Below are 57,425 nucleotides of genomic sequence, written 5' to 3' on the forward strand. Positions count from 1 at the left end.
GGTCCCACCTGACCCCATGCCGAACTCAGAAGTGAAACGCCGTAGCGCCGATGGTAGTGTGGGGTCTCCCCATGTGAGAGTAGGGAACTGCCAGGCATCAAATTTAGCGTGCTGATATGGCTCAGTTGGTAGAGCGCACCCTTGGTAAGGGTGAGGTCCCCAGTTCGACTCTGGGTATCAGCACCACTTTATACTTAGGTTAAAGTTCGGCAAGAAGTAAAAGAATTTGTCTGGCGGCTTTAGCGCGGTGGTCCCACCTGACCCCATGCCGAACTCAGAAGTGAAACGCCGTAGCGCCGATGGTAGTGTGGGGTCTCCCCATGTGAGAGTAGGGAACTGCCAGACATCAAATAAGTGAGAAGGCCATCCGAAAGGATGGCCTTTTTGCGTTATGATTCTCGTGAAAACGGTAGGCCCGGTAAGCGCAGCGCCACCGGGCAAAAAGATCTGATTAATGAATCACCTGCGACAGGAATGCTCGCGTACGTTCTGACTTCGGATGCGCAAAGAACTCATCTGGCGGCGCCTGCTCAACAATCTCCCCACGATCCATAAAGATCACCCGGTCAGCCACGGTTCGCGCGAACCCCATCTCATGCGTGACACACAGCATGGTCATGCCGGATTGTGCCAGTCCAATCATGGTATCCAGAACCTCCTTCACCATTTCCGGATCGAGGGCTGATGTCGGTTCATCAAACAGCATAATTTTCGGTTTCATACACAGTGAACGGGCGATAGCCACACGCTGCTGCTGTCCACCCGATATCTGACCAGGAAACTTATTGGCATGCTCTGCGATACGTACACGCTCCAGATAGTGCATTGCCAACGCCTCGGCTTCCTTTTTCGGCATCTTTCGTACCCAAATCGGTGCGAGCGTACAGTTCTGCAGAACGGTCAGGTGCGGAAAAAGATTAAAGTGCTGAAATACCATTCCCACTTCCTGACGCACGCGTTCGATATTGCGGATATCTTCATTCAGCTCGATACCATCAACCACGATGCGTCCTTGCTGATGCTCTTCAAGGTGGTTAATACAGCGAATGGTTGTGGATTTCCCGGAGCCGGACGGGCCGCACAGGACGATGCGCTCTCCCTGCTTGACCTTAAGATTAATATCCTTCAGGACATGAAACTGTCCGTACCATTTGTTCACGTCTTCCAGCGTAATCATCGCGTCGGCGGGTGTCATAGTTATTTGGCTCATATTTTCCTCAGTGCGGTGTACGCCCGGTGTTAAAGCGCTGTTCCAGATGCTGGCTGTAGCGCGACATGCTAAAACAAAAGATCCAGTAGATCAGGGCAGCAAAGACATATCCTTCGGTGGACATACCCAGCCAGACAGGGTCAACGGTTGCCTGTTGTACGCTGCTAAAGAGATCGAACAACCCGATGATGATCACCAGGCTGGTATCCTTGAAGAGGGCAATGATCGTGTTGACCAGGCCCGGGATGACCAGCTTGAGTGCCTGGGGAAGAATGACCAGTCCCTGCGTTTTCCAGTAGCCGAGAGCCAGTGATTCCGCCGCTTCGTACTGGCCTTTAGGCAACGCCTGCAGACCACCGCGCACAACTTCAGCGACATAGGCGGACTGGAAGAGAATCACCCCGACCAGGGCACGGATCAGTTTGTCGATCGTTGTTCCTTCTGCCATAAATAGCGGCAGCATGACCGATGACATAAACAGAACGGTGATAAGCGGTACGCCGCGCCAGAACTCAATGAAGATAACGGAGAGCACGCGAACGATCGGCATTTTTGAACGCCGTCCGAGGGCAAGTAAAATCCCCCACGGCAGAGCACCGGCTATCCCCACTGACGCGATAATCAACGTCAGCGTCAGTCCGCCCCACTGGCGTGTTTCAACGCGTTCCAGCCCCAGAAAACCGCCATACAAGAGCACCCAGACAATAATTGGATAAACCACTGCCCAGACGGCAATATAGCGTCCACGATGAGGCAGCTTTTTCCAGAACATGACCGCAACAGAGAGCAGGCCGATAACCAGCGCGAGATTAATCCGCCAGCGCTGTTCATGCGGATACAATCCATACATGAACTGACCGAAACGTTCATGAATAAACACCCAGCAGGCACCGGCTTTTGTACAGTCAGCTCGGGTTGAACCGACCCAGTTGGCCTGTAAAAACGCCCAGTTCAGCAGGGGAGGAATCAATTCCCACATGAGCCACAGGCAGACAATCGTCAGCAGGCTGTTACTCCAGCTGGAGAACAGATTCTTTCGCGCCCAGAGAATGAAACGTCCACCTGTCGAGTTGGCAGGGCGCGAGGCGTGCGACAGTATCGCTTTTGTCATCATAGATCCTTAGCGCTCGACCAGTGCTATACGACGGTTATAGAGGTTCATCAGCAGTGAAATTACCAGGCTGATGATGAGATAGACAGACATGGTGATGGCTATGGTTTCAATGGCTTGTCCGGTCTGGTTAAGCACGGTTCCGGCGAAGAGTGAAACCATATCCGGGTAACCAATAGCGGCGGCCAGCGACGAGTTTTTGACGATGTTAAGATACTGGCTGGTCAGAGGCGGAATGATGACCCGCAACGCCTGCGGAATAATGACCTGGCGAAGCGTCACCGTATGCGGTAATCCTAATGAGCGTGCCGCTTCGTGTTGCCCGTGCGGGACGGCCTGGATCCCGGCACGAATAATCTCAGCGATAAAGGCTGAGGTATAAATCGATAGCGCCAATGTCAGGGCCGCCAGCTCAGGAATTAACACCATTCCCCCCTGGAAGTTAAAGCCTCGCAGATGGGGAACATCCCAGTGCAACGCGGCGCCAAACAGCCAGTGTGCCACTAGTGGCAGGCTAACGATCAGGATGACTGCGGTGGGCCAGGTTCTACGAAGCTGACCGGTTTTGATCTGATGCTTGCGGTTAAAACGGAATACCCCAGCGGAGAGGGCAAGCGCTATCACAATTGCGCCGATGAAAGCATACAGTCCTTCGCCCGGCTGAGGAGAAGGAATGGACAACCCACGGTTACTCAGGAAAAACAGCTCAAACGCGTCGACGGCCTGACGGGGACCAGGAAGGTTACGCAGTACGGCGAAATACCAGAAGAAGATCTGCAGCAGCGGGGGGATATTGCGGAACGTCTCGATATAAACCGTCGACAGCTTCCGCAGGAGCCAGTTTTCAGAAAGACGCGCCAGGCCAATAAAGAAGCCCAGTATCGACGCGAAGACGATACAAAGCGCCGATACCAACAGCGTATTCAGTAAACCGACCACGAATACGCGTCCGTACGTGTCACCTTCCTGGTAATCAATAAGATGCTGAACAATGCCAAAGCCCGCGCTGCGATCCAAAAACGCAAAACCGGAGGTAATGCCGCGATTGTTCAGGTTGGTGATGGTGTTATGGATGAGATACACGGCGATGAGAACAACCGCAACAATAGCAATAATCTGGAATAGCCAGGCGCGGACCGCGGGATGAGAAAAGGATAGCGATCCTTTTACGGCTGAGCGGCGATGGGACATAAAGAAACCTCAGTAACCATGACTCTGGAGTGGGCACTGCATGAGCAGTGCCCGTTACAGCTATGACTTAACGTACTGGTGGCGCGTACTGAATACCGCCGTTGTTCCAGAGATTGTTCTGACCGCGTTTGATCTTCAGCGGGCTTTCCGATCCCACGTTGCGTTCAAAGATCTCCGAGTAGTTGCCCACCTGTTTGATGATGTTGTAAGCCCATTTATTATCCAGCTTCAGATCTTTGCCGAAATCACCTTCTTTACCGAGCAGGTGCGCCATATCCGGGTTAGATGGATTAGCCGCTTTCTCATCCACGTTTTTCGAGTTGATGCCCATCTCTTCTGCGTTCAGCATGGCAAACAGCGTCCAGCGAACAATGGAGAACCAGTCTTCATCGCCACGACGAACGACGGGTCCGAGAGGTTCTTTGGAGATCACTTCAGGCAGGACAATCCACTCTGCCGGATTGCTCAGCTTAATGCGTAAGGCGTACAGCTGTGACTGGTCAGAGGCCAGCGTGTCGCAACGGCCCGATTCCAGCGCTTTAGCCGACTCATCCGAGCGGTCGAATGTCACTGGCGTGTATTTCATGTTATTTGCTTTGAAATAATCGGCGACGTTCAGCTCGGTATCGGTACCCGCCTGAATACAAACGGTCGCACCATCCAGCTCTTTGGCGCTTTTCAGGCCTGCTTTATTGTGGGTCAGGAAGCCGATCCCGTCATAATAGGTCACGCCCGTAAATGACATCCCCATACCCGCGTCGCGGGAGGAGGTCCAGGTGGTATTACGGGAGAGCATGTCAACCTCGCCGGACTGCAGTGCCGTAAAGCGTTCTTTTGCCGTCAGCGGGGTATATTTTACCTTGCTGTCATCGCCAAAAACGGCGGCGGCAACACCACGGCAGACATCTACATCAATACCGGTAAATTTGCCGTTCGCATCGGCATAAGAGAAGCCAGGCAAACCGTCACTGATACCACATTGAACAAAACCTTTCTTTTTAACGGCATCCAGTGTCGTTCCCGCATGGGCTTGACCGGCTACGGCAAACATCAAGCCTGCAGCGGCCAGGCTGGCTATCATCGTCTTTTTCATAATGCTTCCTGTGTGGCGAAATTTATCGTTATAGAGGCGTTTTTTAAACGCTTTACCTGTCTGTGGCTTTGGCCAACGTTTATAAAGCAAACGTAATGCCAGTTTTGCGTTCGGCAAAATAAGAGATGAGTGAACGCTTAATGCTGAGTGTAGACAGGCTTAAATAAAACGAGCGCCCTGAAACGGTGCGAAATTACAACCTGTGCCACAAATTGGAGCAAAAGTTTTGAGGCGCGCCAGAAAAAAGAAGAGATAGTTTCCAGAGTGAATATTGGCAGGATATTCAATAATATTAATGTGTGAAAATCATCACAATAGAACAGGTAATTTAAAAAAGTGTACGAAAAAGATGTGACTGGCTTCAGGCTGAAATGAAAGGCACGAATAAATACGGGGCTATTTTTTTACTTCTTTGAAAATAGTGCACTGATTAAAAGCAAAAGCGCGGCCAGAGCCGCGCTTTCTTAACTGATGTTACTTCGTCAGGGCAACAATACCCAGCGTCAAGCCCGCCACTGCGGCAGCGCCGCCGGCGATAGCACCTGCTGTTTCCCAGTTGTCCTGGGTGGTGCCTTTCATACAGGTATTGGTATGAACCAGTCGGCCCTGGTCGTCGTAAACCGGTACACATGGAGAGTCGTGCGCGCAACCAGCAAGCAGCGCAGCGAGTAGTGCAACGGAAATGAATCTTTTCATGATGTTACCTCAGTATTATTTCTCGTCCGCTATAAAGCCAGGAGGGCAATTAACGAACTGGAGGTTATTTTACCACCGGGGTAAGTCCGCGTTACACGAGGAATAATCTCAAATTATGTAGTTTGTAAAAATCGTGGAGAAAAATCGATTTCCGGACGAATTAATGGAGACATTATGAAGGGGTAAGAGAGTGTTTTTACTTAATGCAAATCACTGTATTTTTAACATGGCTTTTGCTTAATGCCTAATTCATTGTTTATGTTAAAAATAAAAAAGGCACCAGAGGTGCCTTTTTAGGGAAATGTTAATCTTTATGGCGGGTAAAGCGTCGACGAACAACCACAAAGAAGACGGGCACGAAGAAAATCGCCAGAAGCGTTGCGGAAAGCATTCCCCCCATCACACCCGTACCGACGGCGTTTTGCGCACCGCTCCCGGCTCCGGTACTGATCACCAGCGGCATGACGCCAAGGATAAAGGCCAGGGAGGTCATCAGGATCGGTCGAAGGCGCATCCTTGACGCTTCAAGCGTAGCTTCAATGATGCCTTTACCTTCTTTCTCCATCAGGTCTTTAGCAAATTCGACGATCAGGATGGCGTTTTTCGCCGACAGACCAATTGTGGTCAGCAGGCCGACCTGGAAATAGACGTCATTGTTTAACCCGCGCAGCGAGGCTGCGAGAAGGGCCCCGATGACCCCCAACGGCACAACCAGCATAACGGAGAACGGAATGGACCAGCTTTCATACAGCGCTGCCAGACACAGGAACACCACGATCAGTGAAATGGCGTACAGTGCAGGCGCCTGATTACCTGAAAGTCGCTCCTGGTAAGACATTCCCGTCCAGTCATAACCGATGCCGGAAGGCAATTTTGCCGCGAGGCTTTCCATCATAGCCATGGCCTCACCGGTACTTTTACCCGGGGCTGATTCGCCGAGGATCTCCATCGAAGGCATTCCGTTGTAGCGCTCCAGACGAGGTGAACCATAAACCCAGTGAGCGTTGCTAAAGGCTGAGAACGGCACCATTTCCCCGTTCGCGCTGCGCACATAAAGGTTGTTAATATCCCCTGGCAACATACGGAATTTCGCGTCGGCCTGTACATAGACTTTTTTCACGCGGCCATGATCGATAAAGTCATTCACATAGGTGCCCCCTAAGGCCGTCGAAATCGTCTGGTTGACGTCAGAAAGACTGACGCCCAGCGCCTGTGCTTTCTCCTGATCGACATCCAGTTTGAACTGAGGCGTATCTTCAAGACCGTTAGGACGCACGCGCACCAGCAGATCAGGGTGCTCTTTCACCATGCCGAGCAGCTGGTTACGCGCCTGCGTCAGCTGGGTATGCCCCAGGTTTGCCTGATCGATAAGTTCAAAGTCGAAGCCCGTTGCGGTACCTAACTCAATAATAGCGGGCAGGTTAAACGGGAATACAAGGCCGTCTTTAATCTGACTGAAAGCTTTTGTCGCGCGACCCACAATGGCTTCAACGCCATTTTCCGCCCCAGGACGCTCTTCCCAGGGCTTCAGGCTGATGAAGGCAATACCGGAGTTCTGACCCTGGCCGCTAAAGCTAAAGCCGTTTACAGTAAAGACGGATTCAACATTTGCTTTCTCTTTGTTCAGGTAGTAGTCCTGAACCTGGTCGAGAACCTGCTGAGTACGCGTCTGGGTTGCCCCCGCCGGGAGCTGAACCATTGTCATAAACACCCCCTGATCCTCTTCGGGGAGGAAGGAGGTCGGTAAGCGCAGGAAGAGCACCGCCATTCCACCGACAATAATGACGTACACCAACAGATAGCGTCCGGTCTTGCGCAAGATACCGCTCACGCTGTTACTGTAGTGCTCAACGCTCTTATCAAAGAGCGCATTAAACCAGCCGAAGAAACCCCCTTTTTTGTCATGATGATCCGCTGATACAGGCTTAAGCAACGTTGCACAGAGCGCTGGCGTCAGGATTAGCGCAACCAGTACTGACAATGCCATAGCGGAAACGATGGTCAGCGAGAACTGGCGATAGATCGCCCCCGTCGAGCCGCCAAAAAAGGCCATCGGGATAAAGACCGCCGAGAGCACCATGGCGATCCCCACCAGTGCCCCCTGGATCTGTCCCATCGATTTCTGCGTAGCCTCTTTCGGCGGCAGCTTGTCCTCGACCATGACGCGTTCAACGTTCTCAACGACCACGATAGCGTCATCAACCAGCAGACCTATCGCCAGCACCATGCCGAACATTGTCAGGGTATTGATGGAGAAACCGAACGCCGCCAGAACCGCGAAGGTACCCAGCAGAACGACCGGAACCGCGATAGTCGGGATGAGCGTTGCCCGCAGGTTTTGCAGGAACAAGTACATAACCAGGAAGACGAGAATAATCGCTTCAAACAGGGTCTTCACCACTTCGTGGATGGAGATTTTCACAAACGGTGTGGTGTCATAGGGGTAGACGACTTTTAGCCCCTGCGGGAAGAACGGCTGCAGTTGTGCCAGCTTGCTCTTGATGGCTGCCGCTGTATCCAGCGCATTTGCCCCTGTTGCCAGCTTAATCCCCAGGCCGGTTGCCGCCTGCCCGTTGATTTTTGTCACCATGTTGTAGTTTTCGCCACCCAGTTCAATGCGAGCCACATCCTTCAGATGCACCATCGAGCCGTCCTGGTTCACCTTGAGCGTCACGCGGCCAAACTCTTCCGGTGATTTCAGGCGGGTTTGCGCGATGATCGAGGCATTCAGCTGCTGTCCTGGGATGGATGGCGTCCCGCCCAACTGGCCTGCCGCTATCTGGTCGTTCTGCGTTTTCAGCTGGTTGATAATATCCAGCGGCGTCAGCTGGTATTTGTTCATCGCATTGCTGTCGAGCCAGATACGCATCGCATACTGGGCACCGAACAGCTGCACGTCTCCGACCCCAGACGTTCGGCTGATGGCATCTTTGACGTTCGAGGCAACATAGTCGGAGATGTCATTCTGCGTGAGGTTTTTGTTGTCTGAAACAAAACCGGCGACCAGCAGGAAGCTACTGCTGGACTTCTCAACGCCAATCCCTTGCTGCTGCACCTCTTGCGGCAGCAGCGGCATGGCGAGCTGCAGCTTGTTCTGCACCTGCACCTGGGCGATGTCCGGATCGGTTCCGGACTCGAAGGTCAGGGTGATGGTGACGTTACCCGCTGAATCGCTGGTGGAGGACATATACATCAGGTTATCGATACCGTTCATGTTCTGCTCGATAACCTGGGTCACGGTATCCTGCACTGTTTGAGCATCTGCTCCCGGGTAGGTCGCGGATATCGCCACGGCGGGAGGCGCAATGGTCGGATACTGTGCGACGGGAAGTTTGAGAATGGCCAGCCCACCAGCAATCATCAAAATGATGGCAAGTACCCAGGCGAAAACCGGTCTCTGAATAAAGAAATTAGCCATGTCGTCGTCCCTTAACTGGCTGGAGCGGTGGTGGTATCAGGCGTGGCGACGACGGTTACGCCCGGTCTGACCTTTTGTAGCCCGCTAACAATCACGCGGTCACCGTTTTTCAGCCCTTCCGTCACCAGCCAGCGGTCGCCAATCGCCTGAGGCGCAACGACGGTGCGAGACTCAACCTGATTTTTATCGTTCACCACCATCACGGTGGCATCGCCTCGCGGCGTACGAGTCACGCCTTGCTGGGGAACCAGAATCGCATCCGGCTGCGTACCTTCATCAATCCGGGCGCGAACGAACATACCCGGTAACAGCAGATGTTGAGGATTCGGGAAAATGGCGCGCAGGGTAATCGAGCCGGTACTTTGATCCACCGTGACGTCTGAGAACTGCAATGTGCCTTTCAGCGGATAGGGCTGCCCGTTCTCCATCAGTAGCTCAACGCTGCTGGCGGTATCGCCTTTTTGCAGGCTCGTCTGCTTCAGGCGCAAAAAATCATTACTGGACTGGGTGACATCGACATACATCGGATCAAGCTGCTGAACCGTTGCCAGCGCCGCTGCCTGCCCGTTGGTGACCAGCGCCCCTTCCGTTACGCTGGATTTGCCGATGCGACCATCAACGGGCGATGTCACTTTGGTATAGGCAAGGTTGATGCGCGCGCTTTCAACGCCCGCTTTGGCGGCGACGACGCTGGCGTCTGCCTGCTGGGCCGTGGCCACGGCCTGGTCATACTCCTGCTTGCTGACATACTGTGTACCGACCAGCGGGAGATAACGTTTCACCGTCAGGTGAGCAATATTGGCCGCCGCCTGGGCCTTCGCCAGCTCGCCTTTGGCGTTGTCGTAAGCCGCCTGATAGGTTGCAGGATCAATCTGGTAAAGCGAATCTCCAGCTTTTACATCGCTGCCCTCCGTGAAGTTGCGACGCAGGATAATACCGCTAACCTGCGGACGAACCTCTGCAACGCGGAACGCATCTGTTCTGCCCGGGAGTTCAGTGGTGACAGCCAGCGGTGCGCTTTTCACAATATGCACACTGACCTGGGGAGCCTGCGGATGTTGTTGTTGGTTTTCCTGGCCATCGCATCCTGAGAGCAGCACAGCGCAGACAATGAAACCGGCTAAGGGTAAGCGTCTGAAATGATTCGTCATTACTGTTCCTTTAAATACCCGGTAACCGATATTTAGCGTGAATCGGTAGCAGGGACAGCGGGATAAAAAAATAAAATGTAGCTGCGTATAATAATGAGGGTATTTAATGTTTTTTAATTTATAAGTGCGAATGGCAAGGTCTGAGCAGAAAAATCAGAATCAGACTCGGTTTATTTCTTTGTCTTCTTCCGGCAAGCTAATCAGTTAAATAGCGCTTAATGTGCCTCATTTATTCATGGCGTGAATTTAAACTTAAATATGTATTTAGCTAAGCTATAAATTAAGAAGATTGACTTTTTTTGTGCAAAACTAAAACGGGAATTGGTGAATACTTTCGTTCTCCTGACCTGTGTTACGTATAAACTTTGTGAGTAGCGAGTCGTTGTCTATGGCGCGGAAAAAGAAAGAAGAAGCTCAACAAACCCGGCAGCAGTTGATTGAGGCGGCTATCGGGCAGTTTGCGACGCGTGGCGTAGCCAACACCACGCTGACGGACATCGCGGATGCTGCAAATGTGACGCGCGGTGCAATCTATTGGCACTTCACCAGTAAAGCTGAAATATTTAATGCCATCTGGGAGCAGCAATTACCGCTTCGCGACATTATTCGCGACAGGCTTTCCCTTTCCGAAGGTGATGATCCATTGTTAATACTTCGTGAGCAATTTATTACTGCGTTGCAGTATATTGCGCGTGAGCCTCGACAATGTGCACTTTTACAAATTCTGTATCATAAATGTGAATTTAGCAGTGACATGATTTCAGAGAGAGACATCAGAAAACGGATTGGATTCAATTATGACACGCTGCGTGCCTCGCTGGAGGCCTGTATTTCACGTAACATCATTTCGCCAAAGGTAAATGTTGATCTGACCTTGATCGTATTCCACGGCTTTTTTAGCGGAATAATTAAAAACTGGTTAATGAATAACGAAAGTTTCAATCTTTATCAGCAGGCGCCCGCCCTGGTCGATAGCATTCTGGCGACACTCCCTGTCATTCGCGTATCGCCTCATGATGATGCTTACAGCCCTGCGCCAGGTAGCATCTCCCCTCGCGCACAAAGCGCCTCTATGGTTTGCGCGCTGACGGGTTTACCTAACAGATAACCCTGAAGGGTGTTGCAGCCCAACTCGGTCAAAAAGGCCTGCTGTGCTTCGGTTTCTACGCCTTCAGCCACGACTTTCAGATTGAGTGTTTTGGCGAGGGCTACAATCGCGGAGACAATGGTGGCATCCTCGCTTTCTCCGCTGAGCTCTTTCACGAACGCCCTGTCGATTTTCAATTCACAGGCAGGTAAGCGCTTGAGGTACAGCAGGCTTGAATAGCCGGTGCCAAAATCATCAATGGAGGCCTTTACGCCCGCTTCCGTCAGCTCTGTCAGCACCCGTACACTTTCATCCGGGTTGCTCATTGCCGTGGTTTCCGTCACCTCCAGGATCAACATTTCTGGTGGCACATGATGAAGTGCCAGGCAGTTGAGAACCGTGTTGACCAGCGAAGGCTGTTCAAACTGCAGCGTCGACAGGTTTACCGCCATTGACCAGCTTTGATGTCCCTGAAGATGCCATTCACGCAGCTGGCGACAGGCTTCATTAATTACCCAGTTGCCGATAGGGATAATCAGCCCCGTTTTTTCCGCCAGCGGCAGGAAAAGGTCCGGGGTCAGTAACCCCTGCTTAGGATGCTGCCAGCGCAATAACGCCTCAAATCCAAGGAGAGGGCCGGCGGGGGCGTGAAATTTTGGCTGATACAGCAGGCGGAGCTCATTGCGATCGATCGCCATCCACAGATCGTTCATTAACTGAAGGTGGGTCTGCGCCAGCGTATTCATCGAGGGCTGGAAAAAGTGGTAACCGTTCCGGCCCATATGCTTGGTATGGTACATCGCCGCATCGGCGTTAAACATGAGCTCACGTTCGGTTTTGCCGTCGTGAGGATACAGCGCGATCCCAATGCTGAGGGTGACCATCAGTTCATAGTGCTCGAGGTTGAACGGGCTATCGATCGCGCGCACCAGCGAATTCGCCAGCGATGCCGCATCGTCCGGGCCTTCCCCCTCAGCCAGCAGAACAAACTCATCACCGCCGATACGTGCCAGGGTGAACTGGCCCTTCAGGAGATGCAGCAGGCGCTCCGTTACGGCAATCAGCAGCTTGTCACCGACATCATGGCCGTAAGCGTCATTGATGGCTTTAAAGCCGTCGAGATCCATGAACATCAGGGCAAAATGGGTCCCCTCGCGATCGGCTTTGCTGATGGCCTGATCGAGTCGGTCTTCCAGCAGGATACGGTTGGGCAGCCGCGTCAGGGTATCGTGCAGGGCCAGCTGTGCGAGTTCCCGGTTAGCTTCTGCAAGGGACGAGGCCAGAAGGGCGGTACGCGCCTGAAGGCGGGCGTCCAGCATTGATACCAACAGGGTAATCCCAAGAATAGAGAGCGCGACAACGCTCACCAGCACCGCCAGCCAGCTCCCGTTAATACCCTCATGGTGAACCATTGTGGACATCGGAAACTGTGCGGCTTTCATCCCGGCGTAGTGCATCCCGGCAATGGCTATGCCCATGGTGATGGCGGCACCCGTGCGCATCAGCACGACCTGCGCGACGTCGTGACGCAGGCGGAAGGTCAGCCATAATGCCGTGAGTGAAGCGGCAAGCGCAATGGCGACCGAAATGGCCACCCAGACCTTGTCCCAGATTATCCCGGGCATCACTTCCAGCGCGGCCATGCCGGTGTAATGCATGGCAACAATACCGCTTCCCATCACCAGCGCACCGGGCAGCAGACGGCGCAAGCGTAATTGATCGCAGCTCACGAGCCAGAGCGCGAACAGTGACGACCCGACGGCGACGACCATGGATAACGCCGTCAGGCTGGCGTTGTAGCTCATGCTCATGGAGAGATCCATCGCCAGCATGCCGATAAAATGCATGGCCCACACGCCGATGCCCATTGCAATACCGCCGCCAGCCAGCCAGACGCGGGCAGCGACACCCTCACTCCCGGCGACACGTGCCGCCATATTCAGTGCGGTATACGCGGCAAGGATGGCAACAACAAAGGAGAGGACAACAAGGATATGGTTGTATTGGCTGACCAGCATGGACGGTTCTACTCGAGTGTGGGGTTACGCTAGAGCGGTTGAGAAGGGCGAGACATTATCACCGTCGGGTAATGGCTCAAAGGGATTTAAATCCCCGTTTTTAGTGGGTAATCACGGGGAGTTTGCGCAATCAGGCGGCTAGTCGAGCTCTGAACAGTTTACGAGTTTCAGGGGATTCACGGAGTTCATATTGCGACACTTATCGGTTTCGGTGCTCATCAGTTCAATCCACTGCATCAGAAGTGCATCGAAAATCAAAACGGAGATTGCAAAGACAACCAGCCACCAGTATTTACGAATCATTGTGTCATTCCGCGAGAAGAGCGCCAGTAAAGTGGGGGAAATATACACCAAAAGCGGCGGTTTTAAAGCGGGATAAGCGAAGGTTTACAAAGCGTTGACGGAGTGAAGCAGGGAATAAAAAAGGCGCTTCCCCATGCCGAAGAGCGCCTTTTTAAACAAGCATTTAACTGACTAGTATCAGTTCATGCCGTATTTTTTCAGTTTCTTACGCAGAGTACCACGGTTGATACCCATCATCAGCGCAGCGCGGGTTTGGTTACCGCGGGTGTATTGCATCACCATGTCCAACAGTGGCTGTTCAACTTCAGCCAGTACCAGCTCATACAGGTCATTAACATCCTGACCGTTCAGTTGAGCAAAATAGTTCTTCAGTGCCTGTTTAACCGAGTCACGCAGGGGCTTTTGAGTTACCTGATCCTGAGAGTTAACGGTAGAAACGGTCAGTACGTCAGAATTTACGCGTTGTTCGAACATAGTTCTGTCAGCTCTTTATTTCATTACGCAAGATTTTCGAAGTATGCCTCCAACGCCTCCAGCTGTTCGCTGGCATCCTCAATGGCGTTGAATGTGCGCCGAAACTGGTCATCTGGAGCGTGCTCCTGGAGATACCAGGAAACGTGTTTACGCGCAATTCGGTACCCTTTCGCCTGACCGTAGTGGTCATGCAGTTCCCGAACATGCGAACAAAGCAAGCGCTTAACCTCTGCCAGAGGCAGGGGAGCAAGCAGCTCTCCAGTGTCCAGATAATGCTGGATTTCCCGAAAGATCCAGGGTCTTCCCTGAGCGGCACGTCCTATCATCAGAGCATCAGCTCCCGTATAGTCGAGCACCGCTCTGGCTTTAAGCGGGTCAGTTATGTCGCCATTCGCGATAATCGGAATGGAAACTTTCTGCTTAACTGCCCGAATGCTGTCGTATTCAGCTTCACCGTTGAACAAACAGGCGCGCGTGCGTCCATGAATGGTCAGGGCCTGAATGCCACAGTCTTCGGCCAGTTGGGCAATCTCTACACAGTTACGGTGTTCCGGCGACCAACCCGTGCGAATCTTTAACGTAACAGGAACGTCCACTGCGCTGACAACCGCCGTCAGGATAGCTTTCACCTGGTCGGGGTATTGCAGAAGGGCTGAACCTGCAAGCTTGCGATTCACTTTTTTGGCCGGGCACCCCATATTGATATCAATAATCTGGGCACCACTTTCCACGTTGATACGCGCGGCATCTGCCATCTCTTCAGGCACGCTTCCGGCAATTTGCACGGTGCGAATACCGGGTTCATCAATGTGCACCATCCGAAGGCGGGATTTATCGCTTTCCCAAACCTGCGGGTTAGACGACATCATCTCGGATACGGTTAAACCGGCTCCCATCTCATAGCACAGCGTCCTGAACGGCCGGTCGGTAATACCTGCCATAGGGGCTGCGATCAGGCGATTTCTAAGCTGGTGGTGTCCGATGCGCATGAGTTAAGAAATGACCATACTGTGACTGCAAGGCGGCGTATATTACGCATTTTTTGCACGAGATGAAAGGCCAAACTTTGAACAATCCACTGTTGTAGATCAAGGAATCGCCGCGCAATCTTTCCGTTAAGAATTATTCACTATTTAAATCATTGTGTTAGGCAGGAATGGCTATTTTATGAGCGCTTACAATTTCCCGTAACTTCTCATCATTTCTGAATAAATGGCTTACCTGAGCGGGATAATCTGCTGTTTTTAGCAGCAGATTATCCCTCTTCTTTGCGATCTACGTCGCATTTTAGAACATGATCTTAAGCCTCAGAATGGGCGTTATTCGACCACAACGCGCCCATGCAGAGACTGTACCGGGCGGTTATTATCGTGATGCATGGTATGGGTAAATTTCTCAAGCTGTTCTGCTGAGACGGTTAACGGCTGTTTGAGCACGATCCAGGTGACCCCTTCAGAACACGGTGGCGTGGTCAGAGATCCGCTAAAGCGCCAGTAGGTTTTCACCTTCGGCAGCAGCTTGTTCAGGTTGAGATCCTTCTCAATGGAGACGTTCTGTTCAGCCTGCTGCGGCATCACGCTCCACAGCTTATCCAGCTCCGGATTCGCAGCCCCTTTATCAAACATGACGGCTACCACGGTCAGCTCACCCGCGCTGTTTTTATGTACCAGATGCATCTCCATCGCGTACTTCTTGCCGTGCACGGTGTTTTCGCTTGGTGCATGGAAGTGGAACTGCTGGAGCGTCCAGGTTTGCTTGTCCAGAGTGATGGTGTCACGGGTGTCAGCCTGTTCGCTAGCCTGAATGGTATGGCCATTATTGGTCAGCGTTACAGGACCATCAATGTAGTGTGTTTGCAGCGGGGAGAGATGGGCGTTAGCGGTCGAATCAATATTTATCGGAGACTGGTTCATCCCGCTCTGGCAGGTCTTGTAGGCCTCGTCCAGTTCACCCCAGTGTTCCGGTGAACCTTCCCCTTCATAGCCCCAGTGTGATGCGAATGCTGAAGCCGAAACCATGCTCAGCGCAAACAGCGCTGCCTTGCCTGTAATGTGTTTCATCATATTCTTCCGGTGAATTTTTTAATACAAATCAACATGATTTGTGTGGTTATTTTACCGAAGAATGGCAGAGGGAGAGAGGATTATCAGTGGGAGAGAGGCGTGGTCAGAGGACCACGCCAAATGCTTATTTTTTACGACCGGTAATACGGCACCACTCTTCTTTCTCCACCACCGGGTCGAGAGCGAAAAGATCGGCGTAGGCTTCACACACGCTGTCTGCCTGGCTTGCCAGGATACCCGAAAGTCCCAGCAGACCGCCCTCAACGGGCAGCACGCTGATTAACGGAGCCAGCTCGCGCAGTGGGCCCGCCAGAATGTTTGCAACCACCACATCGGCTTTCATGGCTTCTGGCTGTGCATCCGGCAGATACAGCTCCAGTCGATCGGAAACGCCGTTGCGCTCGGCGTTGTCGCGACTGGCCTGAATCGCCTGCGGATCGATATCGATCCCGATAGCTTTTGCCGCGCCCAGTTTCAGGGCGGCAATCGCAAGGATCCCGGATCCACAGCCGAAGTCGATCACCGTCTTACCATCCAGATCGAGACCATCCAGCCACTGCAGGCACAGGGAGGTCGTTGGATGGGTGCCGGTACCAAACGCCAGACCCGGATCGAGCATGACGTTAACCGCGTTTTCATCAGGAACCTCGCGCCAGCTTGGGCAGATCCACAGACGCTTGCCGAACTGCATCGGATGGAAGTTATCCATCCATTCGCGTTCCCAGTCTTTGTCTTCCAGCTGTTCGATTTTGTGCGCAAAGCCCGCGCCCAGCAGAGGGTGGTTTTCCAGAATCGCGACGACCTCTTTCATGTCGGTTTCAGCATCGAACAGGCCAATCACGTCGGTATCGCCCCACAGGCGGGTTTCGCCCGGCAGCGGTTCAAAGACCGGCGTGTCATGCGTGTCCTGGAAGGTGATAGAGACCGAGCCGGCCTCCATCAGCGCATCGCTCAGCTCTTCGGCGTTCGCGCCGGTTGTATTCAGTTTTAGTTGGATCCACGGCATGGCAAAACTCTTTATTTATCAGTAGAAATCATAGCGGGCTGTGGGACGGGCTGACCGAAACGGTTCCCCACCACAAACGCCAGTAAACTTAGCAGTAACGAAGGCACAATCGGATGGAAGCCCAGGTACTGAATCTTAAACGTTGCGAGGACGGCGTACAGCACGCCGCCAACAATCATCGCGCTCAGCGCACCGGCAGCATTTGCGCGTTCCCAGTAGAGCCCTAACACCAGCGGCCACAGGAATACCGCCTCAAGCCCACCAAATGCCAGCAGGTTCAGCCAGATGATCATCTCCGGCGGGCGCCATGCGGCTAACAGCAGCAACGCGCCTAGCACCAGCGTAATCACCGCTGACATATGCTTCAGGCGACGTTCATTTTCAACCTGTTCAGGGCGCAGGTTCAGATAGAGATCTTTAATGATCGTAGCGGAACTTTGCAGTAACTGAGCGTTGATGGTCGACATAATGGCGGCCATTGGCGCGGCGAGGAAAATCCCGGCGGCAAAGGGGGGCAGCACTTTGACCATCAGCGTCGGGATCACCAGATCCGGCACGGTAAGATCGGGGATTACCGCGCGCCCTAATGCCCCCGCCAGATGCATACCAAACATCAGGACAGCGACCACAATCGTCCCGATGATGATGCCCTTGTGAACGGCTTTGCTGTCTTTATAGGAGATACAGCGCACGGCGGTATGCGGCAGACCAATTACTCCGAAGCAGACTAACACCCAGAATGAGGTCATAAAGGTCGGAGAGAGGATATCATCTGCGCCCTGCGGCGAGACCAGTTTCGGGTCAATCGCTTCCAGGGTTTCCACCGCGTGAGTGAGTCCACCCGCCGCATGAACAATCCCCACCAGCAGAACGATCGTACCGATGAGCATCACCATTCCCTGCAGCGTATCGTTCAGCACGCTGGCGCGGAATCCGCCAAACGCAGTATAGAGCGCGATGCTTACCCCGAAGATGATGAGGCCTGTCTCGTAAGGGATGCCGGCCGCCGTTTCCAGCAGACGCGCACCGCCGATAAACTGTACGGTCATCGCACCGATAAACGCCACCAGCAGGCTCAAGCTCGCCAGCCACACCAGCAAGCGGCTCTGGTAACGGGCAAAGAGCATATCGTTGAGCGTCACGGCATTGTAACGGCGCGCCAGAATGGCAAATTTTTTACCCAGTATGCCCAGCGAGAGCCAGACGGCAGGCAGTTGGATCATCGCCAGCAAAACCCAGCCTAACCCGTATTTGTAGGCCGCACCGGGGCCGCCAATAAACGAGCTGGCGCTGATATAGGTCGCGGTCAGCGTCATTGCCAGCACAACGCCGCCCATCGAACGGCTGCCGAGGAAATACTCGTTCAGAAAGGCACCGGTCGTTCTTTTGCGCATGGCGTAAATGGACAATCCAAATACGACCAGCAGGTAAGCGACAAGCGGCAGAATGACTTCAAGCTGCATCATCGTCCTCCAGCGGAATATCCCGGTAGATAAATTTCACCATTGCCCAGCACAGCAGGATAAACACCAGCGGAACCAGCAGGCAGGCCAATTCGAACCAGTGCGGCAGGCCGGTGATGCCAATAGCAGAGTCTGGTAAGTAAGCGGTTACTAACCATGCAGCAAGATAGAGAAGGGTCAGCCACAGCGCCCAGCGCGCTTCTTTATGGGCCTGAACAAAACGTTTGTCCATTTTTTGTCCCTTGTGGATGAAGAAAGCGGGGATTGTACATGATGAGGCTTTCCAGGCCCCAGAAATAAAAAAGGCCGGATAATCCGGCCTTTTCACAACACAGGTCTCTTACTTCTCGTTCAGACCGAGTTTTTTCTCCAGATAGTGGATGTTGGTTCCACCATTCTGGAAGTGCTCGTCGCTCATGATGCGCATCTGCAGATCAACGTTGGTTTTGATTCCGTCGATGATCAGTTCCTGCAGGGCGTTCTTCATGCGGGCAATCGCCACGTCACGGTTTTCGCCGTAGCAGATGAGCTTGCCGATCATTGAGTCATAGTACGGCGGTACGGTGTAACCGGCGTAGATATGAGACTCCCAGCGCACGCCAAAGCCACCCGGCGCGTGGAAACGCGTGATTTTACCCGGGCTTGGCAGGAAGGTGTTCGGGTCTTCGGCGTTGATACGGCATTCTACCGCATGGCCTTTCACCACCACTTCTTCCTGCTTGATGGACAGCGGCTGACCGGCTGCGATACGCAGCTGCTCTTTAATCAGGTCAACCCCGGTGATCATTTCGGTAACCGGATGTTCAACCTGAATACGGGTGTTCATCTCAATGAAGTAGAACTCGCCGTTTTCGAACAGGAACTCAAAGGTACCCGCTCCACGATAGCCGATATCGACACACGCTTTAGCGCAACGCTCGCCGATGTAGCGACGCAGTTCCGGAGTAATGCCCGGCGCTGGTGCTTCTTCGACCACTTTCTGGTGACGACGCTGCATGGAGCAGTCACGTTCTGCCAGATAGATTGCGTTACCCTGACCGTCAGCCAGCACCTGAATTTCGATGTGGCGTGGGTTTTCCAGGTATTTTTCCATGTACACCATGTCATTGCTGAAAGCGGCTTTCGCTTCTGCTTTGGTCATGGAGATGGACTGTGCCAGTTCAGCATCGCTGCGCACAACGCGCATACCGCGACCGCCGCCGCCGCCGGACGCCTTGATGATAACCGGGTAGCCAATGCGTTTAGCATGAGCACGGTTAGCATCCATGTCGTCGGTCAGAGGGCCGTCAGAGCCTGGTACGGTTGGTACACCGGCTTTTTTCATCGCGGTGATCGCAGACACTTTGTCGCCCATCAGGCGGATGGTGTCGGCTTTCGGGCCGATGAAGATAAAGCCAGAGCGTTCAACCTGCTCAGCAAAGTTGGCGTTCTCAGAGAGGAAGCCGTAACCCGGATGAATTGCCACCGCGCCGGTGATTTCAGCGGCGCTGATGATAGCCGGGATGTTCAGATAGCTTTTTACGGACGGAGCCGGGCCAATACAGACCGTCTCATCCGCCAGCAATACGTGTTTTAAATCGCGATCCGCGCTTGAGTGCACAGCGACAGTCTTGATGCCCAGTTCTTTACAGGCACGAAGAATACGCAGTGCGATCTCGCCGCGGTTGGCGATAACAATTTTATCCAGCATGTACGCCTCGTTACTCGATGACGACCAGCGGCTCGTCAAATTCAACCGGCTGACCACTTTCGACCAGAATCGCTTTCACAGTACCTGATTTGTCTGCTTCGATCTGGTTCATCATTTTCATCGCTTCAACGATGCACAGGGTATCGCCTACGTTGACTTTCTGACCCACTTCGATGAACGCCTTCGCGTCCGGGCTCGGGGTGCGGTAGAAAGTACCAACCATTGGGGAACGTACGATGTGACCACTGATTTCTGCTGCAGCGGCAGGTGCGGCTTCAGCTGCTGCTGGTGCAACGGCTGCGGAGAGCGCAGGCTGCTGCACTGGCGCAGCGTAAGCTTGCTGCATTACCGGGAAGCTAGCGGCTGAGGCTGCACGGCTGATGCGTACAGACTCTTCGCCTTCAGAAATTTCCAGTTCGGAGATGCCTGATTCTTCAACCAGCTCGATCAGTTTTTTAATCTTACGAATATCCATGAGTGGGTTCCGTACTCTTGTTTAGTGTGATTGTGACAAGCGTTTTACCGCTGTCTGTAAAGCGTATGAATAGCCGTCTGCGCCCAGTCCACAGATAACGCCAGCAGCGATATCCGACAGATACGAGTGGTGACGGAACGGCTCTCGGGCGTGCACGTTACTCAGGTGGATCTCGATAAACGGGATACTCACCGCAAGCAGTGCGTCGCGGATAGCAACACTGGTGTGCGTAAACGCGGCCGGATTGATCAGGATATAGTCCACATTGTCTTTAGCCTGATGAATACGGTCGATGATTGCGTACTCCGCGTTTGACTGAAAATGATCCAAATCCACATTCAGCGACGCTGCTTCCGTGCTCAAACGGTTAACAATTTCGCTTAATGTCAGCGTGCCGTACTTCTCCGGCTCACGGGTGCCGAGCATGTTCAGGTTCGGTCCGTTCAAAACTAAGATCTGGAACTTATCAGTCATTATGCCGCTATCTCCTGCGATTTTCGGGTAAAAAACAAAATATACCGTCGAAGCGCAAATGTCACCTTTTCAGAGGCCAAAAACCACTGTCAGGCGAACCAAGGTCGCACATTATAACGATTTCGTAGCATTTGGCAGCTAAATACTGGTCTTATCAGGGAAGATTATCAACCGCAATCCAAAAAAGATTTGCGGTTGAGAGGCAATCTGCGGGAAAACGCACAGTTTCGCGAACTATCGCAACCACTGGCGGAACTTCTTGTAACGCCATGCTAAAAGCGCCACGGCCGCCAGCGCGTAAAGGACCGGCTGCGGAGAGAGGATCTTCACCGACCACAGATAATGAATGGGTGCGAGGATCGCGACAAGATAGACGAAGTTATGCAGCAACTGCCAGCGACGGCCCAACTTTCGCTGCGCATATTGCGTGGATGTCAGCGCTAACGCCAGTAAAATCACCCAGCTCACAATACCCAGCGTCAGATAAGGGCGCGTCACCAGTTCGCGGCCAAGCAGTGTCAGATTGTTAATTCCCAGTTCCAGCAGGGCATAGCTGGTCAGATGCAGCGTGGCCCAGGCAAAACACCATAGCCCCAAAAGCCGACGGGTGCGTATCAATAGTGGCTGTTTAGCGTAGCGCGCCAGCGGCGAGACGAGCAAGGTGGCCAGTAAAAATTTCAGAGCCATCCGACCGGTAAAATGCTGGATATCCTTGGCCGGATCGGCGCTAAAAAGCCCCTGGCTGGCGGCCCAGAACAGCCAGAGAAAGGGGAGTATTCCGGCTAAATGCAGCAGCACTTTCAGCCAGGTAATCTGTTTTGCCGTTAAACGCACTCAGAAGTTCTCCCGTAAATTGAGGCCACGGTACAGCGAGGCCACTTCATCCGCATAACCGTTAAACAGCAGCGTTGGCTGGCGCTTCACGTCCAGCGCGCCGCCGGAACCGATAAAACGCTCGGTCGCCTGCGACCAGCGCGGATGATCCACGTGCGGATTCACGTTGGCGAAGAAACCGTATTCGTCCGGAGCCGCCAGATTCCAGGTGGTTGGCGGACGCTCGCGGGTGAGCTTAATGCTGACGATAGACTTAATTCCTTTGAAACCGTATTTCCACGGCACGGTCAAACGGATGGGCGCGCCGTTCTGCGGCGGAAGCGCCTTGCCGTAAACGCCGACGGTCAGCAGCGTAAGAGGGTGCATGGCTTCGTCAAGGCGTAACCCTTCAACGTAGGGATACTCCAGCCCGCCGCCAATGAACCGGTCTTTCTGGCCCGGCATCTCGTCCGGCGCATACCGCGTCTGGAAAGCGACATATTTTGCGTTGCTGGTGGGCTCCACCATCGCCAGCAATTTATGCAGCGGGAAGCCGATCCAGGGCACCACCATCGACCAGGCTTCCACGCAGCGCATGCGGTAGATACGCTCTTCGAGCGGGAAACGGGTGGTCAGATCGTGGTGGTCCAGCGTCAGGGGTTTTGCCACTTCGCCGTCGATTTTCAGCGTCCACGGATCGGTTTTGAGACTACCGGCGTTGGCCGCAGGATCGGCCTTGTCGAGGCCAAATTCGTAGAAGTTGTTATAGCCCGTCACTTTTTCTTCCGGCGTAAGCGTCAGTTTGTTCTGCCATTGGGCGGGTTTCGTAAAGGTGAGCGGGGCGCCGGAAGGGGCCTTCGGCCGATCGTTGCCTTTAAACCAGTCGAGCAGGTCAGCGTGAGCCGAAGGCGAGAGCGAGAGCGCGGTGGCGCTGATGCCAAGCATTTTCAGGATCTGGCGGCGCTGTAACATAAAGACAGACTCAGACGTTACGTCGGCTTCCGTCAGTTTTCGGTTTTTCATGGCATCCTCCGTCATGCGTTTTCCTAAGCATGACGGAGGAGAGTGATTCGCGCGAATATGTCACGAAAATTTGAAGATTAGGCGATTTTCACCAGCGCGCGACCGTGGAACTGGTTATCCATGATCTTACTGGCATAGTCCGGTGCCTGGCTGAGCGTAATCTCCGTGGCGCTCTCGGTGTAGAAAGATTCCGGCAAATCGCGCACCAGACGTTCCCATGCCTCAGTACGACGAGCCGCAGGTGTCATCACGGAATCCACGCCCTGCAGGCGGACGTTACGCAGAATGAATGGCATCACGGTGGTTGGCAGGGCAAATCCGCCCGCCAGCCCACAGGCGGCCACGCAGCCGCCGTAGTTCATCTGCGCCAGGACTTTTGCCAGCACTTTATCACCGACGGTATCCACCGCGCCCGCCCAGACCTGTTTTTCCAGTGGACGGGTTTCGGCGAATTCGTCACGGCTGAGAATGCGGTTTGCACCGAGCTGGCGCAGGTAATCGTGGGTACTTTCCCGACCGGAAACCGCCGCAACCTGATAGCCCAGCTTGTGCAGTAGCGTCACTGCCGTGCTGCCCACGCCCCCGCTGGCACCGGTGACGACAACTTCCCCCGATTCAGGGCGGATGCCTGCGTCTTCCAGCGCCATCACGCACAGCATCGCGGTAAAGCCTGCCGTGCCGACGATCATCGCCTTGCGGCCATCCATACCTTTCGGCATCGGCACCAGCCAGTCGCCCTTCACGCGCGCCTGCGTGGCCAGCCCGCCCCAGTGATTTTCACCTACGCCCCAGCCGGTGAGCAGGACCTGCTGGCCCGGATGGAAGCGCGGATCCTCGCTGGTATGAACCCGGCCAGCGAAATCAATTCCCGGCACCATAGGGAAATTTCGGATGATTTTACCCTTACCGGTAATCGCCAGCGCATCTTTATAATTTAAACTGGACCAGTCGATGTCGACGGTTACTTCGCCTTCCGGCAGACGACTCTCTTCTACCGCCTGCACTGAGGCAAGCGTTTTGCCGTCCTGCTGTTCTAAGATCAAAGCCTGCATACGGGGTCCTCTCGACTCATATGATTGGAAAATAATTTCTGAAGACTATACTCGCTCAGGGAAACGCAGTGCCGATTTAACGCAATAAATTGCCAGATACACCCGATTTGGTAGTATGCCGCATTTGACATGCAAGTTAGCGCTTACTCGCTACCCCATCAACCCACGGAGTAATCTCAAGGATGCGATTAACGACGAAGTTCTCAGCTTTTATCACCTTGCTGACGGGGCTTACCATTTTTGTCACCCTTCTGGGCTGCTCTCTGAGCTTTTACAACGCCATTCAGGACAAACTGGTTAACCGGGTACAGTCTGTTGCGTCGGTGATTGATACGCGTCTGCTGACGACGCCGCTGCCGGCACTCTCCAGGGAGCTCGATGAGTTGATGGTACCTGTTGATATTGTTCAGATCGACATTCAGCAGGGAAAGCATCGTGTGTTAAGCCACGAACGCCCGGGAAGCTATCGGCCTGCGGGCGTGGTGAGCCAGTATCGGGAAGTGACCGTACATTCCCTTAAAAATCCGGGGATGACCATACACATGGTCTATCTCGATCCGATGGCCAGCTATTTCCGTTCCATGATGACCACTGCGCCGCTCACCGTCGCGGTGGCGTTTATCGTCCTGCTGATCTTTCTCGCGGTCCGCTGGCTGCGCCGCCAGCTCTCCGGCCAGGAGCTGCTGGAGATGCGCTCCGTGCGGATCCTTAACGGTGAACGCGGCCCGCAGGTCCGTGGTTCAGTCCACGAATGGCCGTCACGCGCCAGCAGCGCGCTGGATACGCTGCTCTCGGAAATCCAGTTTGCCAGCGACCAGCGCAGCCGTATGGATACGCTGATCCGCTCCTATGCCGCGCAGGATAATAAAACCGGCCTCAACAACCGCCTTTTCTTTGATAATCAGCTCGCCACGCTGCTCGACGATTCGGAAAAAGTGGGGACGCACGGGGTGGTGATGATGGTTCGCCTGCCTGATTTCGATCTCCTGCGCGACACCTGGGGACAGCGGGCCGCGGAAGAAAATCTCTTTACGCTGATCAACCTGCTCTCCACCTTTATTATGCGCTACCCGGGCGCGCTGCTGGCCCGCTACCACCGCAGCGACTTTGCCGTGTTGCTGCCGCATCGGACGCTGAAGGAGTCGGAAAGCATCGCCAGCCAGCTGCTGAAGGCGGTTGATGCGCTGCCGCAGAGCAAAATGCTCGACAGGGACGATATGGTCCACATGGGGATCTGCGCCTGGCGTGGCGGACAATCGACAGAACAGGTGATGGAGCATGCGGAAGCGGCCACCCGCAACGCCGTGCTGCAGGGCGCGAACGGATGGGCGGTCTATGATGATTCGCTGCCGGAAAAAGGGCGCGGTAACGTGCGCTGGCGTACGTTGATTGAGCAAATGCTAAGTCGCGGCGGACCGCGTATTTATCAAAAACCCGCGGTCATGAAAAACGGCAACGTTCATCACCGTGAACTGATGTGTCGTATTTTTGACGGTACGGAAGAGGTTATTTCTGCGGAATATCTGCCAATGGTGCTGCAATTTGGGCTGTCCGAAGAGTATGACCGTCAGCAAATTAGCCGCTTGATTCCGTTTTTATCATTCTGGCCTGAAGAGAGCCTGGCGTTACAGGTCACCGTGGAGTCATTAATACGCCCGCGTTTTCAGCGCTGGCTGCGTGATACATTAATGCAATGCGAAAAATCGCAACGCAAACGCATTATTTTTGAACTTGCTGAGGCGGATGTAGGTCAACACATCAGCCGGTTACGTCCGGTGGTTCGTTTGATCAACGCGCTCGGCGCGCGCGTCGCGGTGACGCAGGCAGGTTTGACGCTGGTCAGCACCAACTGGATCAAGGAGCTGGATGTGGAGCTATTAAAGCTACATCCGGGGCTGGTAAGGAATATTGAAAAGCGCACGGAAAACCAGCTGCTGGTACAGAGCCTGGTTGAGGCGTGCAAAGGAACGCGAACACAGGTGTTTGCCGCGGGCGTACGCGCCAGAGGCGAATGGCAAATGTTAACAGAGCGCGGTGTAATGGGTGGTCAGGGGGATTTTTTTGCTGCCTCTCAGCCGCTTGACACCAATGTGAAAAAATATTTGCAAAGATACTCGGTTTGACCTGCCGTTTACGCTGTTTTCACGTAGAATATCGCGCCTGTAGCTTTGAGTATGTCGAGCAAAAAGCCAGTGAACGACCTTTAACGGGTTACAAAGGTCAGTAAGGAGTGCTGCTGTTTACTCAGCCCTGAGGGAGTCAGGGGATGATTTTGTAACATCAGGAAACGTACTGCACAAATTTTCACCGTTGCAGATGATTTTTGCGCCTTGTCGCTGCTGCGTGTGGTTGGTAAAGTAAGCGGATTTTGTTTTCCGCCCCAGCTTTCAGGATTATCCCTTAGTATGTTGAAAAAATTTCGTGGCATGTTTTCCAATGACCTGTCCATTGACCTGGGTACTGCGAATACCCTTATTTATGTAAAAGGACAAGGCATCGTATTGAATGAGCCTTCCGTTGTGGCCATTCGTCAGGATCGTGCAGGCTCGCCGAAAAGCGTAGCCGCAGTGGGTCATGACGCGAAGCAGATGCTGGGTCGTACCCCTGGCAACATCGCCGCTATTCGCCCAATGAAAGACGGCGTTATCGCTGACTTCTTCGTGACTGAAAAAATGCTTCAGCACTTCATCAAGCAGGTTCACAGCAACAGCTTCATGCGTCCAAGCCCGCGTGTTCTGGTGTGTGTGCCGGTTGGCGCAACCCAGGTAGAGCGTCGCGCAATCCGTGAATCTGCTCAGGGTGCAGGTGCGCGTGAAGTGTTCCTGATTGAAGAGCCAATGGCGGCGGCAATCGGTGCAGGTCTGCCTGTGTCTGAAGCGACCGGTTCCATGGTGGTGGATATCGGTGGTGGTACCACTGAAGTGGCCGTTATCTCTCTGAACGGCGTGGTGTACTCCTCTTCCGTACGTATCGGTGGTGACCGCTTCGACGAAGCCATCATTAATTATGTGCGCCGTAACTACGGCTCTCTGATCGGTGAAGCCACCGCAGAGCGCATCAAACACGAAATCGGCTCTGCATATCCGGGCGATGAAGTGCGCGAGATCGAAGTACGTGGCCGCAACCTGGCTGAAGGTGTTCCACGCGGTTTCACCCTGAACTCCAACGAAATTCTGGAAGCACTGCAGGAGCCACTGACGGGTATCGTGAGTGCGGTAATGGTCGCGCTGGAACAGTGCCCACCAGAGCTGGCGTCCGATATCTCCGAGCGCGGTATGGTTCTGACCGGTGGTGGTGCGCTGCTGCGTAACCTCGACCGCCTGTTAATGGAAGAGACAGGTATTCCTGTCGTAGTTGCAGAAGATCCACTGACTTGCGTCGCCCGTGGTGGTGGCAAGGCGCTGGAAATGATCGACATGCACGGCGGCGATTTGTTCAGCGAAGAGTAGTCGAGTTTGAGAGGGTAGCAATTTGCTACCCTTTCTCTCTGACGCGAGAATACGCATAGCCTATGAAGCCAATTTTTAGCCGTGGCCCATCGCTACAGTTTCGCCTCATTCTGGCGGTTCTGGTTGCGCTTGGGGTCATTATTGCCGATAGCCGCCTCGGTACGTTCAGCCAGATCCGAACGTACATGGATACCGCCGTCAGTCCTTTCTACTTTATATCAAATGGTCCCCGTGAACTGCTCGACTCCGTTTCTCAAACGCTGTCTTCACGAGACCAGCTCGAACTTGAAAACCGGGCATTACGCCAGGAACTGCTGCTGAAAAACAGCGAACTTCTGATGCTGGGGCAATACAAGCAGGAAAACGCGCGTCTGCGTGAGCTGCTCGGCTCGCCGCTGCGTCAGGATGAGCAGAAGATGGTTACCCAGGTGATCTCCACCGTGAACGACCCTTACAGCGATCAGGTTGTGATCGACAAAGGGAGCGTCAACGGGGTGTATGAAGGCCAGCCCGTCATCAGTGATAAAGGCGTAGTAGGCCAGGTTGTTGCCGTCGCCAAACTGACCAGCCGCGTGCTGCTGATTTGCGACGCCACGCATGCGCTGCCGATCCAGGTGCTGCGCAACGACATCCGCGTGATTGCGGCCGGGAACGGCTGTACGGACGATCTGCAGCTGGAACACCTGCCGGCCAACACGGATATCCGCGTGGGCGACGTGCTGGTGACCTCCGGTCTGGGTGGCCGCTTCCCTGAAGGCTATCCGGTTGCGGTGGTCTCTTCGGTGAAGCTGGATACGCAGCGTGCCTATACCGTGATTCAGGCGCGTCCAACCGCCGGTTTACAGCGTCTGCGCTACCTGCTGCTGCTGTGGGGCGCCGATCGTAACGGTACTAACCCGATGACGCCTGAAGAGGTCCATCGCGTGGCTAACGAACGTCTTATGCAGATGATGCCGCAGGTTCTGCCGCCAGCGGACTCTATGGGGCCGCCTGCGCCAGTCCCGGCACCGGCAACGGGGTTAACGCAGCCGCTGCCGGATGCGCCGCCACCGCCTAAACTCTCTTCGGGAGGGCAGTAGTGGCAAGCTATCGTAGCCAGGGACGCTGGGTCATCTGGCTCTCGTTCCTCATTGCACTGTTGCTGCAGATTATGCCCTGGCCGGATAACATTCTCGTTTTCCGGCCAAACTGGGTCTTGCTCATTTTGCTCTACTGGATCCTTGCCCTGCCGCATCGCGTAAATGTCGGCACGGGTTTTGTGATGGGTGCCATACTGGATCTCATTAGTGGCTCTACGCTGGGCGTACGCGCCTTGTCCATGAGCATTATTGCGTACCTCGTCGCACTGAAATTCCAGCTCTTCCGTAACCTCGCGCTCTGGCAACAGGCCCTGGTCGTGATGCTGTTGTCGCTTGCTGCGGATATCGTTGTTTTCTGGGCAGAGTTTTTAGTGATCAACGTCTCTTTCCGACCGGAAGTGTTCTGGAGTAGTGTAGTAAACGGTGTGCTCTGGCCGTGGCTATTCCTGCTGATGCGTAAGGTTCGCCAGCAGTTTGCTGTGCAATAAAAGGTTTCTATGACGTCTTTGTATCTCGCTTCCGGCTCCCCGCGCCGTCAGGAACTCCTGACGCAGCTTGGGGTCTCTTTTGAACGCATCGTGACCGGCATTGAAGAAATACGTGCTGAGGGCGAAAGTGCTCAACAGTACGTGTCACGTCTGGCGCGCGAGAAAGCGCAGGCGGGCGTGGCCTGCGTGCCGCGCGATCTGCCCGTGCTGGGAGCTGATACCATCGTTATCCTTAACGGTGAAGTGCTGGAGAAACCGCATGACGCCGAACACGCGGCGCGCATGCTGCGCAAAATGTCCGGGCAAACGCATCAGGTGATGACGGCCGTCGCGCTGGCGGACCGCCAGCACGTGCTGGATTGCCTGGTGGTGACGGATGTCACGTTCAGAGTACTTACCGACGACGAGATCGCCGCTTATATTGCCAGCGGTGAACCGATGGATAAAGCAGGTGCATACGGTATTCAGGGGCTGGGTGGCTGTTTTGTCAGGAAGATTCATGGCAGCTATCACGCCGTAGTCGGCTTACCGCTGGTGGAAACGTATGAGTTGCTGAGCAATTTTAACTCACTGCGTGAGGGAAGGGATAATTATGACGGCTGAATTGTTGGTAAACGTAACGCCATCGGAAACCCGTGTGGCCTATATTGACGGTGGCATTCTTCAGGAAATTCATATTGAGCGTGAAGCGCGGCGCGGAATAGTAGGCAATATCTACAAAGGTCGTGTCAGTCGTGTACTGCCGGGTATGCAGGCGGCTTTTGTAGATATTGGACTGGATAAGGCGGCATTTTTACATGCCTCCGACATCATGCCGCACACCGAGTGCGTCGCGGGCGAAGAGCAAAAACAGTTTGCCGTGCGTGACATTTCTGAGCTGGTGCGTCAGGGCCAGGACTTAATGGTGCAGGTGGTGAAAGATCCTCTTGGTACCAAAGGCGCCCGTCTGACCACCGATATCACCTTACCTTCCCGCTATCTGGTGTTTATGCCCGGCGCGTCGCACGTGGGCGTTTCGCAGCGTATTGAGAGCGAAAGCGAGCGCGAGCGCCTGAAGAAAGTCGTCAGCGCCTACTGCGATGAACAGGGAGGATTTATCATCCGCACCGCCGCGGAAGGGATCAGCGAGGAAGACCTGGCGTCAGATGCGGCTTACCTGAAGCGCGTCTGGACAAAAGTGATGGAGCGTAAAAAACGCAACCAGACCCGCTATCAGCTCTATGGTGAGCTGGCGCTGGCGCAGCGCGTGCTGCGTGACTTTGCCGACGCGCAGCTCGACCGCATTCGCGTGGATTCCCGCCTGACGTATGAAGCGCTGCTGGAGTTTACCGCTGAATATATCCCGGAAATGCCGGGCCTGCTGGAGCACTACACCGGGCGTCAGCCGATCTTCGATCTCTATGATGTCGAAAACGAGATCCAGCGTGCCCTGGAGCGTAAGGTTGAACTGAAGTCCGGCGGCTATCTGATCATCGACCAGACCGAAGCGATGACCACCGTCGATATCAACACCGGCGCGTTTGTAGGTCATCGCAATCTGGACGACACCATCTTCAACACCAACATCGAAGCCACGCAGGCGATTGCGCGCCAGCTTCGTCTGCGCAATCTGGGCGGCATTATCATCATCGACTTCATCGATATGAGTAATGAAGACCATCGCCGCCGCGTGCTGCACTCGCTTGAGCAGGCCCTGAGTAAAGATCGCGTGAAAACCAGCATCAACGGCTTCTCACAGCTGGGGCTGGTGGAAATGACGCGTAAGCGTACCCGCGAGAGCGTGGAGCATGTGCTGTGTAATGAATGCCCGACCTGCCATGGACGCGGAACGGTAAAGACGGTTGAGACCGTCTGCTACGAGATCATGCGTGAAATCGTCCGTGTTCATCATGCCTACGACTCCGATCGTTTTCTGGTCTATGCTTCCCCTGCGGTGGCTGAAGCGCTGAAAGGCGAAGAGTCACACGCGCTGGCGGAAGTGGAAATCTTTGTCGGCAAACAGGTAAAAGTACAAATTGAACCGCTCTATAACCAGGAGCAGTTTGACGTCGTGATGATGTAAGCGCAGTACGCTGCGTGACCAAAGCTGACAAGGAGAGATGCGTGAGGCGATTGCCGGGGATTTTATTGCTTACAGGGGCAACGCTGGTCGTGATTGTCGCGTTGCTCGTGAGCGGGCTACGCCTCGTTTTACCGCATCTGGACAGCTGGCGTCCGCAGCTGCTGGCAAAAATCGAATCCACCACCGGCGTGCCGGTGAACGTCAGCCAGGTAAGCGCCAGCTGGCAGAACTTTGGCCCGACGCTCGATGTGCGGGATATCAACGCCAGCCTGAAAGATGGCGGCCACCTCAAAATCAAACGCGTGACCCTGGCGCTGGACGTCTGGCAAAGCCTGCTGCATCTGCGCTGGCAGTTTCGCGATCTCACCTTTTATCAGCTTCAGTTTCTGACCAATACGCCCATCTCCGGCGGCGACAGCAGCCAGGGGCTTGAGGCCAACCGTTTTAGCGATCTTTTCCTGCGCCAGTTCGATCATTTCGATCTGCGCGACAGCGAAGTGAGCTTTATTACCCTTTCCGGCCAGCGTGCGGAACTGGCGATCCCCCAGCTGACCTGGCTCAACGGCAGGAACCGGCACCGCGCTGAGGGGCAGGTGAGTCTCTCCAGCCTGAACGGTCAGCACGGCGTGATGCAGGTGCGCATGGATCTGCGTGACGATGACGGTCTGCTAAATAACGGCAAAGTCTGGCTGCAGGCCGACGATGTGGACGTCAAGCCGTGGCTGGGCGACTGGCTCCAGCAGAATATGCAGCTGGAAACGGCCCGATTCAGCCTTGAAGGCTGGCTGACCCTGACGAAAGGCGAATTTGCCAGCGGTGATATCTGGCTCAAGCAGGGGGGCGCGAGCTGGAAAGGCGAAAAACAACAGCATCAGCTTTCCGTCGATAACCTCACCGCCCACGTGACGCAGGAGAAAGAGGGCTGGCAGTTTGCCATTCCCGATACGCGGATCGCGATGGACGGCAAGCCGTGGCCGCGCGGTGCGCTGACGCTGGCCTGGATGCCGGAGCAGGACGTTGGTGGCACGGCCAGTAAACGCAGCGACGAGCTGCGCATCCGCGCCAGCAACCTGGATTTGGCCGCCATTGAAGGGCTGCGCTCAATGGCGGCAAAGCTCTCTCCAGACCTGGGCGAGATCTGGCTGGCTACGCAGCCGAGCGGAAAGATCGATTCTCTGGCGCTGGATATCCCGCTTCAGGCGACGGAAAAAACCCGTTTCCAGGCAACATGGAAAGATCTTGCCTGGAAGCAGTGGAAGCTGCTGCCGGGTGCGGAGCACTTTAGCGGCAAGCTGGAAGGCAGCGTGGAGAACGGCAGGCTGACGGTTGATATGCACGACGCCAGAATGCCGTACGAGACGGTCTTCCGCGCACCGCTGGAAATCGAACAGGGCAACGCAGTGCTTAACTGGCTCCGTAACGATAAGGGCTTCCAGCTCGATGGTCGCCACATCGATGTCAAAGCTAAAGCGGTACACGCGCGGGGTGACTTCCGCTATCTGCAACCGCAGGGGGACGAGCCGTGGCTGGGTATTCTGGCCGGAATCAGTACCGATGATGGCTCGCAGGCCTGGCGCTATTTCCCGGAAAACCTGATGGGTAAAGCGCTGGTCGACTATCTGAGCGGCGCAATCCAGGGTGGTCAGGCGGAAAACGCCACGCTGGTCTACGGCGGTAACCCCCATCTGTTCCCGTACAAACATAATGAAGGTCAGTTCCAGGTGCTGGTGCCGCTGCATGACGCCACCTTCGCGTTCCAGCCGGGCTGGCCCGCGCTGAAAAACCTGGATATCGAACTTAACTTCCTCAATGACGGCCTGTGGATGAAGTCCGACAGCGTGGCGCTGGGCGGCGTGACGGCCAGCAACCTGACGGCCAACATTCCGGACTACTCAAAAGAGAAGCTGCTGATTGATGCCGACATCAACGGTCCCGGCAAGGCGGTGGGACCGTACTTTGAGGAGACCCCCCTGAAAGAGTCGCTGGCGGCGACGCTTCAGCAGCTGCAGCTTGATGGCTATGTGAATGCTCGCTTACATCTTGATATCCCGCTGGACGGTGAGATGACCACCGCGAAAGGCGACGTCCGTCTGAAGAACAACAGTCTGTACATTAAACCCCTTGAGAGCACCCTGAAAAATCTCAGCGGGCAGTTCAGCTTTGAGAACGGTAACCTGAAGAGCGAGCCGCTGACCGCCAGCTGGTTTAATCAGCCCGTGAATATCGACTTCACGACCACAGAGGGTGAAAAGGCGTATCAGGTGGCCGTCAATCTGGACGGTAACTGGCAGCCAGCGCGAATGGATGTCCTGCCGAAGCCGATTGAGGCGTCGGTGGAGGGGGCGGTCGCCTGGCAGGGTAAAGTGGCAATCGACCTGCCTTATCACGCGGGTGCCCAGTACAAGGTCGACATCACGGGTGATCTGAAGAATCTTCGAAGCCAGCTGCCTGCGCCGCTGGATAAACAGGCCGGACAGCCGCTGCCGGTGAAGCTGAACGTCGAGGGCAACCTGAACAGCTTCGCGCTGACCGGAAACGCGGGCGGGACGAACCACTTCAACAGCCGCTGGCTGCTTAACCGCAAGCTCACCCTCGACAGGGCAATCTGGACGACGGATAGCCGCTCCACGCCGCCGCTGCCAGAGCAGACGGGCGTTGAGCTGAATCTGCCGCCGATGGACGGTGCAGAGTGGCTGGCGTTGTTCCAGAAAGGCGTTGGGCAAAACGTTGATGAAACCGCCCAGTTCCCGCAAACCATTACCGTACGCACGCCGTCGCTGATGCTGGGTGGGCAGCAGTGGAACAACCTGAGTATTGTCTCGCAGCCCGCTGCTAACGGTACGAAAGTGGAGGCCCAGGGCCGGGAGATCAACGGCACGCTGACCATGCGCAATCACGCGCCGTGGCAGGCGGCGATCCGTTATCTCTACTACAACCCGGCCGCCGCGAGTAAAGATAAACCGGCGGATGCCTCGCCGCTGAGTCAAACCTCCCGCGTCGATTTTAGCGGCTGGCCCGATCTCCAGCTGCGCTGCGCGGAGTGCTGGCTGTGGGGACAGAAATATGGCCGTATCGACGGTGATTTTGCCATTCAGGGAAATACGCTTACGCTCACCGGTGGATTGATCGACACCGGCTTTGGCCGCATGACGGCAGGCGGGGAATGGGTGAATAATCCGGGCGAGCAGCGAACGTCCCTCAAGGGCGACATTAAAGGCAACAAACTGGATGCGGCAGCCAATTTCTTTGGCATCAGCACGCCGCTGCGCGGTTCGTCATTTGACGTCGATTACGATCTTCACTGGCGCGACGCCCCTTGGAAGCCGGATGAGGCCTCGATGAACGGCATTCTGAAAACCCACTTCGGCAAAGGTGAAATCGCCGACGTGAGCACGGGGCGCGCCGGGCAGATCCTGCGCCTGCTGAGTTTTGATGCGCTGCTGCGCAAGCTGCGCTTCGATTTCAGCGATACCTTCAGCGAAGGGTTCTACTACGATTCCATCCGCAGTACGGCGTGGATCAAGGACGGCGTTCTGCATACGGACGATACGCTGGTGGATGGCCTGGAAGCGGATATCGCCATGAAAGGCTCGGTCAACCTCGTGCGCCGCGAGCTGGATATGGAAGCCGTGGTGGCGCCGGAAATTTCCGCGAGCGTGGGCGTTGCGGCGGCCTTCGTGGTGAACCCGATTGTCGGTGCGGCGGTGTTTGCCGCCAGCAAAGTGCTGGGGCCGCTGTGGAGCAAGGTCTCCATTCTGCGCTACCGCATTACCGGTCCGGTCGATAAACCGCAGATTAACGAGGTGCTGCGCCAGCCGCGCAAAGATGCACAGCAATGATTTGACGTGGGCAGGTAATTGCCTCACTCTCAATAAATACGATCTTTATACCGCCACGGGCGGCAACGAACGAGTAGCAATACGATGAGTCTGAACCTGGTAAGTGAACATTTGCTCGCAGCGAACGGCCTGAACCATCAGGACCTGTTCTCCATTCTTGGTCAACTGACCGAACGCCGTCTCGACTACGGCGACCTTTATTTCCAGTCGAGCTATCACGAATCCTGGGTTTTAGAAGACAGCATCATTAAAGATGGCTCTTACAACATCGACCAGGGCGTTGGCGTCCGCGCCGTCAGCGGGGAGAAAACCGGTTTTGCGTATGCCGATCAGATTAGCCTCGCCGCACTTGAGCAGAGCGCGCAGGCCGCGCGCACCATTGTGCGTGATACCGGCGATGGTCGCGTGAAAACCCTGGGAGAAGTGCAGCACTCTGCGCTCTATACCAGCATCGATCCGCTGCAGAGCATGAGCCGTGAAGAGAAGCTGGATATCCTGCGCCGCGTGGACAAAGTGGCGCGCGCGGCAGATAAACGCGTGCAGGAAGTTTCAGCCAGCCTGAGCGGTGTGTATGAACTGATTCTGGTGGCGGCAACGGACGGTACCCTGGCGGCAGATGTCCGTCCGCTGGTGCGTCTCTCTATCAGCGTGCAGGTCGATGAGGACGGCAAACGCGAGCGCGGTTCAAGCGGCGGCGGCGGTCGTTTTGGCTATGACTGGTTCCTGGGCGACGTTGACGGTGAAGCGCGCGCTGACGCGTGGGCAAAAGAAGCCGTGCGCATGGCGCTGGTGAATCTGAATGCCGTCGCGGCGCCGGCGGGTTCATTCCCGGTGGTGCTGGGTGCCGGCTGGCCGGGCGTGCTGCTGCATGAGGCGGTGGGCCATGGTCTGGAAGGCGACTTTAACCGTCGCGGAACGTCGGTATTCAGCGGTCAGATTGGTCAACTTGTCTCCTCTGAACTGTGCACCGTGGTGGATGATGGCACCATGCGCGATCGTCGCGGCTCGGTCGCTATCGACGATGAAGGTACGCCCGGCCAGTACAACGTGCTGATCGAAAACGGCGTGCTGAAAGGCTACATGCAGGACAAACTCAACGCGCGCCTGATGGGCGTTGCGCCAACGGGTAACGGCCGTCGTGAGTCCTACGCGCACCTGCCGATGCCGCGCATGACCAATACCTACATGCTGCCGGGCAAATCCACGCCGCAGGAGATTATCGAATCCGTTGATTACGGTATCTTTGCGCCTAACTTTGGCGGCGGCCAGGTGGATATCACCTCCGGTAAGTTTGTCTTCTCAACCTCAGAAGCGTACCTGATCGAGAAGGGCAAAGTGACCAAAGCGGTGAAAGGTGCAACGCTGATCGGCTCCGGTATTGAAGCCATGCAGCAGATCTCCATGGTCGGTAACGATCTGAAGCTGGATAACGGCGTGGGCGTCTGCGGTAAAGAGGGCCAGAGCCTGCCAGTGGGCGTGGGCCAGCCAACGCTGAAAGTAGACAACCTGACGGTGGGCGGCACAGCCTGACCTGAGCAAACATAAAAAAGGCGCTACAGATGTAGCGCCTTTTTTTTAACGTAAGTTACCCAGCGTAATCTCCGGATCCGGCTCGTGAGTGATGCGGTTACGCAAGTCACGACGAATAATTTCGATCGACCAGAACCAGACCAGATGGCCCACGATCTCTGACACGTGTTCATACCACGGCAGCTCAAACAGCGGTGGCGTCAACCCCATCAGCGGGAAGGAGATCATATGCACAAAGAGCTGAGCTAACGCACCTGCCAGCAAACCCTGCCAGAGTTTAATTTTCGGGAAGACTTCAGCCACGACACAATAGCCAACAGCGAAGACGATGGAGAAAATAATATGCGTTACGCCGACCCAGTTAAATATATGTCCGGCAAATGTATAAACTGCTGCGTTAGGATCGACAACGCCAAGCCAGTCACGTAAAAATACATAGGGAGGGTTTAAAAAATTGCGGGAGCAGTCGATCTGACCTGCGGCTCTTATTAAGTGCTCAGGTCCGCATGCGCCGGTGAATAAGTCGGCAGGGCTGCGTGGCGGAAGCGGCACTTCGGCTCCCCATTTGACAAAAGCGGAGACGATCCCTGCAATTAAACCGATGAACGCGGCGAGTCCATAGCGCCTGCGTGAAGGCGGTGTTTGTTCAAATAGATTCATTTCTTTTCCTTGTTTAACGTCATCCTGCGAAATACATTTTATTATTCATATCAGCAACAAATTAATAACAGTCTGACGAGCAGACTGCATATAAAGTAATGGGCTGATGGCGGTAGTGTCAATTAGCTATTCCTGATAGTGGCGAAGGAATATTCCTGAATGAATACGGGATTCATCCTGGGAATATTCATCGGTCTTATACGTTCAGGAATAAATGGATTATTCCTTTCGTCTTCCCCGCATCCCCTGAAACAGCTCCGCCACGTCCACAAAATACTCGGTCAGATAGTTAATACACACCTGGACTTTCAGCGGGAGCTTGTCTTTTTCGGTATACAGGGCGTACACCGGACGCGGATCGGATTGGTAGCGCGGGAAGAGGATCTCCAGCACGCCGCTGTTAATTTCGTTGATCACCCACATCAGCGGCACGTAGGCGATCCCGGCGCCAGCCACCAGCCAGCGCGAAATGGTCATGGGGTCGTTAGTGACAAACCGCCCCTCCGGCAGCAGTTTGGTGGAGATCCCTTCCGGGGCAATCAGCTCAAATTCATTGTCGGGCCGCACGCTGTACTCCAGCCACGAGTGGTTGGTGAGATCGGCGGGTTTCTCCGGCACACCGTACTGGGCCAGATAGCTCTTCGAAGCGCAGACGACCATCGGCATGCTGCCCAGCCGACGCGAGAACAGGCTGGAATCCTGCAGCGCGCCGACGCGGATCACCACGTCCAGGCCGTCGGCAATCAGATCCGGCGCCGGGATACCCGTCACCAGATTGACGGTAAGCCCGGGGTACTCTTTCAGCATATCCGCCGTCATGGCAGCGAGAACATTTTGTGCCATAGTTGAAGAACACCCGATGCGCAGCGTGCCGATGGGGGTGTTGTTGAAGGCGTAGAGCTGTTCGTGAACATCCCGCACTTCCAGAAGCATGCGACGACAGCCCTGATAGTAAATTTTACCCGCTTCCGTCAGGCCAATGCTGCGGGTACTGCGGTTGAGCAGCTTGACCTGAAGCTCATCTTCCAGTTTGGACACCGTCTGGCTGATAGAGGAGACGCTCATCTGAAGCTGGCGTGCAGCGGCGGTAAAGGAGCCCAGTTCAACCACTTTGGCGAAGACTGACATGCGTTTTAAACGTTCCATTGTTCACTCTGGCTTAAAAGTGATTTAGATCACATATTATAGATAACAGCATAACAGTTACGTTAATATATTATTAATTACATAACGGCTGCGCCATTCTCGCCCGGCGTTTCTTGCTCTCCTGCGGTGGCGTGCGCTAAAAAATTCTGAAGCCTGCACTCTCTCTTATCAAGGTCAACATGAGTCTGTTTCCCGTTATCGTGGTGTTCGGTCTGTCGTTCCCACCGATATTTTTCGAGCTTCTTTTATCACTGGCGATCTTCTGGCTGGTGCGCAAGGTGCTGGTCCCTACCGGGATCTACGATTTCGTCTGGCACCCTGCATTGTTCAATACCGCGCTGTATTGCTGCCTGTTTTACCTGATATCGCGCATGTTTGTCTGAGGTTGATGTGAAAACGCTAACAAGAAAAATCTCCCGCACTGCCATCACCATGGCGCTGGTTATCCTCGCCTTCATTGCCATTTTCCGCGCCTGGGTCTATTACACCGAATCACCGTGGACGCGTGACGCGCGCTTTAGCGCCGATGTGGTGGCCATTGCCCCTGACGTGGCCGGTCTTATCACGGCGGTTAACGTTCACGATAACCAGCTGGTGAAAAAAGATCAGGTTCTGTTCACCATCGACCAGCCTCGTTACCAGAAAGCGCTGGAAGAGGCGGAAGCGGACGTGGCCTATTACCAGGCGCTGGCTGCGGAGAAACGCCGTGAGGCAGGCCGCCGTAATCAGCTTGGCGTTCAGGCAATGTCCCGTGAAGAGATTGACCAGTCCAACAACGTGCTGCAAACCGTGCTGCACCAGCTGGCGAAAGCACAAGCAACGCGCGATCTGGCGAAGCTCGATCTGGAGCGTACCGTGATCCGCGCGCCGTCTGATGGCTGGGTGACCAACCTTAACGTCTATGCCGGGGAATTCATTACCCGTGGCTCAACCGCCGTGGCGCTGGTGAAACAGAACTCTTTCTATGTACTCGCCTATATGGAAGAGACCAAGCTGGAGGGCGTACGTCCCGGCTATCGGGCAGAAATCACGCCGCTGGGCAGCAACCGCGTCTTTAAAGGTACCGTCGACAGCGTCGCCGCAGGGGTCACCAACTCCAGCAGTTCGCGTGATGCAAAAGGGATGGCAACGGTGGATTCCAACCTCGAGTGGGTGCGTCTGGCCCAGCGCGTGCCGGTCCGTATCCACCTGGATGAACAGCAGGGCAATCTGTGGCCTGCGGGTACCACGGCGACGGTGGTGATTACCGGTGAGAAAGATAGGGATGCCAGCCAGGACTCATTCTTCCGTAAAATCGCCCATCGTCTGCGCGAGTTTGGTTAATCGCTATGGGCATCTTTTCCATCGCCAGCCAGCACATTCGCTTCGCCGTGAAGCTGGCGTGTGCCATTGTGCTGGCGCTGTTTGTTGGCTTCCACTTCCAGCTTGAAACCCCGCGCTGGGCAGTGCTGACGGCCGCGATTGTCGCTGCGGGTCCCGCCTTTGCCGCGGGTGGGGAACCCTATTCAGGCGCGATCCGCTATCGCGGAATGCTGCGTATCATCGGGACGTTCATCGGCTGTATCGCGGCGCTCACCATTATTATCCTGATGATCCGCACGCCGCTGCTGATGCTGATGGTGTGCTGTATCTGGGCGGGCTTCTGCACCTGGATCTCATCCCTGGTGAAAGTGGAGAACTCCTATGCCTGGGGCCTGGCGGGCTATACCGCGCTGATTATTATCATCACCATCCAGTCCGAGCCGCTGCTGGCTCCGCAGTTTGCGGTGGAGCGATGCAGTGAGATTGTCATTGGTATCGTGAGTGCAATTGTCGCGGACCTGCTGTTCTCCCCGCGCTCCATCAAGCAGGAAGTCGACCGTGAGCTTGACGCGCTGATTGTCGCCCAGTACCAGCTGATGCAGCTCTGCATTAAACACGGCGACAGCGAAGAGGTGGATAAAGCCTGGAGCGGGCTGGTTCGCCGCACGCAGGCGCTGGAAGGGATGCGCAGCAATCTCAATATGGAGTCGTCACGCTGGGCTCGCGCTAACCGTCGTCTGAAAGCCCTTAATACGGTCTCGTTAACGCTGATTACCCAGGCATGTGAAACCTACCTGATTCAGAACACGCGCCCGGAAGTGGTCACCGATACGTTCCGCGAACTGTTCGCTGAGCCAGTGGAAACGGTGCAGGACGTGCACAAGCAGCTTAAGCGTATGCGCAGGGTTATTGCCTGGACAGGGGAACGTGACACGCCGGTAACGATCTACACCTGGGTCGGCGCCGCGACGCGCTACCTGCTGCTGAAACGCGGCGTGATCGGGAATACCAAAATCAGCGCGGCGGAAGAAGAGGTACTGCAGGGCGAAGTGGTGATCAAGCCGGAATCCGCCGAGCGCCATCACGCGATGGTCAACTTCTGGCGGACGACGCTTGCCTGTATGCTCGGCACGCTGTTCTGGCTGTGGACGGGCTGGACGTCCGGCAGCGGCGCGATGGTGATGATTGCCGTCGTGACCGCACTGGCGATGCGTCTGCCTAACCCGCGTATGGTCGCCATCGATTTCCTGTACGGCACCCTTGCCGCCCTGCCGATCGGCGCGCTCTATTTTCTGGTCATCATCCCGTCTACCCAGCAGAGCATGCTGCTGCTCTGTATTAGCCTGGCAGTGATGGCGTTCTTTATCGGTATAGAAGTGCAAAAGCGGCGTCTGGGATCGCTGGGGGCGCTGGCGAGTACGATTAATATCATCGTGCTGGATAACCCGATGACGTTCCATTTCAGCCAGTTCCTCGACAGCGCGTTAGGTCAGCTGGTGGGCTGTTTCCTGGCGATGATGGTGATTCTGCTGGTCCGCGATAATTCGCAGGCAAGAACGGGCCGCGTGCTGTTGAACCAGTTTGTGTCGGCCGCCGTGTCGTCGATGACAACCAACACCGCGCGTCGAAAAGAGAACCACCTCCCCGCGCTCTACCAGCAGCTGTTTTTACTGCTGAACAAGTTCCCGGGCGACATTGCCAAGTTCCGCCTGGCGCTAACCATGATCATTGCACACCAGCGTCTGCGCAATGCGCCGGTGCCGATCAACGACGATCTGTCGGCCTGGCACCGCCAGCTGCGTCGTACCGCGGACCACGTGCTTTCCGCCAGCAGTGATGACAAACGACGTCGCTACTTTACGCAGCTGCTTGCAGAGCTTGATATCTACCAGGAGAAGCTTAAAACCTGGGAAGCGCCGCCTCAGGTGACCGAGCCGGTAGGACGGCTGGTGTTGATGCTGCATCGCTACCAGAATGCCCTCACGGATAGCTGACTGAAGTAAAAAAACCGACGCCAAAAGCGTCGGTTTTTTTGTGGCTATACTTATTCCAGCACGTTCTTACATTTCAGGAAGGGAGGACACATGACGACCCAGGCGCTTCAGGATCACATCCTTTTTCAGACTGGTTATCTGGTCAACGGGATCTGGAAAACGCTGGACACGACCTTCGATGTGCTTAACCCCGCTACCGGGGAAGTCATCGCGAAAGTCGCGAAAGCGGGTAAAGCACAAACCGAAGAGGCTATCGCAGCGGCCACCAAAGCCTTCCCGGCCTGGCGTGCCAAAACCGCGAAAGAGCGCTCGGCGATTCTTTATCGCTGGTACGAACTGATTATTGAGAATAAAAGCTGGCTCGGGCAGTTAATGACCACCGAGCAGGGCAAGCCGCTGAAAGAAGCGGAAGGTGAGGTGGAGTACGCTGCCAGCTTTATCCAGTGGTTTGCCGAAGAGGCCAAGCGCGCCAACGGGGAAATTATTCCGCCGATCAAACCCGGCTCGCGCATTCTGGCGACCCGCGAACCCATAGGCGTGGTGGCGGCGATAACGCCGTGGAACTTCCCAATGGCCATGCTCACCCGCAAATTAGGCCCAGCGCTGGCTGCGGGGTGCACCGGAGTGATCAAACCGGCCAATAACACGCCGCTCAGTGCCTTTGCGCTGCTCACCCTGGCAAAACAGGCCGGCGTACCCGACGGCGTGCTCAACGCCGTGGCCGGGAATACCCATGAAATCAGCGATGCGATTATGGCAAGCCGAGACGTGCGTAAAATCTCCTTTACCGGCTCGACCTCCGTCGGCAAAACGCTGGTGCGTAATGCTGCCGAAACCATGAAAAAAGTCTCGATGGAGCTGGGGGGAAATGCCCCGTATATCGTTTTTGAGGATGCAGACATCGACGCGGCGGTGAAGGGGGCGATTGCCAACAAGTTCCGCAATGCCGGGCAGGTCTGCGTCAGCGTGAACCGTTTTTATATTCAGGAAACCGTCTACGACAAGTTTGTGAATAAACTTGCCGATGCCGTGAAGGCGCTCAAGGTGGGGAATGGCCTTGACGAGGGCGTCGTTGTCGGACCGCTGATTGAATCTGCTGCGGTCGACAAGGTGCGTGAGCATGTCGACGATGCCGTCTCACGGGGGGCAACCGTACTGGCAGGGGGTAAGCCCCATCCGCTTGGCGGGAATTTCTGGATGCCAACCGTGCTGGGCGACTGCCATGAAGGCATGAAGCTGGCAGAAGAAGAGACGTTTGGCCCGGTTGCGGCGTGTTTCCGTTTCACCTCGGAAGATGAAGTTATCCAGCGCGCCAACAATACGCCCTACGGGCTGGCGGCTTACTTCTACACCCAGAATCTCTCACGTGTTTTCCGCGTTTCGCAGGCGATCGAGAGTGGGATGATCGGCATTAACGAGTGTGCCGTCTCCACGGAACTGGGGCCCTTTGGTGGCGTGAAGGAGTCAGGCCTGGGTCGTGAGGGCTCCGTGCTGGGTCTGGAAGAGTATCTGGAAGTGAAAACCCTTCACATTGGGGGATTATAATAGACAGGGCGGCATCTGCCGCTCGCCTGGACTGGGTGGCTGGCAATGAAAACCTATACCTTTGATTTTGACGAGATCGACAGTCAGGAAGACTTCTACCGTGAATTTATCCGGGTGTTTGATCTTGAACGGGAAAGCGTGACGAATCTGGATACGCTGTGGGACGTGGTGACCGGTAGTCTGCTGCCGCTACCGCTGGAAATTGAGTTCATCCATTTGCCCGATAAGCTGCGCAGACGCTTTGGCGCACTGATATTACTGTTCGATGAAGCGGAAGAAGAGCTGGAAGGGCAGCTGCGTTTTAACGCGCGGCACTGAATGAAAAAAGCCCCTGACCATCAGGCCAGGGGCAAGTCGTATGATGAGATACGACGAGGGTTTATTTATACAGTTCTGCAGTTGCATGCCAGTGGTCACCCTGATTCAGTTCGGTGACGCGATAGCTGCTGGCACCTGCTTTTTCAGCTTTGGCAGCCAGTTCGTGACGGATATCCATCGGAGAGCCGGTAACAGACGTCACGGAGATGCTGCCCATAGGCTGCAGATTTTGTGCCTGGTCGGCATTCACCTGCTGTACGGCTGCGCTTGCGCCGAAAGAGAGAACAGATGCCAGACCGAGGGTTGCGATGATCAATTTGGTTTTCATAGTCTTTACTCCTGAATAGGGTTTTTGCTCAACGGCGAGAAGGGTTGAACCGCTATTTTTATGCCTGGTGCCGTTGAGTGGAGATTTACGTGTTCAGTTATTACTAAAACTTATTTGTACAGCTCAGCGGTGGCGTGCCAGTGTGCACCAGAGCGCGCTTCGATGATGCGATAGGATGACGCACCCTTTTCTTCCGCTTTTTTGTTCAGCATCTCATGCATGTCCATTGGCGATGTGCCGACCGCGCCGACAGAAACCGTACCGATGGCCTGGCGGGATTGCGCCTGGTCAGCATTGATAGCGTCAGCCGCGAAGGCACCGAATGACAGGACAGACAGGACGCTCAGCGCCGCTACAGTTGATTTGATTTTCATGATTTTTACCTCGTCGAATTTTTTAGTGGAGTCTTGTTTCGTGACCCTCATCACAAAATCAAGTATACACTAATAACGGAAAAAATTAATACCAGACTAATGGTTTCTATTGTTATTACGTGTTAAACAGTCTTTTTTTTATAACCAAATTGCATAATATTGGGTATTTTTTGCACATTTTAGTTGGTTATGTCTAATGAAATCATATGGATATCAGCTTTTGATTTTTTGTGCGATTTTTTGATTTATCATTCACCAGGTGAATGTTAATGGGTGGTAAAAAGCACTATTTGTCAAAGGCAGAGGCAGTGAAAAAGAGGGGGAAACGGTGTGGAGGCAGAACGATCCCCGCAGCGGCGCTACGGGGAAAGGGGATTAGAGTTCCTGTTCGAACAGAACCAGAATCGCTTCGTGGAGATCTTTAACGGAGAAACCGCTGGCTGGCGTGGTAAAGATGGTGTCATCACCGGCGATAGTCCCGAGGATACCTTCCGTTTTACCCAATGAGTCCAGCATGCGGGCAATCAGCTGTGCGGCACCTGGGCTTGTGTGGATCACCACAACGGCATCGTTGTAGTCGATATCCAGAACCAGATTCTTGAGCGGGCTGGAGGTGGTCGGCACGCCAAGTTCAGCCGGCAGGCAATAGACCATCTCCATCTTGGCGTTACGGGTACGTACCGCGCCAAATTTCGTTAACATGCGGGAGACCTTCGACTGATTGATGTTGTCGAAGCCCTGTTCCTGCAGCGCCTGAACAATTTCTCCCTGAGAACTGAATTTCTCTTCTTTAAGTAGCGCTTTAAACGCCTTGACTAATTCTTCTTGCTTAGACGAGCTTCGCATAAGTCACCCGGAATATGACGATAGAAACAACATTATTATGCATGTGGATGAATTTTTATGCAAATTATCTACTCAGCGCCAGGCTGAAATAATGTTATGAAAGGGAGTGATTTTATCAGAATTCGTTATCAGAAAACATGCCTGGGTCACGCCGCGCAAATAAGCTTAAAAGTAAATTAAATGTTATCAAAATGATGTTGTTTTGGTGGCGGGCCAGGGTGTATTGTAACCACCTCTTAATTCGTTGCCGTCTGTCGTCAGATAGCCTTCTGAAGAGAGATAAAGTCGCGCGACCTCAAATTCTTTAGCTACGAAAATTGTAATTAAACACTTGCTGAATTATGGTCGCCGCAACGGATTTACAGATACTTAAGTTAACCATAATAAGGAGTTTAGGATGAAAGTCGCAGTCCTCGGCGCTGCTGGTGGTATCGGCCAGGCGCTTGCCCTACTACTGAAAACCCAACTGCCTTCAGGCTCAGAACTCTCCCTGTACGATATTGCTCCGGTAACCCCAGGTGTGGCGGTTGACCTGAGCCACATCCCTACCGCTGTAAAAATCAAAGGCTTCTCCGGTGAAGATGCGCGTCCTGCTCTGCAGGGTGCCGACGTGGTGCTGATTTCTGCAGGCGTGGCGCGTAAGCCAGGCATGGATCGTTCAGACCTGTTCAACGTCAACGCGGGCATCGTGAAAAACCTGGTGCAGCAGATTGCTGAAGTGTGCCCGAAAGCGTGCATCGGTATCATCACTAACCCGGTGAACACCACCGTTGCTATCGCGGCAGAAGTGCTGAAGAAAGCAGGTGTTTACGACAAAAACAAACTGTTCGGCGTAACCACGCTGGATATTATTCGCTCCAACACCTTTGTTGCTGAGCTGAAGGGCAAACAGCCAACAGAAGTTGAAGTGCCGGTCATCGGCGGTCACTCTGGCGTTACCATCCTGCCTCTGCTGTCGCAGATCCCAGGCGTGAGCTTCACCGAGCAGGAAGTGGCTGACCTGACTAAACGCATCCAGAACGCGGGCACCGAAGTGGTGGAAGCGAAGGCGGGTGGTGGTTCTGCAACCCTGTCTATGGGCCAGGCGGCTGCACGTTTCGGTCTGTCGCTGGTTCGCGCCCTGCAGGGCGAGAAAGGCGTTGTTGAATGCGCTTACGTTGAAGGCGATGGCGAACACGCTCGCTTCTTCTCTCAGCCGCTGCTGCTGGGCAAAAATGGTATCGAAGAGCGTAAATCCATTGGTACGCTGAGCGCGTTTGAACAACACGCGATGGAAGGCATGCTGGATACGCTGAAGAAAGATATCACCCTGGGTGAAGAGTTCGTTAACAAGTAATACGAACCGTCTCCCGGCAAAAAAACGGAGCTTATCGCTCCGTTTTTTTATGCCTGTCAGTTCGTTGCCGGGTATTCCTGAATGGTGACCTGCAGCGTCAGTTTCTTATCGTTGCGCATGACTTCAACAGGGATGATAGAGCCCGGGCGAATTTCTGCCACCTGGTCCATCGTCTCCAGCGCAGAAACCGCCGGCGTGCCGTTAACCGACACAATGACGTCATTGACCTGAATCCCCGCGTTGGCCGCCGGCCCCCCTGGCGCCACCTCGTTCACCACGATGCCCTGGATCTGATCGATCCCGCCCCCCTGGGTATGCATCGGCGCAATTTCACGGCCACCGATACCGATATAGCCGCGGATCACGCGTCCGTCGCGGATCAGCTTATCCATAATTTTGGTCGCCAGCTGGAACGGAATGGCAAAGCCGATCCCTTCCGGCGTCTCGCCGTCGTTACTCTTATCGAACGAGAGGGTGTTGATGCCCATCAGTTCGCCCAGCGAGTTGACCAGCGCACCGCCGGAGTTACCGTGGTTGATGGAGGCATCGGTTTGCAGGAAGTTCTGCCGCCCGGATGGGTTGAGGCCAATACGCCCGGTCGCGCTGATAATCCCCTGGGTGATGGTCTGGCCCAGGTTGTAAGGGTTACCAATCGCCAGGACGACGTCACCAATATGCGGGGTACGTTTACGGTTGATCGGGATGACCGGCAAACCGCCCGTGGCGTTAATCTTCAGGACGGCGAGGTCAGTCAGGCTGTCAGAGCCAACGAGTAATGCCTCAAACACGCGGCCATCCTGTAGGGCGACGATGATCTGGTCGGCATCGTTTATCACATGCTTGTTGGTAATAATGTAGCCGCGCTCGTCCATGATTACCCCGGAGCCGAGAGTGCGGATCTCCAGCTGGTTATGGGCTGAGGTATTCAGGCCACGGTTATAGACGTTAACTACGGCAGGTGCGGCACGGCGAACGGCCTGGTTATAGGTGGCCGGCGTTTCATCCGTGCTATCGAACTGAGGGGCCGACAGTTTATTGAACTGACGTAAAGACGGCAGCGCCAGCAGCAGCAGGCCAGCGACAATCAAACCGATGACAATAGAACGTAAGAGCTTTAAAAGCATGATGCGCGTGTCGTTAAAAAAGGAACGATTTGCAGCATAACATGAGTTATCCGGACATCACACGCAGCGGTGATGTCCGGGTCGCAAATGCTTAGCGCAACAGAATATAGATAGACTCATTGCCGCGCATGACCTGCAGGGCAATAACCGCCGGTTTACTCTCCATCACCTTGCGCAGTTCGGCAATGGACTGCACGCGATTGCGGTTTACCCCAATGATCACATCTTCCGGATGCAATCCGGCCTGTGCGGCAGGGCTGCTCTTCTCAACGGTGTCGATGCGAATGCCTTTCGTACCGTCTTTCAGCTGTCCATCGCTCAGCGTCGCACCCTGCAGCGCCGGGGCGATCAGCTCCGCACTGGCAGAGGAGGAGGTGCTCTTATCCAGCGTCACTTCAACGTCCAGCGGCTTACCGTCACGGATCAGACCCAGCTTCACTTTGGCGCCGGGTTCGGTGGTCGCTATCCGCGAGCGCAGCTCGGCAAAGCTGCTCAGCGGCTTGTCGTTGAGGCTGACGATCACATCGCCCGATTTGATACCTGCTTTTGCCGAGCCGGAGTTAGGCAGCACTTCACTGACAAACGCCCCGCGCTGTACGTTGATGTTGAACGCTTTGGCGATATCGGCGCTCATCTCCATACCTTTAATACCCAGCAGCCCGCGTTTGATTTCGCCGAACTGAATGAGCTGCTGCGCCAGGGTTTTGGCCATATTGCTGGGAATCGCAAAACCGATCCCGATGCTGCCGCCACCCGGGGCCAGAATGGCTGTGTTGATCCCAATCAGCTCACCGTTAAGGTTAAGTAACGCCCCGCCGGAGTTCCCGCGGTTGATTGAGGCATCGGTCTGGATAAAGTTTTCCAGCCCTTCCAGATTGAGGCCGCTGCGTCCCAGCGCGGAGACGATCCCGGAAGTGGCGGTTTGCCCTAAGCCAAAGGGGTTACCCACGGCGACGGCAAAATCACCGACGCGCAGTTTGTCGGAGTCCGCGATGGCAATCTGGGTCAGGTTACTCGGGTTTTGTACCTGCAATAGCGCGATGTCGCTCTGGTCATCGCCGCCAATCAGTTTGGCATCAAATTCGCGGCCATCGTTTAGCTGGACGCTGATTTTATCGGCCTGGCTGATGACATGATTGTTAGTCAGAATGTAGCCTTTTGCCGCATCAATAATGACGCCGGAACCCAGGCCTTCAAAAGGCTGGGCCTGCTGGTCGGGAGACTCATCGCCAAAATATTTTTTCAGTTCTTCAGGGACGCGTTGGCTTTGTACCGCCGTGCCCTCAACCTGAACGCTGACCACCGCAGGCAACACTTTTTCCAGCATGGGGGCAAGGCTTGGAATGGCCGCCTGGCCAGGCACCTGGGAGGGAAGGGCGGCAAATACAGGGACGGACGCCGAGAGAGATAACCCGACACTTAACGCGATAGCGCTCAACAGCTGGTTTTTTTTCTTCATCGATGTTGACTCTCGTAACCTGGAATAAAGGAAAAACGGCCCCAAAAACACGTTGATGTTATTGAATTTTAAACCGCTGAACAATGAGGTGTTTAACTAAATGATAGCTGGGGTCAGGAAGAAAGGACGGGCGCAATCGCTGCGCCCGTAAAATAAATTCAGGTTGTGCGATTAATCGCGTTTTACACCGCCGCGCAGCAGGCCGGACGCGCCGTCTGAATAGTCGCGAGGCATCTGAACAGGCGCCTGGTCGTTACCGGCTTCAGAGTCTGCCAGACGGTTGCGGAACGGATTGGTTTCCGCCGTCATTTCCGGCAGCAGGCTGCTGGAGCTTTTTGCCATATGCTGATACAGCTGACGATAGTCGGTCGCCATGTTGTCCAGCAGCTCGGCGCTACGGGCAAAATGGCTGACCAGCTCTTCACGATACTCTTCCAGCTCGGCTTTGTTCTTTTCCAGTTCGTACTGCAGTGACTGCTGCTGACGCAATTTGCGATTACCGAAACGCATGGCCACAGCACCGATGACGATGCCGACGACTAAACCGATTAGCGCATATTCCCAGGTCATGAACTTCTCCCGTTGTCTTGTTGTTCCGTAGGGTGTTGGCTCGGCTCCTGCCTGTGCCTGATAATGCCACTATAACCGCTATTTCCGTAGAAGTGGAATCCTGACGTATCATCGCGTAGTGTAGAACGGCCTTTTTTTCATCAGTCACGTCTGCTGGTGAGCGTTAATTGAAGGAATAACAATAAGATTATGCAAAACCTGTCCCCTGCATCGCGATATCAACTGGCCCTAAACGAGGGCACTCATCAGCCGGATGACGTACAGCGTGAGGCGGTAAGTCGTCTGGAGATGATTTATCAGGAACTCACGGCCAAACCCGCTGAAACCGAACAGAATGGCGGGCTAAAGGCGGCATTTGGACGGTTGCTCGGAAAAAAAACGCCACAGGCCCACGCGCCGGTGCGCGGTCTTTATATGTGGGGCGGGGTCGGTCGCGGAAAAACCTGGCTGATGGACATGTTCTACCAGAGCCTGCCGGGGGCGCGTAAACAGCGTCTGCACTTCCACCGCTTTATGCTGCGTGTGCATGAAGAGCTGACTGCGCTGCAGGGTAAAAGCGATCCGCTGGAGATTGTGGCCGACAGGTTCAAGGCGGAAACGGACGTGCTCTGTTTCGATGAATTTTTTGTGTCTGACATCACCGATGCCATGCTGTTAGGCGGCCTGATGAAAGCGCTTTTTGCCCGCGGGATCACGCTGGTGGCCACGTCGAATATTCCGCCGGATGAGCTTTACCGCAACGGCCTGCAGCGGGCACGCTTCCTGCCTGCCATCGACGCCATTAAGCAGCATTGTGACATTATGAACGTTGATGCCGGTGTCGATTATCGCCTGCGCACCTTAACCCAGGCGCACCTGTGGCTCTCGCCGTTAAATGCAGAGACCACCCGCGAGATGGATAAACTCTGGCTGGCGCTGGCGGGGGCAAAACGCGAGCACGCCCCGGAACTCGAGATTAACCATCGCCCGCTGCCAACGCTCGGCGTTGAAAACCAAACGCTGGCGGTCTCCTTTACGACGCTGTGCGTTGATGCCCGCAGCCAGCACGACTACATTGCGCTTTCACGTCTGTTCCACACCGTGATGGTGCTGGATGTGCCGGTGATGACGCGGCTGATGGAGAGCGAGGCGCGGCGCTTCATCGCGATGGTGGACGAGTTTTACGAGCGCCACGTTAAGCTGGTGATTAGCGCCGAGGTTCCTTTATATGAGATCTACCAGGGGGAGCGGCTAAAGTTTGAGTTCCAGCGCTGCCTGTCTCGCCTGCAGGAGATGCAGAGCGAGGAATACCTGAAGCTGGAGCATATGCCATAAACGCCACCCTCTCCCTGTGAAGGGGGACTTGTAGGCCGGGTAAGGCGCAGCCGCCACCCGGCATTTTCCACCGCCTCGAAAAACCCAATGTGAATCACATTTAAGGGTCGATCTTTGACCTCAACTTCTCTATAATCTTGCGACCCCACGTTACGAGAAGGTTTTTTTCCCGAAACTTTCTATGTGTCGGCATGTGCTATTCGAAGGGGTAGGTTTGCCGGACTTTGTCGTGTGAACCTCAACTGACTAAACGTTTGGGTGTTCACCAACGTGTAACTTATTATTTGGGTAAGCTTTTAATGAAAACTTTTACAGCTAAACCAGAAACCGTACAGCGCGACTGGTATGTTGTTGACGCGACCGGTAAAACTCTGGGCCGTCTGGCTACTGAACTGGCTCGTCGCCTGCGCGGTAAGCACAAAGCGGAATACACTCCGCACGTTGATACCGGTGATTACATCATCGTTCTGAACGCTGACAAAGTTGCTGTTACCGGCAACAAGCGTACTGACAAAATGTACTACCACCACACCGGCCACATCGGTGGTATCAAAGAAGCGACCTTTGAAGAGATGATTGCTCGCCGTCCTGAGCGTGTGATTGAAATCGCGGTTAAAGGCATGCTGCCAAAAGGCCCGCTGGGTCGTGCTATGTTCCGTAAACTGAAAGTTTACGCAGGCAACGAGCACAACCACGCGGCACAGCAACCGCAAGTTCTTGACATCTAATCGGGATTATAGGCAATGGCTGAAAATCAATACTACGGCACTGGTCGCCGCAAAAGTTCCGCAGCTCGCGTTTTCATCAAACCGGGCAGTGGTAAAATCGTAATCAACCAGCGTTCTCTGGAACAGTACTTCGGTCGCGAAACTGCCCGCATGGTAGTTCGCCAGCCGCTGGAACTGGTTGATATGGTAGAAAAACTGGATCTGTACATCACCGTTAAAGGTGGTGGTATCTCCGGTCAGGCAGGTGCGATCCGTCACGGTATCACCCGCGCTCTGATGGAGTACGACGAATCCCTGCGTTCTGAACTGCGTAAAGCTGGCTTCGTTACTCGTGACGCGCGTCAGGTTGAACGTAAGAAAGTGGGTCTGCGTAAAGCACGTCGTCGTCCACAGTTCTCCAAACGTTAATCCATTCTGCTTACGCAGAACGATTGGCGAAAAACCCGCTTCGGCGGGTTTTTTTATGGATAATGCGCAGGTTATCCACAATATCCATGCATATATCTTCTCTTTTTCCACATTTCCAGAATCCCCTCACCACAAAGCCATCAAAATCTGGTAAACTATCATCCAATTTTCTGCCCAAATATCGGTGAATACTCGATTTTTGTTCGATTCTTGAACAATGTGTCTTCTCTGGGATGGGCGATACAACATCTGGCTGGCCCCTGTTGGGCTGGTAGCAGTAAAAATTCTGAATATACCTGGAGGTTTTCATGGCTGTCGCTGCCAACAAACGTTCGGTAATGACGCTGTTTTCTGGTCCTACTGACATTTATAGCCATCAGGTTCGTATCGTGCTGGCCGAGAAGGGTGTCAGTTTTGAGATCGAGCATGTGGAAAAGGATAACCCGCCTCAGGATCTGATCGATCTCAACCCGAGCCAAAGCGTACCGACGCTGGTGGATCGCGAGCTGACCCTGTGGGAATCCCGTATCATTATGGAATACCTGGATGAGCGTTTCCCGCATCCGCCGCTGATGCCTGTTTACCCTGTTGCGCGTGGTGAAAGCCGCCTGTACATGCAGCGTATCGAAAAAGACTGGTATTCGCTGATGAACGTGATTACCAGCGGATCCGCTGCCGAAGCTGACGCTGCGCGTAAGCAACTGCGTGAAGAGCTGCTGGCAATCGCCCCGGTGTTTGGTCAGAAACCGTTCTTCCTGAGCGATGAATTCAGCCTGGTGGATTGCTACCTGGCACCGCTGCTGTGGCGTCTGCCAATCCTGGGCGTAGAGTTCAGCGGTCCTGGCGCGAAAGAGCTGAAGGGCTACATGACTCGCGTCTTTGAGCGCGACTCTTTCCTGGCATCTTTAACTGAACCGGAACGTGAAATGCGTCTCGGCCGAGGCTAATGACTGTGGAAATGTCACAACTTACCCCACGCCGTCCGTATCTGCTGCGCGCCTTCTATGAATGGCTGCTGGATAACCAGCTCACGCCGCACTTGGTTGTGGATGTGACGTTGCCGGGCGTGCTGGTTCCAATGGAATACGCACGTGACGGACAGATTGTACTGAACATCGCCCCGCGCGCGGTGGGTAACCTGGAGCTGGCAAACGATGAAGTGCGCTTCAACGCGCGTTTCGGCGGCGTACCGCGCCAGGTTTCCGTACCGCTGGCTGCTGTGCTGGCTATCTACGCGCGTGAAAACGGTGCGGGTACCATGTTCGAGCCGGAAGCGGCATATGATGAAGACGTTGCCAGCCTGAATGATGACAACGCATCTGATGAGCGTGAAAGCGACACGGTGATGTCAATTATCGATGGCGACAAACCCGATCATCAAGATGACAATGACCCTGATGACGATCCGCCTCCGCGCGGTGGTCGCCCAGCGCTACGCGTTGTGAAATAAATCCGCTTGCGCCGTTTGTAAAAAGCCAGTGATATCACTGGCTTTTTTTATTTCTGTATCAATCTACCGTTGTAATATTTTTAAATAAGCATTGTTTATATCTCTTGTTTCTTCATTGCTTGATTAATAATTAAATAGATTTATAAACCCCATGAATAAATGAGGTGTGAACTAATATCAAAACGATGAGAAAAGTAAAGAGGAATTCTGAGTAATATTATTTTTTTGATGTTGATCTCTTTTTTGATTGGGTAATTTCTTAATAAAATAAGGAAAAAATCATTTTGTGGTTATCCTTAATAGAATAGTTAATTTTGCTAAATTGCATGTATTTATAAAAACAATACTATGTGCACATGCTGACAAGCATGACGACAATCAGTAACTGGTAAAGGTATTTATCATTACTGGGTTAAATATTGCAATTACTCATATGTTAAGGATTAACAAGTGAAAAAAGTTTTACTCGCTACTGCGCTTTCTCTGTGTGTGACTTCAGCATTTGCTGCAGACCCTTCAGCTGTACTGAAGGTTAAAGGTACGCTGACGAATGCAGCATGTACGCCAGTATTAAGCAACGGCGGTACTGTTGACTACGGTACAATTAATTTGGGCAGTCTGAACGCTTCTGCTGTCAACCAGTTGGGACAGAAGAATATCGATCTGACCATTAACTGCACCGCAGCAACAAAAGTGTCCTGGAATATGGTTGACGATCGCGCTGATACTAACGCGGGTCTGACCGTAGAAAACGGTATGTTTGGTGGTGGTATTATTAAAGGCGCTAGCCAAACTTACGGTGTGGGCAAAACCGCGGGTGGCGTTAACATTGGCTCTTACGCTCTGCTAGTTAAAGTAGACAGCGTAACGGCTGATGGTGCTGCGGTAGATCCAATCTATCAGCAGAACGCGACGGGTACCTGGACCAAATCCACCAACGGTTCTTCTCAGGGCAGCCATATTCGTGACTTCACCGTTGCGTCTGCAGGTTCTCTGGATCCGCTGGCCTTCCAGACCGCGACCTTCCCGCTGGCAACTTCACTGGCTCTTCAGGACACCACAACTCTGGCGATTACGGACGATACTCAGCTTGACGGTCAGTTGACCATCAGCCTGCGTTATCTGTAAGACTTTATTGAGTAAAAGTAATTTTAAAATAATCCAGAGAGTGAATGTTCTGCATTTACTCTCTTTTTAACAGCACGATAAACATGGAATGTTCCGTTGGGCTATCAAGGAGATAATATTATGCAATGCATAAGGTCGAATATATTTAAAACACTTTTTACTGTCGCTTTATTTTCCGCCAATTTTGCGGTGCATGCAGAAGGTATGGTGCCAGAAACCAGCCTGCTAATTATTGATGAAGCCACACACAGCGGTACCATTAACGTAAAAAATACGGATTCACACCCATCCTTATTATATACGAACGTTGTAGACCTGCCGGACGACCAGGGGCTTAAGTTGATCGTCACGCAGCCTGTGGTTCGCCTTGAGCCGGGCCAAACGCAGCAGCTTCGTTTTATTTTGCAAAGCAAGCAGCCGCTGGATGTTGAGCATTTAAAACGCGTCACATTTGACGGTATTCCACCAAAAAATGACGATAAAAAAATTAAAATTGGCATTAATATTCGCCAGGATATTCCAGTGCTAATACGCCCGGCTACGCTGGGGGTCGTGACGGATGCGTGGAAATACCTCAAATGGTCTACGGCCGGATCTTCTGTAAAAGTAACCAACCCAAGTAAGTACGTTGTTCGTCTGGCACAAAAAGTCGTATTACAACCTTCAGGCGCAAACGCCACGCTTTCCAAAACTTACCTTCTGCCAGGTGAGACGATGACGGCTGCGTTGAACAAAACGAGCAGCGGTGACAGCCACGTTAAATTTTTCCCGGCCAGCCGTTATGGCATTGAAGTGCCGAGTTTTACCTCAGAATTAAATAAATAATATAGGGATCAAACGGTGAATAAAAAAAGCCGTATTGCACTTTGTGTCCGCGCAGTTCTCTGCGGCACCTTGCCTCTGATGATGTTTGACTCCGCCTCCGTACTCGCAAGGGAAGTGACGTTTGATACGGGGGTAATGAAAACGCTGGGGTTATCGAGCGACTTGAACCATTATTTCGCTGAAGCACCGCGTTTTCTGCCCGGAACCCATTCCGTGAACGTTAAAGTGAATGGTGAAGATCGCGGAATGGCCGCCGTCCGTTTCAATAAGGACGGCGTGCTGTGTTTTGATAACGATCTGCTTGATTTCGCAGGCCTCATGCCAGTCCCCCTGAAGGCAGGCGAGGCGTGCCACAACATCCGCGACGACTACCCGAAAGCGGTAATCAACGCGTTGCCAAACCAGGAAGCCGTTGAGTTGTATCTGCCGCCTGAAGCGGTAAACAGCCTGTCGTCGGATATCCGAAACTTCCAGCACGGCGGTGCCGCCGGGATGCTCAACTATTCGCTTTTCAGCACCCGTAACGAATATGGCGGTAGCGACAAAACCCGCTATTCGCAGGCCAATCTGGAAGCGGGTTTTAACGCATTTGACTGGTCGCTTCGCAGTAATTACATCCTGACGGATGACAATGGCAAGAAAAATGCTGACAGCATTTACACCTATGCAGAGCATGTTTTTGTCCCGCAGAAGTTAACCATGCAGGTCGGTGAAATTAATGCCATGTCTAATGTGCTGAGCGGCATACCCATTACCGGTATCCAGCTTTTGCCGACTAGCGGGCTGACAAAAGACGGCAGCGGCGTCAGCGTGTCAGGCATTGCCCGTTCCTCCCAGGCTCGCGTGGAGATTCGCCAGAACAATCAGCTGATCTTCAGTACGCTCGTGCCCGCGGGACCATTTACGCTGGATGACGTGCCGGTTGCGCGTAACAACGTCGATTTAGACGTTTCCGTCGTAGAGTCGGACGGCTCCACGAATCACTTTATTGTTCCTGCTGCCGCTGTGAAGCAGCGAAATCTTTCTCGCCCGCAGGGGCTTACCGTGTCTGCCGGTCAGGTGCGCAGTATCGATAGCGACTACAGCGATCCGCTGGTGATGAACGTTTCCGACGGCTGGCGCATTTTCCCGTGGATGAACCTTCTGGCCTCCGGTACTGCCGCTCAAGATTACCAGGCAGCTGGCGGTCGTACCGATTTTCTTATCAGCGATCTTTGGTCTGTTTCCACGACGGTTGCGGCAAGCAAAGAGTCGTTTGGTGACAGCAACAGTGGACTTAAAACCGAGCTAGGAAGCGATCTTACGCTTTCCTCCCATGTATCGCTTTCCACCAGCGCGACGCACTACAGCGGCGGCTACCGTGAGATGGCAGAAGCGATGGACGATGACTATCAGGGGTACGATAACGCCTACTCCGGCAGCATACGTTTCTCATCCGGTCTGGCAGGCGTTTTCTCAGCAGGCTTCAACTATAACCAGAGCAGCGGGAACTCTGAGGATTCCCGCTATCTGCTTCTGTCGTGGGGTAAGACATTTAAATATGCCAGCGTTACCGCCAACTGGCAAAGCGCTGTGGGCAACGTCGATGACGACCAGGATGATGAAATGCTGTACATCAACGTCAGCATTCCGCTGAGTCCGGGGCAGTCTGTCAGCACTTACATGCGCAAGCAGGGCGACAATACCACTTACGGTGTGGCCAACAGCGGTTCGCTGGGCGAAAACACACACTACTATATCGCCGCCGATCGTGACCAGTCGTCCAGCGATAATAGCTTCAACGGTAACCTTAACACCAACCTGCATTACACCCAGCTGAGCGTGGGTGGTGGCAGCAATGGTGATCACCAGCGTAACTATAACGCCACCCTGGCGGGCGGCATCGCTATGCACAAAAATGGCGTGACGTTCTCGCCGTATGCGATTCGCGATACCTTTGCGATTGCCAGACTGAGCGAGAAGAAAAGCGGGGTAGAAATCGCTACGCCACAGGGTACGGTCTGGACCGATGCCTGGGGACAGGCGGTTGTACCTTCGCTAAACGAGTGGCGCAATTCGCGTATAGAAGTGGATGCCAACAAGCTGCCGCAGAATATGACGCTGGCAAACGGCACCCGATATATCGCCGCAGGTCACGCTTCAGTCAGCGAGCTTGATTTCAAGGTGCTGAACAGCCGACGTGTGATGCTGCGTATGAAGCAAACCGATGGTCAGCCGCTGAGAAAAGGGCTGGCAATCGTGGATGAGAAGGACAACTACATTGTGACGGTCGTTGATGATGGTCATGTCTTTATCAACGATGCGGATCAGTT

Annotated in this window: 53 protein-coding genes, 1 tRNA gene and 2 rRNA genes (1 of these 56 running past the window's edge); 26 read left to right on the forward strand and 30 right to left on the reverse strand. The window is 54.2% G+C overall.

Annotated elements, in window-relative coordinates; all coding sequences use genetic code 11:
- The 3 genes from rrf (ACOTXI_RS11050) to rrf (ACOTXI_RS11060) form a co-directional block, all read left to right on the forward strand.
- Window positions 1-96 (forward strand): 5S ribosomal RNA (gene rrf / locus ACOTXI_RS11050); the annotation flags it as partial.
- A gap of 14 nt (window positions 97-110) precedes the next feature.
- Window positions 111-186, forward strand: a tRNA-Thr gene (locus ACOTXI_RS11055).
- A 43-nt stretch (window positions 187-229) separates the two neighbouring features.
- Window positions 230-345 (forward strand): 5S ribosomal RNA (gene rrf / locus ACOTXI_RS11060).
- Between the two features lie 106 nt (window positions 346-451).
- Here rrf (ACOTXI_RS11060) and ACOTXI_RS11065 read toward each other — a convergent pair.
- The 7 genes from ACOTXI_RS11065 to ACOTXI_RS11095 all read right to left on the reverse strand — a co-directional run bounded on the left by ACOTXI_RS11065 (window position 452) and on the right by ACOTXI_RS11095 (window position 9,870).
- Window positions 452-1,210, reverse strand: a complete 759-nt coding sequence (locus ACOTXI_RS11065; RefSeq protein ID WP_008502871.1) for an amino acid ABC transporter ATP-binding protein — start codon at window positions 1,208-1,210, stop codon at window positions 452-454.
- A gap of 7 nt (window positions 1,211-1,217) precedes the next feature.
- Window positions 1,218-2,321 carry an amino acid ABC transporter permease gene (locus ACOTXI_RS11070; RefSeq protein ID WP_008502870.1) on the reverse strand — a complete coding sequence of 368 codons (1,104 nt, stop codon included), beginning with the start codon at window positions 2,319-2,321 and terminating at the stop codon, window positions 1,218-1,220.
- Between the two features lie 9 nt (window positions 2,322-2,330).
- Entirely contained in the window at window positions 2,331-3,512 is a 1,182-nt protein-coding gene (locus ACOTXI_RS11075; protein ID WP_008502869.1) for an amino acid ABC transporter permease, read from the reverse strand.
- Window positions 3,513-3,579: 67 nt separating this feature from the next.
- Window positions 3,580-4,605: an amino acid ABC transporter substrate-binding protein gene (locus ACOTXI_RS11080; protein ID WP_008502868.1), complete on the reverse strand. Its 1,026-nt coding sequence runs from the start codon at window positions 4,603-4,605 to the stop codon at window positions 3,580-3,582.
- 474 nt (window positions 4,606-5,079) lie between these two features.
- On the reverse strand, window positions 5,080-5,301 hold the full coding sequence (locus ACOTXI_RS11085; protein ID WP_008502867.1) for a lipoprotein: 222 nt from the start codon (window positions 5,299-5,301) through the stop codon (window positions 5,080-5,082).
- Between the two features lie 304 nt (window positions 5,302-5,605).
- Complete coding sequence (locus tag ACOTXI_RS11090; protein ID WP_045409588.1) at window positions 5,606-8,719, reverse strand: efflux RND transporter permease subunit; 3,114 nt, start codon at window positions 8,717-8,719, stop codon at window positions 5,606-5,608.
- Window positions 8,720-8,730: 11 nt separating this feature from the next.
- On the reverse strand, window positions 8,731-9,870 hold the full coding sequence (locus tag ACOTXI_RS11095; protein WP_021242293.1) for an efflux RND transporter periplasmic adaptor subunit: 1,140 nt from the start codon (window positions 9,868-9,870) through the stop codon (window positions 8,731-8,733).
- 388 nt (window positions 9,871-10,258) lie between these two features.
- Between ACOTXI_RS11095 and envR the strand changes: the two genes are divergently transcribed.
- Window positions 10,259-10,978 carry an acrEF/envCD operon transcriptional regulator gene (gene envR / locus ACOTXI_RS11100; RefSeq protein ID WP_008502864.1) on the forward strand — a complete coding sequence of 240 codons (720 nt, stop codon included), beginning with the start codon at window positions 10,259-10,261 and terminating at the stop codon, window positions 10,976-10,978.
- Here the strand turns inward: envR and ACOTXI_RS11105 are convergent.
- The 14 genes from ACOTXI_RS11105 to ACOTXI_RS11170 all read right to left on the reverse strand — a co-directional run bounded on the left by ACOTXI_RS11105 (window position 10,894) and on the right by ACOTXI_RS11170 (window position 23,811).
- A complete protein-coding gene (locus tag ACOTXI_RS11105) occupies window positions 10,894-12,975 on the reverse strand; it encodes a putative bifunctional diguanylate cyclase/phosphodiesterase (RefSeq protein WP_008502863.1) in 2,082 nt (693 codons plus the stop codon). The genes envR and ACOTXI_RS11105 overlap by 85 nt on opposite strands.
- A gap of 138 nt (window positions 12,976-13,113) precedes the next feature.
- Window positions 13,114-13,278: a DUF2556 family protein gene (locus ACOTXI_RS11110; protein WP_008502862.1), complete on the reverse strand. Its 165-nt coding sequence runs from the start codon at window positions 13,276-13,278 to the stop codon at window positions 13,114-13,116.
- Between the two features lie 177 nt (window positions 13,279-13,455).
- Window positions 13,456-13,752, reverse strand: a complete 297-nt coding sequence (fis, locus tag ACOTXI_RS11115) for a DNA-binding transcriptional regulator Fis (RefSeq protein WP_000462905.1) — start codon at window positions 13,750-13,752, stop codon at window positions 13,456-13,458.
- 23 nt (window positions 13,753-13,775) lie between these two features.
- The gene (dusB, locus tag ACOTXI_RS11120; RefSeq protein WP_008502861.1) at window positions 13,776-14,741 is read right to left on the reverse strand and encodes a tRNA dihydrouridine synthase DusB; all 966 of its coding nucleotides are present in this window, start codon (window positions 14,739-14,741) and stop codon (window positions 13,776-13,778) included.
- 330 nt (window positions 14,742-15,071) lie between these two features.
- A complete protein-coding gene (locus ACOTXI_RS11125) occupies window positions 15,072-15,812 on the reverse strand; it encodes a carbonic anhydrase (RefSeq protein WP_021242291.1) in 741 nt (246 codons plus the stop codon).
- Window positions 15,813-15,939: 127 nt separating this feature from the next.
- Entirely contained in the window at window positions 15,940-16,821 is an 882-nt protein-coding gene (gene prmA, locus ACOTXI_RS11130; RefSeq protein WP_008502859.1) for a 50S ribosomal protein L11 methyltransferase, read from the reverse strand.
- A gap of 11 nt (window positions 16,822-16,832) precedes the next feature.
- The gene (gene panF, locus ACOTXI_RS11135) at window positions 16,833-18,284 is read right to left on the reverse strand and encodes a sodium/pantothenate symporter (RefSeq protein ID WP_008502858.1); all 1,452 of its coding nucleotides are present in this window, start codon (window positions 18,282-18,284) and stop codon (window positions 16,833-16,835) included.
- The gene (locus tag ACOTXI_RS11140; RefSeq protein ID WP_021242290.1) at window positions 18,274-18,516 is read right to left on the reverse strand and encodes a YhdT family protein; all 243 of its coding nucleotides are present in this window, start codon (window positions 18,514-18,516) and stop codon (window positions 18,274-18,276) included. The genes panF and ACOTXI_RS11140 overlap by 11 nt, the downstream gene beginning before the upstream one ends.
- Window positions 18,517-18,624: 108 nt before the next feature.
- Window positions 18,625-19,974, reverse strand: coding sequence for an acetyl-CoA carboxylase biotin carboxylase subunit (gene accC / locus ACOTXI_RS11145; protein ID WP_003860388.1), 1,350 nt, complete (start codon window positions 19,972-19,974; stop codon window positions 18,625-18,627).
- A gap of 10 nt (window positions 19,975-19,984) precedes the next feature.
- Complete coding sequence (accB, locus tag ACOTXI_RS11150) at window positions 19,985-20,449, reverse strand: acetyl-CoA carboxylase biotin carboxyl carrier protein (RefSeq protein ID WP_058655005.1); 465 nt, start codon at window positions 20,447-20,449, stop codon at window positions 19,985-19,987.
- Window positions 20,450-20,470: 21 nt separating this feature from the next.
- On the reverse strand, window positions 20,471-20,923 hold the full coding sequence (gene aroQ / locus ACOTXI_RS11155) for a type II 3-dehydroquinate dehydratase (RefSeq protein WP_008502855.1): 453 nt from the start codon (window positions 20,921-20,923) through the stop codon (window positions 20,471-20,473).
- A 234-nt stretch (window positions 20,924-21,157) separates the two neighbouring features.
- Complete coding sequence (gene msrQ / locus ACOTXI_RS11160; protein ID WP_008502854.1) at window positions 21,158-21,757, reverse strand: protein-methionine-sulfoxide reductase heme-binding subunit MsrQ; 600 nt, start codon at window positions 21,755-21,757, stop codon at window positions 21,158-21,160.
- Entirely contained in the window at window positions 21,758-22,759 is a 1,002-nt protein-coding gene (msrP, locus tag ACOTXI_RS11165; protein WP_058655006.1) for a protein-methionine-sulfoxide reductase catalytic subunit MsrP, read from the reverse strand.
- A gap of 77 nt (window positions 22,760-22,836) precedes the next feature.
- Complete coding sequence (locus tag ACOTXI_RS11170) at window positions 22,837-23,811, reverse strand: MDR family oxidoreductase (RefSeq protein ID WP_008502852.1); 975 nt, start codon at window positions 23,809-23,811, stop codon at window positions 22,837-22,839.
- Window positions 23,812-23,993: 182 nt separating this feature from the next.
- On the opposite strand from ACOTXI_RS11170, the gene csrD reads away from it, so the two are divergent.
- Window positions 23,994-25,934, forward strand: a complete 1,941-nt coding sequence (gene csrD / locus ACOTXI_RS11175) for an RNase E specificity factor CsrD (RefSeq protein WP_008502851.1) — start codon at window positions 23,994-23,996, stop codon at window positions 25,932-25,934.
- Between the two features lie 80 nt (window positions 25,935-26,014).
- Here csrD and ACOTXI_RS11180 read toward each other — a convergent pair whose 3' ends face one another.
- Window positions 26,015-26,248 carry a hypothetical protein gene (locus ACOTXI_RS11180; protein WP_162230876.1) on the reverse strand — a complete coding sequence of 78 codons (234 nt, stop codon included), beginning with the start codon at window positions 26,246-26,248 and terminating at the stop codon, window positions 26,015-26,017.
- Between ACOTXI_RS11180 and mreB the strand changes: the two genes are divergently transcribed.
- The 7 genes from mreB to tldD all read left to right on the forward strand — a co-directional run bounded on the left by mreB (window position 26,217) and on the right by tldD (window position 36,258).
- Window positions 26,217-27,260: a rod shape-determining protein MreB gene (mreB, locus tag ACOTXI_RS11185; protein WP_000913396.1), complete on the forward strand. Its 1,044-nt coding sequence runs from the start codon at window positions 26,217-26,219 to the stop codon at window positions 27,258-27,260. The two genes, ACOTXI_RS11180 and mreB, sit on opposite strands and share 32 nt — an antisense overlap.
- A gap of 62 nt (window positions 27,261-27,322) precedes the next feature.
- Window positions 27,323-28,339, forward strand: a complete 1,017-nt coding sequence (gene mreC, locus ACOTXI_RS11190) for a rod shape-determining protein MreC (protein WP_008502850.1) — start codon at window positions 27,323-27,325, stop codon at window positions 28,337-28,339.
- Window positions 28,339-28,827: a rod shape-determining protein MreD gene (gene mreD, locus ACOTXI_RS11195; RefSeq protein ID WP_008502849.1), complete on the forward strand. Its 489-nt coding sequence runs from the start codon at window positions 28,339-28,341 to the stop codon at window positions 28,825-28,827. Before mreC ends, mreD begins: the two co-directional genes overlap by 1 nt.
- 9 nt (window positions 28,828-28,836) lie before the next feature.
- The gene (locus ACOTXI_RS11200) at window positions 28,837-29,430 is read left to right on the forward strand and encodes a Maf family protein (RefSeq protein WP_008502848.1); all 594 of its coding nucleotides are present in this window, start codon (window positions 28,837-28,839) and stop codon (window positions 29,428-29,430) included.
- The gene (rng, locus tag ACOTXI_RS11205; protein WP_008502847.1) at window positions 29,420-30,889 is read left to right on the forward strand and encodes a ribonuclease G; all 1,470 of its coding nucleotides are present in this window, start codon (window positions 29,420-29,422) and stop codon (window positions 30,887-30,889) included. The genes ACOTXI_RS11200 and rng overlap by 11 nt, the downstream gene beginning before the upstream one ends.
- Before the next feature lie 41 nt (window positions 30,890-30,930).
- Entirely contained in the window at window positions 30,931-34,728 is a 3,798-nt protein-coding gene (gene yhdP, locus ACOTXI_RS11210; RefSeq protein WP_058655007.1) for an AsmA2 domain-containing protein YhdP, read from the forward strand.
- Between the two features lie 84 nt (window positions 34,729-34,812).
- Window positions 34,813-36,258, forward strand: coding sequence for a metalloprotease TldD (gene tldD, locus ACOTXI_RS11215; protein ID WP_021242283.1), 1,446 nt, complete (start codon window positions 34,813-34,815; stop codon window positions 36,256-36,258).
- Window positions 36,259-36,303: 45 nt separating this feature from the next.
- On the opposite strand, the gene ACOTXI_RS11220 is transcribed toward tldD, so the two are convergent.
- Together ACOTXI_RS11220 and aaeR are read right to left on the reverse strand one after the other, a co-directional pair.
- Window positions 36,304-36,918 carry a YagU family protein gene (locus ACOTXI_RS11220; RefSeq protein ID WP_058655008.1) on the reverse strand — a complete coding sequence of 205 codons (615 nt, stop codon included), beginning with the start codon at window positions 36,916-36,918 and terminating at the stop codon, window positions 36,304-36,306.
- Between the two features lie 219 nt (window positions 36,919-37,137).
- Window positions 37,138-38,064, reverse strand: coding sequence for an HTH-type transcriptional activator AaeR (gene aaeR / locus ACOTXI_RS11225; RefSeq protein ID WP_008502843.1), 927 nt, complete (start codon window positions 38,062-38,064; stop codon window positions 37,138-37,140).
- 179 nt (window positions 38,065-38,243) lie between these two features.
- Between aaeR and aaeX the strand changes: the two genes are divergently transcribed.
- The 5 genes from aaeX (at window position 38,244) to ACOTXI_RS11250 (ending at window position 43,223) form a co-directional block, all read left to right on the forward strand.
- Window positions 38,244-38,447, forward strand: coding sequence for a p-hydroxybenzoic acid efflux pump operon protein AaeX (gene aaeX / locus ACOTXI_RS11230; protein ID WP_003860416.1), 204 nt, complete (start codon window positions 38,244-38,246; stop codon window positions 38,445-38,447).
- A 7-nt stretch (window positions 38,448-38,454) separates the two neighbouring features.
- Window positions 38,455-39,387 (forward strand): p-hydroxybenzoic acid efflux pump subunit AaeA, encoded by a 933-nt coding sequence (gene aaeA / locus ACOTXI_RS11235; RefSeq protein WP_045337040.1) that lies wholly within the window; start codon window positions 38,455-38,457, stop codon window positions 39,385-39,387.
- A gap of 5 nt (window positions 39,388-39,392) precedes the next feature.
- Window positions 39,393-41,360, forward strand: a complete 1,968-nt coding sequence (gene aaeB, locus ACOTXI_RS11240; protein WP_008502841.1) for a p-hydroxybenzoic acid efflux pump subunit AaeB — start codon at window positions 39,393-39,395, stop codon at window positions 41,358-41,360.
- Between the two features lie 90 nt (window positions 41,361-41,450).
- The gene (locus ACOTXI_RS11245) at window positions 41,451-42,905 is read left to right on the forward strand and encodes an NAD-dependent succinate-semialdehyde dehydrogenase (RefSeq protein WP_008502840.1); all 1,455 of its coding nucleotides are present in this window, start codon (window positions 41,451-41,453) and stop codon (window positions 42,903-42,905) included.
- Between the two features lie 45 nt (window positions 42,906-42,950).
- Window positions 42,951-43,223, forward strand: coding sequence for a barstar family protein (locus ACOTXI_RS11250; RefSeq protein WP_008502839.1), 273 nt, complete (start codon window positions 42,951-42,953; stop codon window positions 43,221-43,223).
- Window positions 43,224-43,284: 61 nt separating this feature from the next.
- On the opposite strand, the gene yhcN (ACOTXI_RS11255) is transcribed toward ACOTXI_RS11250, so the two are convergent.
- From yhcN (ACOTXI_RS11255) to argR, 3 genes are all read right to left on the reverse strand, one after another.
- Window positions 43,285-43,551, reverse strand: a complete 267-nt coding sequence (gene yhcN / locus ACOTXI_RS11255; protein WP_008502838.1) for a peroxide/acid stress response protein YhcN — start codon at window positions 43,549-43,551, stop codon at window positions 43,285-43,287.
- 110 nt (window positions 43,552-43,661) lie between these two features.
- Window positions 43,662-43,925: a peroxide/acid stress response protein YhcN gene (gene yhcN / locus ACOTXI_RS11260; RefSeq protein ID WP_008502837.1), complete on the reverse strand. Its 264-nt coding sequence runs from the start codon at window positions 43,923-43,925 to the stop codon at window positions 43,662-43,664.
- A gap of 375 nt (window positions 43,926-44,300) precedes the next feature.
- The gene (argR, locus tag ACOTXI_RS11265) at window positions 44,301-44,771 is read right to left on the reverse strand and encodes a transcriptional regulator ArgR (protein ID WP_008502836.1); all 471 of its coding nucleotides are present in this window, start codon (window positions 44,769-44,771) and stop codon (window positions 44,301-44,303) included.
- Window positions 44,772-45,168: 397 nt separating this feature from the next.
- On the opposite strand from argR, the gene mdh reads away from it, so the two are divergent.
- Window positions 45,169-46,107 carry a malate dehydrogenase gene (gene mdh / locus ACOTXI_RS11270; RefSeq protein ID WP_008502835.1) on the forward strand — a complete coding sequence of 313 codons (939 nt, stop codon included), beginning with the start codon at window positions 45,169-45,171 and terminating at the stop codon, window positions 46,105-46,107.
- 56 nt (window positions 46,108-46,163) lie between these two features.
- Here mdh and degS read toward each other — a convergent pair whose 3' ends face one another.
- From degS to zapG, 3 genes are all read right to left on the reverse strand, one after another.
- Window positions 46,164-47,231 carry an outer membrane-stress sensor serine endopeptidase DegS gene (degS, locus tag ACOTXI_RS11275; protein WP_008502834.1) on the reverse strand — a complete coding sequence of 356 codons (1,068 nt, stop codon included), beginning with the start codon at window positions 47,229-47,231 and terminating at the stop codon, window positions 46,164-46,166.
- Window positions 47,232-47,322: 91 nt separating this feature from the next.
- Window positions 47,323-48,690, reverse strand: coding sequence for a serine endoprotease DegQ (gene degQ / locus ACOTXI_RS11280; RefSeq protein WP_008502833.1), 1,368 nt, complete (start codon window positions 48,688-48,690; stop codon window positions 47,323-47,325).
- A gap of 171 nt (window positions 48,691-48,861) precedes the next feature.
- Window positions 48,862-49,260, reverse strand: coding sequence for a Z-ring associated protein ZapG (gene zapG / locus ACOTXI_RS11285; RefSeq protein WP_008502832.1), 399 nt, complete (start codon window positions 49,258-49,260; stop codon window positions 48,862-48,864).
- Window positions 49,261-49,449: 189 nt separating this feature from the next.
- Between zapG and zapE the strand changes: the two genes are divergently transcribed.
- The 8 genes from zapE to ACOTXI_RS11325 form a co-directional block, all read left to right on the forward strand.
- Window positions 49,450-50,574 carry a cell division protein ZapE gene (gene zapE, locus ACOTXI_RS11290; protein ID WP_008502831.1) on the forward strand — a complete coding sequence of 375 codons (1,125 nt, stop codon included), beginning with the start codon at window positions 49,450-49,452 and terminating at the stop codon, window positions 50,572-50,574.
- A 299-nt stretch (window positions 50,575-50,873) separates the two neighbouring features.
- Complete coding sequence (gene rplM, locus ACOTXI_RS11295; protein ID WP_003860434.1) at window positions 50,874-51,302, forward strand: 50S ribosomal protein L13; 429 nt, start codon at window positions 50,874-50,876, stop codon at window positions 51,300-51,302.
- Window positions 51,303-51,317: 15 nt separating this feature from the next.
- On the forward strand, window positions 51,318-51,710 hold the full coding sequence (gene rpsI, locus ACOTXI_RS11300) for a 30S ribosomal protein S9 (protein WP_003860436.1): 393 nt from the start codon (window positions 51,318-51,320) through the stop codon (window positions 51,708-51,710).
- A 308-nt stretch (window positions 51,711-52,018) separates the two neighbouring features.
- The gene (sspA, locus tag ACOTXI_RS11305; protein WP_008502830.1) at window positions 52,019-52,657 is read left to right on the forward strand and encodes a stringent starvation protein SspA; all 639 of its coding nucleotides are present in this window, start codon (window positions 52,019-52,021) and stop codon (window positions 52,655-52,657) included.
- A gap of 5 nt (window positions 52,658-52,662) precedes the next feature.
- The gene (sspB, locus tag ACOTXI_RS11310; RefSeq protein WP_025912562.1) at window positions 52,663-53,160 is read left to right on the forward strand and encodes a ClpXP protease specificity-enhancing factor; all 498 of its coding nucleotides are present in this window, start codon (window positions 52,663-52,665) and stop codon (window positions 53,158-53,160) included.
- A 450-nt stretch (window positions 53,161-53,610) separates the two neighbouring features.
- Window positions 53,611-54,288, forward strand: coding sequence for a DUF1120 domain-containing protein (locus ACOTXI_RS11315; protein WP_008502828.1), 678 nt, complete (start codon window positions 53,611-53,613; stop codon window positions 54,286-54,288).
- A gap of 120 nt (window positions 54,289-54,408) precedes the next feature.
- Window positions 54,409-55,113 (forward strand): fimbria/pilus chaperone family protein, encoded by a 705-nt coding sequence (locus ACOTXI_RS11320; protein WP_058655010.1) that lies wholly within the window; start codon window positions 54,409-54,411, stop codon window positions 55,111-55,113.
- A 15-nt stretch (window positions 55,114-55,128) separates the two neighbouring features.
- A protein-coding gene (locus ACOTXI_RS11325) for a fimbrial biogenesis usher protein (RefSeq protein ID WP_008502826.1) crosses the window boundary here: on the forward strand, window positions 55,129-57,425 show its 5' portion. Its footprint extends 118 nt past the window's final position; 2,297 of the gene's 2,415 nt are visible here — the first part of the coding sequence; the start codon lies at window positions 55,129-55,131; the stop codon falls past the right edge of the window.

The sequence above is a fragment of the Enterobacter cloacae complex sp. BZL2005 genome (assembly GCF_049238885.1).
GTDB lineage: Bacteria > Pseudomonadota > Gammaproteobacteria > Enterobacterales > Enterobacteriaceae > Enterobacter > Enterobacter roggenkampii.

Coding starts and splice junctions, on each gene's coding strand:
- ACOTXI_RS11065 (WP_008502871.1), bottom strand. CDS start 1,210: ATGAGCCAAATAACTATGACACCCGCCGACGCGATGATTACGCTGGAA.
- ACOTXI_RS11070 (WP_008502870.1), bottom strand. CDS start 2,321: ATGACAAAAGCGATACTGTCGCACGCCTCGCGCCCTGCCAACTCGACA.
- ACOTXI_RS11075 (WP_008502869.1), bottom strand. CDS start 3,512: ATGTCCCATCGCCGCTCAGCCGTAAAAGGATCGCTATCCTTTTCTCAT.
- ACOTXI_RS11080 (WP_008502868.1), bottom strand. CDS start 4,605: ATGAAAAAGACGATGATAGCCAGCCTGGCCGCTGCAGGCTTGATGTTT.
- ACOTXI_RS11085 (WP_008502867.1), bottom strand. CDS start 5,301: ATGAAAAGATTCATTTCCGTTGCACTACTCGCTGCGCTGCTTGCTGGT.
- ACOTXI_RS11090 (WP_045409588.1), bottom strand. CDS start 8,719: ATGGCTAATTTCTTTATTCAGAGACCGGTTTTCGCCTGGGTACTTGCC.
- ACOTXI_RS11095 (WP_021242293.1), bottom strand. CDS start 9,870: ATGACGAATCATTTCAGACGCTTACCCTTAGCCGGTTTCATTGTCTGC.
- envR (WP_008502864.1), top strand. CDS start 10,259: ATGGCGCGGAAAAAGAAAGAAGAAGCTCAACAAACCCGGCAGCAGTTG.
- ACOTXI_RS11105 (WP_008502863.1), bottom strand. CDS start 12,975: ATGCTGGTCAGCCAATACAACCATATCCTTGTTGTCCTCTCCTTTGTT.
- ACOTXI_RS11110 (WP_008502862.1), bottom strand. CDS start 13,278: ATGATTCGTAAATACTGGTGGCTGGTTGTCTTTGCAATCTCCGTTTTG.
- fis (WP_000462905.1), bottom strand. CDS start 13,752: ATGTTCGAACAACGCGTAAATTCTGACGTACTGACCGTTTCTACCGTT.
- dusB (WP_008502861.1), bottom strand. CDS start 14,741: ATGCGCATCGGACACCACCAGCTTAGAAATCGCCTGATCGCAGCCCCT.
- ACOTXI_RS11125 (WP_021242291.1), bottom strand. CDS start 15,812: ATGAAACACATTACAGGCAAGGCAGCGCTGTTTGCGCTGAGCATGGTT.
- prmA (WP_008502859.1), bottom strand. CDS start 16,821: ATGCCGTGGATCCAACTAAAACTGAATACAACCGGCGCGAACGCCGAA.
- panF (WP_008502858.1), bottom strand. CDS start 18,284: ATGCAGCTTGAAGTCATTCTGCCGCTTGTCGCTTACCTGCTGGTCGTA.
- ACOTXI_RS11140 (WP_021242290.1), bottom strand. CDS start 18,516: ATGGACAAACGTTTTGTTCAGGCCCATAAAGAAGCGCGCTGGGCGCTG.
- accC (WP_003860388.1), bottom strand. CDS start 19,974: ATGCTGGATAAAATTGTTATCGCCAACCGCGGCGAGATCGCACTGCGT.
- accB (WP_058655005.1), bottom strand. CDS start 20,449: ATGGATATTCGTAAGATTAAAAAACTGATCGAGCTGGTTGAAGAATCA.
- aroQ (WP_008502855.1), bottom strand. CDS start 20,923: ATGACTGATAAGTTCCAGATCTTAGTTTTGAACGGACCGAACCTGAAC.
- msrP (WP_058655006.1), bottom strand. CDS start 22,759: ATGAAAAACCGAAAACTGACGGAAGCCGACGTAACGTCTGAGTCTGTC.
- ACOTXI_RS11170 (WP_008502852.1), bottom strand. CDS start 23,811: ATGCAGGCTTTGATCTTAGAACAGCAGGACGGCAAAACGCTTGCCTCA.
- csrD (WP_008502851.1), top strand. CDS start 23,994: ATGCGATTAACGACGAAGTTCTCAGCTTTTATCACCTTGCTGACGGGG.
- mreB (WP_000913396.1), top strand. CDS start 26,217: ATGTTGAAAAAATTTCGTGGCATGTTTTCCAATGACCTGTCCATTGAC.
- mreC (WP_008502850.1), top strand. CDS start 27,323: ATGAAGCCAATTTTTAGCCGTGGCCCATCGCTACAGTTTCGCCTCATT.
- ACOTXI_RS11200 (WP_008502848.1), top strand. CDS start 28,837: ATGACGTCTTTGTATCTCGCTTCCGGCTCCCCGCGCCGTCAGGAACTC.
- rng (WP_008502847.1), top strand. CDS start 29,420: ATGACGGCTGAATTGTTGGTAAACGTAACGCCATCGGAAACCCGTGTG.
- tldD (WP_021242283.1), top strand. CDS start 34,813: ATGAGTCTGAACCTGGTAAGTGAACATTTGCTCGCAGCGAACGGCCTG.
- ACOTXI_RS11220 (WP_058655008.1), bottom strand. CDS start 36,918: ATGAATCTATTTGAACAAACACCGCCTTCACGCAGGCGCTATGGACTC.
- aaeR (WP_008502843.1), bottom strand. CDS start 38,064: ATGGAACGTTTAAAACGCATGTCAGTCTTCGCCAAAGTGGTTGAACTG.
- aaeX (WP_003860416.1), top strand. CDS start 38,244: ATGAGTCTGTTTCCCGTTATCGTGGTGTTCGGTCTGTCGTTCCCACCG.
- aaeB (WP_008502841.1), top strand. CDS start 39,393: ATGGGCATCTTTTCCATCGCCAGCCAGCACATTCGCTTCGCCGTGAAG.
- ACOTXI_RS11245 (WP_008502840.1), top strand. CDS start 41,451: ATGACGACCCAGGCGCTTCAGGATCACATCCTTTTTCAGACTGGTTAT.
- ACOTXI_RS11250 (WP_008502839.1), top strand. CDS start 42,951: ATGAAAACCTATACCTTTGATTTTGACGAGATCGACAGTCAGGAAGAC.
- yhcN (WP_008502838.1), bottom strand. CDS start 43,551: ATGAAAACCAAATTGATCATCGCAACCCTCGGTCTGGCATCTGTTCTC.
- yhcN (WP_008502837.1), bottom strand. CDS start 43,925: ATGAAAATCAAATCAACTGTAGCGGCGCTGAGCGTCCTGTCTGTCCTG.
- argR (WP_008502836.1), bottom strand. CDS start 44,771: ATGCGAAGCTCGTCTAAGCAAGAAGAATTAGTCAAGGCGTTTAAAGCG.
- mdh (WP_008502835.1), top strand. CDS start 45,169: ATGAAAGTCGCAGTCCTCGGCGCTGCTGGTGGTATCGGCCAGGCGCTT.
- degS (WP_008502834.1), bottom strand. CDS start 47,231: ATGCTTTTAAAGCTCTTACGTTCTATTGTCATCGGTTTGATTGTCGCT.
- degQ (WP_008502833.1), bottom strand. CDS start 48,690: ATGAAGAAAAAAAACCAGCTGTTGAGCGCTATCGCGTTAAGTGTCGGG.
- zapG (WP_008502832.1), bottom strand. CDS start 49,260: ATGACCTGGGAATATGCGCTAATCGGTTTAGTCGTCGGCATCGTCATC.
- zapE (WP_008502831.1), top strand. CDS start 49,450: ATGCAAAACCTGTCCCCTGCATCGCGATATCAACTGGCCCTAAACGAG.
- rplM (WP_003860434.1), top strand. CDS start 50,874: ATGAAAACTTTTACAGCTAAACCAGAAACCGTACAGCGCGACTGGTAT.
- rpsI (WP_003860436.1), top strand. CDS start 51,318: ATGGCTGAAAATCAATACTACGGCACTGGTCGCCGCAAAAGTTCCGCA.
- sspA (WP_008502830.1), top strand. CDS start 52,019: ATGGCTGTCGCTGCCAACAAACGTTCGGTAATGACGCTGTTTTCTGGT.
- ACOTXI_RS11320 (WP_058655010.1), top strand. CDS start 54,409: ATGCAATGCATAAGGTCGAATATATTTAAAACACTTTTTACTGTCGCT.